This is a genomic window from Streptomyces sp. NPDC091682 (assembly GCF_044756625.1).
Taxonomy (GTDB): Bacteria; Actinomycetota; Actinomycetes; order Streptomycetales; family Streptomycetaceae; genus Streptomyces.
In genome coordinates this window covers 254802-310152 of the sequence record NZ_JBIVTH010000001.1, presented here as the reverse complement: position 1 = coordinate 310152, position 55351 = coordinate 254802, and the positions used below count along the sequence as shown (strand labels likewise).

General features: G+C 72.4%; 51 protein-coding genes and 3 pseudogenes (2 of these 54 only partly in view). 24 read left to right on the top strand and 30 right to left on the bottom strand.

Annotated elements, in window-relative coordinates:
- The 6 genes and pseudogenes from ACIQK6_RS01495 to ACIQK6_RS01470 form a co-directional block, all read right to left on the bottom strand.
- On the bottom strand, positions 1 to 277 hold the 5' portion of the coding sequence (locus ACIQK6_RS01495) for a hypothetical protein (protein ID WP_329106106.1). The gene continues 359 nt to the left of window position 1, outside the view; 277 of the gene's 636 nt are visible here — the first part of the coding sequence; it begins with the start codon at positions 275 to 277; the stop codon falls past the left edge of the window.
- A gap of 117 nt (positions 278 to 394) precedes the next feature.
- On the bottom strand, positions 395 to 2476 hold the full coding sequence (locus ACIQK6_RS01490) for an RICIN domain-containing protein (RefSeq protein ID WP_329106108.1): 2082 nt from the start codon (positions 2474 to 2476) through the stop codon (positions 395 to 397).
- A 610-nt stretch (positions 2477 to 3086) separates the two neighbouring features.
- The gene (locus tag ACIQK6_RS01485; RefSeq protein ID WP_402694082.1) at positions 3087 to 3980 is read right to left on the bottom strand and encodes a sigma-70 family RNA polymerase sigma factor; all 894 of its coding nucleotides are present in this window, start codon (positions 3978 to 3980) and stop codon (positions 3087 to 3089) included.
- A 381-nt stretch (positions 3981 to 4361) separates the two neighbouring features.
- On the bottom strand, positions 4362 to 5150 hold the full coding sequence (locus ACIQK6_RS01480; RefSeq protein WP_402694081.1) for a polysaccharide deacetylase family protein: 789 nt from the start codon (positions 5148 to 5150) through the stop codon (positions 4362 to 4364).
- Between the two features lie 119 nt (positions 5151 to 5269).
- Positions 5270 to 5812 carry an FABP family protein gene (locus ACIQK6_RS01475; protein ID WP_402694080.1) on the bottom strand — a complete coding sequence of 181 codons (543 nt, stop codon included), beginning with the start codon at positions 5810 to 5812 and terminating at the stop codon, positions 5270 to 5272.
- 54 nt (positions 5813 to 5866) lie between these two features.
- A pseudogene (locus ACIQK6_RS01470) lies at positions 5867 to 6019 on the bottom strand (transposase); the annotation flags it as partial.
- A gap of 208 nt (positions 6020 to 6227) precedes the next feature.
- Here ACIQK6_RS01470 and ACIQK6_RS01465 point away from each other — a divergent pair.
- Positions 6228 to 6683 (top strand): hypothetical protein, encoded by a 456-nt coding sequence (locus ACIQK6_RS01465; protein WP_402694079.1) that lies wholly within the window; start codon positions 6228 to 6230, stop codon positions 6681 to 6683.
- A gap of 53 nt (positions 6684 to 6736) precedes the next feature.
- Here ACIQK6_RS01465 and ACIQK6_RS01460 read toward each other — a convergent pair.
- The 3 genes and pseudogenes from ACIQK6_RS01460 to ACIQK6_RS01450 form a co-directional block, all read right to left on the bottom strand.
- Positions 6737 to 6874, bottom strand: a pseudogene (locus ACIQK6_RS01460) (IS5/IS1182 family transposase); the annotation flags it as partial.
- Positions 6875 to 7007: 133 nt separating this feature from the next.
- Entirely contained in the window at positions 7008 to 7343 is a 336-nt protein-coding gene (locus ACIQK6_RS01455) for a lysine transporter LysE (protein ID WP_329106120.1), read from the bottom strand.
- Between the two features lie 92 nt (positions 7344 to 7435).
- On the bottom strand, positions 7436 to 8329 hold the full coding sequence (locus ACIQK6_RS01450) for a LysR family transcriptional regulator (protein ID WP_329106122.1): 894 nt from the start codon (positions 8327 to 8329) through the stop codon (positions 7436 to 7438).
- Between the two features lie 244 nt (positions 8330 to 8573).
- Between ACIQK6_RS01450 and ACIQK6_RS01445 the strand changes: the two genes are divergently transcribed.
- From ACIQK6_RS01445 to ACIQK6_RS01435, 3 genes and pseudogenes are all read left to right on the top strand, one after another.
- Positions 8574 to 9215: a hemerythrin domain-containing protein gene (locus tag ACIQK6_RS01445; protein ID WP_329106124.1), complete on the top strand. Its 642-nt coding sequence runs from the start codon at positions 8574 to 8576 to the stop codon at positions 9213 to 9215.
- A 110-nt stretch (positions 9216 to 9325) separates the two neighbouring features.
- Positions 9326 to 10516: pseudogene (locus ACIQK6_RS01440) on the top strand (glycosyltransferase); the annotation flags it as partial.
- A gap of 18 nt (positions 10517 to 10534) precedes the next feature.
- Positions 10535 to 11272, top strand: a complete 738-nt coding sequence (locus ACIQK6_RS01435; RefSeq protein WP_402694275.1) for an SAM-dependent methyltransferase — start codon at positions 10535 to 10537, stop codon at positions 11270 to 11272.
- Between the two features lie 164 nt (positions 11273 to 11436).
- Here the strand turns inward: ACIQK6_RS01435 and fusA are convergent, their stop codons facing one another.
- Positions 11437 to 13512 (bottom strand): elongation factor G, encoded by a 2076-nt coding sequence (gene fusA, locus ACIQK6_RS01430; RefSeq protein ID WP_402694078.1) that lies wholly within the window; start codon positions 13510 to 13512, stop codon positions 11437 to 11439.
- Between the two features lie 517 nt (positions 13513 to 14029).
- Here fusA and ACIQK6_RS01425 point away from each other — a divergent pair.
- Positions 14030 to 14914: a nuclease gene (locus ACIQK6_RS01425; RefSeq protein WP_329106128.1), complete on the top strand. Its 885-nt coding sequence runs from the start codon at positions 14030 to 14032 to the stop codon at positions 14912 to 14914.
- A 39-nt stretch (positions 14915 to 14953) separates the two neighbouring features.
- Here the strand turns inward: ACIQK6_RS01425 and ACIQK6_RS01420 are convergent, their stop codons facing one another.
- Together ACIQK6_RS01420 and ACIQK6_RS01415 are read right to left on the bottom strand one after the other, a co-directional pair.
- Positions 14954 to 16330, bottom strand: a complete 1377-nt coding sequence (locus ACIQK6_RS01420) for a sensor histidine kinase (RefSeq protein WP_402694274.1) — start codon at positions 16328 to 16330, stop codon at positions 14954 to 14956.
- A gap of 106 nt (positions 16331 to 16436) precedes the next feature.
- A complete protein-coding gene (locus ACIQK6_RS01415; RefSeq protein WP_266600929.1) occupies positions 16437 to 17114 on the bottom strand; it encodes a response regulator transcription factor in 678 nt (225 codons plus the stop codon).
- Between the two features lie 135 nt (positions 17115 to 17249).
- On the opposite strand from ACIQK6_RS01415, the gene ACIQK6_RS01410 reads away from it, so the two are divergent.
- Entirely contained in the window at positions 17250 to 17900 is a 651-nt protein-coding gene (locus ACIQK6_RS01410) for a hypothetical protein (RefSeq protein ID WP_329106132.1), read from the top strand.
- A gap of 23 nt (positions 17901 to 17923) precedes the next feature.
- On the opposite strand, the gene ACIQK6_RS01405 is transcribed toward ACIQK6_RS01410, so the two are convergent.
- Positions 17924 to 19144, bottom strand: a complete 1221-nt coding sequence (locus tag ACIQK6_RS01405) for an FAD-dependent monooxygenase (protein WP_329106133.1) — start codon at positions 19142 to 19144, stop codon at positions 17924 to 17926.
- 43 nt (positions 19145 to 19187) lie between these two features.
- A complete protein-coding gene (locus ACIQK6_RS01400) occupies positions 19188 to 21092 on the bottom strand; it encodes a hypothetical protein (RefSeq protein WP_329106135.1) in 1905 nt (634 codons plus the stop codon).
- A gap of 631 nt (positions 21093 to 21723) precedes the next feature.
- Between ACIQK6_RS01400 and ACIQK6_RS01395 the strand changes: the two genes are divergently transcribed.
- The 3 genes from ACIQK6_RS01395 (at position 21724) to ACIQK6_RS01385 (ending at position 24891) form a co-directional block, all read left to right on the top strand.
- The gene (locus ACIQK6_RS01395) at positions 21724 to 22299 is read left to right on the top strand and encodes a sigma-70 family RNA polymerase sigma factor (RefSeq protein WP_329106137.1); all 576 of its coding nucleotides are present in this window, start codon (positions 21724 to 21726) and stop codon (positions 22297 to 22299) included.
- Between the two features lie 959 nt (positions 22300 to 23258).
- Positions 23259 to 24038 carry an IclR family transcriptional regulator C-terminal domain-containing protein gene (locus tag ACIQK6_RS01390; protein ID WP_329108230.1) on the top strand — a complete coding sequence of 260 codons (780 nt, stop codon included), beginning with the start codon at positions 23259 to 23261 and terminating at the stop codon, positions 24036 to 24038.
- A 118-nt stretch (positions 24039 to 24156) separates the two neighbouring features.
- A complete protein-coding gene (locus tag ACIQK6_RS01385; RefSeq protein ID WP_329106139.1) occupies positions 24157 to 24891 on the top strand; it encodes a hypothetical protein in 735 nt (244 codons plus the stop codon).
- An 18-nt stretch (positions 24892 to 24909) separates the two neighbouring features.
- Here the strand turns inward: ACIQK6_RS01385 and ACIQK6_RS01380 are convergent, their stop codons facing one another.
- Together ACIQK6_RS01380 and ACIQK6_RS01375 are read right to left on the bottom strand one after the other, a co-directional pair.
- On the bottom strand, positions 24910 to 25560 hold the full coding sequence (locus tag ACIQK6_RS01380; protein ID WP_329106142.1) for an HAD family hydrolase: 651 nt from the start codon (positions 25558 to 25560) through the stop codon (positions 24910 to 24912).
- A gap of 63 nt (positions 25561 to 25623) precedes the next feature.
- The gene (locus ACIQK6_RS01375; protein WP_402694077.1) at positions 25624 to 27525 is read right to left on the bottom strand and encodes an alkyl/aryl-sulfatase; all 1902 of its coding nucleotides are present in this window, start codon (positions 27523 to 27525) and stop codon (positions 25624 to 25626) included.
- A gap of 289 nt (positions 27526 to 27814) precedes the next feature.
- Between ACIQK6_RS01375 and ACIQK6_RS01370 the strand changes: the two genes are divergently transcribed.
- Positions 27815 to 28654: a dienelactone hydrolase family protein gene (locus tag ACIQK6_RS01370; RefSeq protein ID WP_329106146.1), complete on the top strand. Its 840-nt coding sequence runs from the start codon at positions 27815 to 27817 to the stop codon at positions 28652 to 28654.
- A gap of 126 nt (positions 28655 to 28780) precedes the next feature.
- On the opposite strand, the gene ACIQK6_RS01365 is transcribed toward ACIQK6_RS01370, so the two are convergent.
- On the bottom strand, positions 28781 to 30022 hold the full coding sequence (locus ACIQK6_RS01365; RefSeq protein WP_402694076.1) for an erythromycin esterase family protein: 1242 nt from the start codon (positions 30020 to 30022) through the stop codon (positions 28781 to 28783).
- 257 nt (positions 30023 to 30279) lie between these two features.
- Here ACIQK6_RS01365 and ACIQK6_RS01360 point away from each other — a divergent pair, with 257 nt between their 5' ends.
- Positions 30280 to 31014 carry a dienelactone hydrolase family protein gene (locus ACIQK6_RS01360; protein ID WP_329106150.1) on the top strand — a complete coding sequence of 245 codons (735 nt, stop codon included), beginning with the start codon at positions 30280 to 30282 and terminating at the stop codon, positions 31012 to 31014.
- Positions 31015 to 31568: 554 nt separating this feature from the next.
- Complete coding sequence (locus ACIQK6_RS01355) at positions 31569 to 32369, top strand: class I SAM-dependent methyltransferase (protein ID WP_329106152.1); 801 nt, start codon at positions 31569 to 31571, stop codon at positions 32367 to 32369.
- A 10-nt stretch (positions 32370 to 32379) separates the two neighbouring features.
- On the opposite strand, the gene ACIQK6_RS01350 is transcribed toward ACIQK6_RS01355, so the two are convergent.
- The 4 genes from ACIQK6_RS01350 to ACIQK6_RS01335 all read right to left on the bottom strand — a co-directional run bounded on the left by ACIQK6_RS01350 (position 32380) and on the right by ACIQK6_RS01335 (position 35427).
- A complete protein-coding gene (locus tag ACIQK6_RS01350; RefSeq protein ID WP_329106155.1) occupies positions 32380 to 33273 on the bottom strand; it encodes a hypothetical protein in 894 nt (297 codons plus the stop codon).
- On the bottom strand, positions 33270 to 33608 hold the full coding sequence (locus ACIQK6_RS01345; protein ID WP_189746563.1) for a PadR family transcriptional regulator: 339 nt from the start codon (positions 33606 to 33608) through the stop codon (positions 33270 to 33272). The genes ACIQK6_RS01350 and ACIQK6_RS01345 overlap by 4 nt, the downstream gene beginning before the upstream one ends.
- A gap of 100 nt (positions 33609 to 33708) precedes the next feature.
- Positions 33709 to 34503 (bottom strand): NADPH-dependent F420 reductase, encoded by a 795-nt coding sequence (locus tag ACIQK6_RS01340; protein ID WP_402694075.1) that lies wholly within the window; start codon positions 34501 to 34503, stop codon positions 33709 to 33711.
- A 213-nt stretch (positions 34504 to 34716) separates the two neighbouring features.
- Positions 34717 to 35427 (bottom strand): hypothetical protein, encoded by a 711-nt coding sequence (locus tag ACIQK6_RS01335; RefSeq protein WP_402694074.1) that lies wholly within the window; start codon positions 35425 to 35427, stop codon positions 34717 to 34719.
- Positions 35428 to 35847: 420 nt separating this feature from the next.
- Between ACIQK6_RS01335 and ACIQK6_RS01330 the strand changes: the two genes are divergently transcribed.
- The 9 genes from ACIQK6_RS01330 to ACIQK6_RS01290 all read left to right on the top strand — a co-directional run bounded on the left by ACIQK6_RS01330 (position 35848) and on the right by ACIQK6_RS01290 (position 43612).
- Complete coding sequence (locus ACIQK6_RS01330; RefSeq protein WP_329106161.1) at positions 35848 to 36732, top strand: CAP domain-containing protein; 885 nt, start codon at positions 35848 to 35850, stop codon at positions 36730 to 36732.
- Positions 36733 to 36968: 236 nt separating this feature from the next.
- On the top strand, positions 36969 to 37532 hold the full coding sequence (locus ACIQK6_RS01325) for a hypothetical protein (protein WP_329106163.1): 564 nt from the start codon (positions 36969 to 36971) through the stop codon (positions 37530 to 37532).
- Positions 37533 to 37929: 397 nt separating this feature from the next.
- Positions 37930 to 38691, top strand: coding sequence for a thioredoxin family protein (locus tag ACIQK6_RS01320; protein ID WP_402694073.1), 762 nt, complete (start codon positions 37930 to 37932; stop codon positions 38689 to 38691).
- Positions 38688 to 39335, top strand: a complete 648-nt coding sequence (locus ACIQK6_RS01315; protein WP_329106167.1) for a TlpA disulfide reductase family protein — start codon at positions 38688 to 38690, stop codon at positions 39333 to 39335. The genes ACIQK6_RS01320 and ACIQK6_RS01315 overlap by 4 nt, the downstream gene beginning before the upstream one ends.
- Complete coding sequence (locus tag ACIQK6_RS01310) at positions 39332 to 40108, top strand: cytochrome c biogenesis protein CcdA (RefSeq protein WP_329106169.1); 777 nt, start codon at positions 39332 to 39334, stop codon at positions 40106 to 40108. Before ACIQK6_RS01315 ends, ACIQK6_RS01310 begins: the two co-directional genes overlap by 4 nt.
- Before the next feature lie 92 nt (positions 40109 to 40200).
- Positions 40201 to 40782, top strand: a complete 582-nt coding sequence (locus tag ACIQK6_RS01305; protein ID WP_329106172.1) for a hypothetical protein — start codon at positions 40201 to 40203, stop codon at positions 40780 to 40782.
- A 34-nt stretch (positions 40783 to 40816) separates the two neighbouring features.
- Positions 40817 to 41548 (top strand): response regulator transcription factor, encoded by a 732-nt coding sequence (locus tag ACIQK6_RS01300; RefSeq protein ID WP_329106174.1) that lies wholly within the window; start codon positions 40817 to 40819, stop codon positions 41546 to 41548.
- Entirely contained in the window at positions 41545 to 42957 is a 1413-nt protein-coding gene (locus tag ACIQK6_RS01295; RefSeq protein WP_329106176.1) for a HAMP domain-containing sensor histidine kinase, read from the top strand. The genes ACIQK6_RS01300 and ACIQK6_RS01295 overlap by 4 nt, the downstream gene beginning before the upstream one ends.
- A gap of 67 nt (positions 42958 to 43024) precedes the next feature.
- Positions 43025 to 43612 (top strand): GNAT family N-acetyltransferase, encoded by a 588-nt coding sequence (locus ACIQK6_RS01290; RefSeq protein WP_329106178.1) that lies wholly within the window; start codon positions 43025 to 43027, stop codon positions 43610 to 43612.
- 48 nt (positions 43613 to 43660) lie between these two features.
- On the opposite strand, the gene ACIQK6_RS01285 is transcribed toward ACIQK6_RS01290, so the two are convergent.
- The 3 genes from ACIQK6_RS01285 to ACIQK6_RS01275 all read right to left on the bottom strand — a co-directional run bounded on the left by ACIQK6_RS01285 (position 43661) and on the right by ACIQK6_RS01275 (position 45772).
- Positions 43661 to 44239, bottom strand: a complete 579-nt coding sequence (locus ACIQK6_RS01285) for a hypothetical protein (RefSeq protein WP_402694072.1) — start codon at positions 44237 to 44239, stop codon at positions 43661 to 43663.
- Between the two features lie 194 nt (positions 44240 to 44433).
- Complete coding sequence (locus ACIQK6_RS01280) at positions 44434 to 45219, bottom strand: SGNH/GDSL hydrolase family protein (RefSeq protein ID WP_402694071.1); 786 nt, start codon at positions 45217 to 45219, stop codon at positions 44434 to 44436.
- Positions 45206 to 45772, bottom strand: a complete 567-nt coding sequence (locus ACIQK6_RS01275; protein ID WP_329106184.1) for a PadR family transcriptional regulator — start codon at positions 45770 to 45772, stop codon at positions 45206 to 45208. Before ACIQK6_RS01275 ends, ACIQK6_RS01280 begins: the two co-directional genes overlap by 14 nt.
- Before the next feature lie 86 nt (positions 45773 to 45858).
- On the opposite strand from ACIQK6_RS01275, the gene ACIQK6_RS01270 reads away from it, so the two are divergent.
- Entirely contained in the window at positions 45859 to 46272 is a 414-nt protein-coding gene (locus ACIQK6_RS01270; protein WP_329106185.1) for a nuclear transport factor 2 family protein, read from the top strand.
- A 132-nt stretch (positions 46273 to 46404) separates the two neighbouring features.
- Here the strand turns inward: ACIQK6_RS01270 and ACIQK6_RS01265 are convergent, their stop codons facing one another.
- The 6 genes from ACIQK6_RS01265 to ACIQK6_RS01240 all read right to left on the bottom strand — a co-directional run bounded on the left by ACIQK6_RS01265 (position 46405) and on the right by ACIQK6_RS01240 (position 53557).
- Positions 46405 to 47142, bottom strand: coding sequence for a class I SAM-dependent methyltransferase (locus ACIQK6_RS01265; protein WP_329106186.1), 738 nt, complete (start codon positions 47140 to 47142; stop codon positions 46405 to 46407).
- A gap of 383 nt (positions 47143 to 47525) precedes the next feature.
- Positions 47526 to 49067, bottom strand: coding sequence for a histidine ammonia-lyase (hutH, locus tag ACIQK6_RS01260; RefSeq protein ID WP_402694273.1), 1542 nt, complete (start codon positions 49065 to 49067; stop codon positions 47526 to 47528).
- A gap of 107 nt (positions 49068 to 49174) precedes the next feature.
- Positions 49175 to 50290 carry a GGDEF domain-containing protein gene (locus ACIQK6_RS01255; protein WP_329099402.1) on the bottom strand — a complete coding sequence of 372 codons (1116 nt, stop codon included), beginning with the start codon at positions 50288 to 50290 and terminating at the stop codon, positions 49175 to 49177.
- A 212-nt stretch (positions 50291 to 50502) separates the two neighbouring features.
- Positions 50503 to 51306 carry an enoyl-CoA hydratase-related protein gene (locus tag ACIQK6_RS01250; protein ID WP_329099403.1) on the bottom strand — a complete coding sequence of 268 codons (804 nt, stop codon included), beginning with the start codon at positions 51304 to 51306 and terminating at the stop codon, positions 50503 to 50505.
- A gap of 24 nt (positions 51307 to 51330) precedes the next feature.
- Positions 51331 to 52494 carry an adenylate/guanylate cyclase domain-containing protein gene (locus ACIQK6_RS01245; protein WP_329099404.1) on the bottom strand — a complete coding sequence of 388 codons (1164 nt, stop codon included), beginning with the start codon at positions 52492 to 52494 and terminating at the stop codon, positions 51331 to 51333.
- A 196-nt stretch (positions 52495 to 52690) separates the two neighbouring features.
- Positions 52691 to 53557: a biotin--[acetyl-CoA-carboxylase] ligase gene (locus ACIQK6_RS01240; RefSeq protein WP_327383599.1), complete on the bottom strand. Its 867-nt coding sequence runs from the start codon at positions 53555 to 53557 to the stop codon at positions 52691 to 52693.
- A gap of 131 nt (positions 53558 to 53688) precedes the next feature.
- Here ACIQK6_RS01240 and ACIQK6_RS01235 point away from each other — a divergent pair, with 131 nt between their 5' ends.
- A complete protein-coding gene (locus ACIQK6_RS01235) occupies positions 53689 to 55281 on the top strand; it encodes an acyl-CoA carboxylase subunit beta (protein ID WP_329099405.1) in 1593 nt (530 codons plus the stop codon).
- Positions 55282 to 55299: 18 nt separating this feature from the next.
- Positions 55300 to 55351, top strand: the start of a protein-coding gene (locus tag ACIQK6_RS01230; protein ID WP_329099406.1) for an acyl-CoA carboxylase epsilon subunit. The gene runs 158 nt beyond the window's last position; 52 of the gene's 210 nt are visible here — the first part of the coding sequence; its start codon is at positions 55300 to 55302; its stop codon lies beyond the right edge, outside the window.

The following is a 55351-nucleotide window of genomic DNA, read 5'->3' as shown; positions in this document are numbered from 1 at the left end:
TGGTCCAGCCCGCGGGCGCCGCGGCGGGGTCGCGCACCAGGCGCCAGGCCCCCATGGTGCGGGTGCCGTCGACGCTGGTCGCGTTCAGGGTCGCGGCGACGGCCTCCTCGACGGCGTCGCCGTCGTTCTCCCAGGTGACGTCGGCGGTGACGTGACCCTCGCGTTGCCCGGTCACCACCACCTTCACGGTGTCACCGTGGGCGTGGGCCGCGGCGGGGAGCAGGAACATGAGGCCGAGTGCCGCCAGGGCGGCCGAGAAAACGATTCGTATGCGCATCGTCGGGGTGCTCCGGTCAAGATGAGGGGTGCCGACGGACGGCCGCGCGGTGCGGCCGTCCGTCGGGGGTGGGTTCACGCCGTCAGGGCGTCAGGGTGTGCTGCGCCGTGGCGGTGATCAGCCGGACTTCTGCAGGGTCCAGGCCTGCGTCGCGCGGCCGTCCGCACGCTGGAGGTCGAGCAGCCAGTACCCGTAGTAGGGGCGGTTGCTGACGGTGAGGGCGAAGCCGCCGCTGGCATCCGTCACGGTCACCGTGCCACCCTTGGACGTCAGCTTCCAGGTTTGCGCGCCGTTGCCGCCCGCGCAGGGCTGCTGAGCGACCCACATGCCCGCGGCGGGGGTGCCGCCCGGCTGGAGGCACTTGCCGGAGGCCGCGGACTTGATGCGCACCTGGCCGTTGCCCGCGTCGTCGAAGTACCACTGCTGCTGGGCGTACCCGTTGGTGCGGCCGCCCACGAGGACGGTGCCGTCGGCGGTGCGGCCGCCCCACAGCTCCGCGGCCATGCCGCTGCTGCCGTTGCCGAGCACGTACTTGGTGCCCGGAGTGGTGGCGCCGCCACCCGCACCCGTCGTACGGAAGGACGCGGCCTTGCCGGGGCCGCTGTCACGGCCGGCGCTGTCGCGGACCGAGACGGTGACCTTGTAGGCGGTGTTGGGCTGCAGGTTGTAGATGCGGAGCACCTGGGACTGGACCCACGTCAGGTGCTTGCCGTTCAGCTGCACCGCGTACCAGGCGGCGCCGTCGACCTTGGGCCAGCTCACGACGACGGAGGTGGACTGGATCTGGCCCGCCGTTACGGTCGGTCCGCCGGAGGGCTTCTTGGTCGGCGTCGGCGAGGGCTTCTTGGTGGGCGTGGGGGAGGGGTTCGGACCGGGGTCCGTGCCGCCACCGCCGCCCTTGCTTTTCATCAGGAACTGGTTGTCCGCGATGTTCCAGTGCGTGGCCAGGTAGCTGCCGGCCTTGGGACTGGTGTGGAAGTAGTCGTCGTGGTTGCAGTCCAGGATGTTCTCGGCCGCCTGGTTGGTGCAGATGTTACGCATCTGCGGGTAGTACGGGGTGTCCGAGTAGCACATGACGTCGTACTCGTCGGTGCAGTGCGCGCCACGGCTGGTGTTCGGGGCGCTGTTGTTGACCGCGCCCAGGTTGTGGCCGAGTTCGTGCGCGGCGGTGTGACCGCCCCAGCAGCCGGAGTCGGTGCGCCCGTAGGAGGGACCGAAGTTGCTCTGGTTGGCCTGGCCGGGCCGCTCGTCGCCCGCGAAGGTGCCGATGCCGCAGTAGACCTGGGTGTCGGCGAAGATCATGTACTTGCGGTCGCGACGGTCGAGGCCCTTGCCGGCGAGCGCGTTGTTGGTCGCGCTGAACTCGGCGAGGGCCGAGGCCGAGAGCTCGATGTTGAGCACGGTGGGGGTGCAGTCGGCGGCCGTCACGTAGCGGATGTGACGTACTCCGCCGGTCTCCTTGGCACTCGCCGAGTAGATGAGGTCGGCGTCGGCCGCCCACTTGCGGAACGAGGCGACGTACTCGGAGTAGCGATCCTTGCCCGGTGCGTGGACGTAGACGACCTGCACGCGGTTGCCGGTGCTGCCGTCGCCGTCGCACTGGACGGTCTGGCCGGCGGGACCGGCGGCGACGTTCTGGCTGCCGGCCGGGGCGGCGGCTGCTGCGGGTTCGGGTGCGGAGGCCTTGGTGGCCGTCGACGCATCGGCCGCGGGCGCGTCCTGAGGACGCCCGTCGCCTTCCTTGCTCGCCGGGTCATCGGCCGCGGGGCGGGCCGGATCGGCCGCCGGAGCGGCCTCCTTGACGGCGGGCGGGATGTCCTTCGTGATGTCGACGCCCTTGGGCGGGGCGTCGGGGCCGTGGGTGCACAGCCCGGTGTCGGTGCGGTAGACACCCACGCACCGGTCGCCCTTCGGCGCGGCCTGGAGGCCGTCGTAGATCATGCCGCGCGCGGTCTCGTTGGCGGGCGCGGCCGCGATGGGATCCGGCTCCTGGTCACGGGCCGGTGCGGCGGCGGGTGCCTCTGCGGCGGCGGCCTCCACCACGGGAGCCGCCGCCTGGGCGCCGTCGCCGATTCCGGAGTAGGCGATGCCTGCGGCTATCAGCCCCGCCGCTGCCGTGGCGGCAGTGACGAGTATCAACCGCCGGGGTTTGCGGCGGTGGTCGGCGGCGGCGGCAGGCCGTCTGCGACGTCCTGTCATGGGCACCTCAAATCGTTGTCGGAAGACTGGGTTCGCGGAAGCCTGCCAGACGAATGCGGAGGAGAATTCGGACAAACGGGGGCGCGACCCGAGAAATCATTCCGTTACCTATCGGCCTGATTTGACGAACCATCAACTCGCAATGAAATAAAGCAAGTTACGCGCGTCGCGTTCCAATGGTCCAGTCCTTTCCGGATGGGTTGTTATCAAATCGAGATACAAACCGGAGGCTTGTTGACGGGAATTCAGTCAGGAATTCACCTAATTGCTACCAGCTGAATTCCCTCGGTCACGACCCGTGAGGTGCGGTAGGCGCGATGCGCGCGGCGGGGCCGCGGAAGGATGCCCGAGGCCCGGGAGTTCGCCCGGGGAGTCCGCGGGACCCGACCCCAACGTCGAGCAGGCCCTGGAGGTCCCCGGTTTCCGGGGAGCACCGGAACGACGCCGGGGCCGCCCGGGTCCGACTCGGGGGAACCACCTCCGCGGCGCACCCGCCCGCGTCGATCCGGGTCGCGGTGTCGCCCACCAGGCGTACGTCCTCGGCCAGGACCTCGCGGTGGGCGCCGATCACGACCGGTCGGCCCGGCTCCGCAGGGTGCCTGGTGGCGGGTCAGCCGTCGAGGACGCTCAGGTCGATGCGGGCCAGGCGCTCGGGGTCGGTGAGGATGTCGAGCGCGATGATCCGGCCGTCCCGGATGGTGAACGCCATGACCGACAGCGGCCGGCCCTCCGCCGTCGCGACGACCCCGGGGACCCCGTTGACCAGTACGGCGCGGGCGGCCTCGGCGAACCGCGCGAAGGTGATCGCCTGGGAGGCGACCTCGGCCGCGCCGCGCCGGAGCAGCGAGGGACGCAGCGCGCCGCCGTCGGAGCGGGCCACCACATCGGGGTCGAGGACCGCGACCAGGGCGTCGAAGTCCCCGCCGCGCGAGGCCGTGAGGAAGGCGTCGACGATGGCGCGCAGCCGGCCTCGGTCGGGGTCCGGAGCGGGCGTCGCGCCCCGGACGCGGCGGCGGGCCCGGCTCGCGAGCTGCCGGGTCGTGGCGGCGGACCGACCGAGCACGGGGGCGATCTCGTCGAAGGGCACGGCGAACAGGTCGTGCAGGACGAACGCCAGCCGCTCGGCGGGGGCGAGGGTGTCCAGTACGACCATTAGGGCGAGGCCGACCGAGTCGGCCAGGAGGATCTCCTGCTCGGGGTCGATCCCGTCCGCGCGGCTGATGATCGGGTCGGGAAGGCGGACCTGCCCGTCCTGCTCGGGCAGCGGATCCTCGCGCCGCGTGCCGCGCGAGCGCAGCATGTCCAGACACACCCGGCCGACGACGGTGGTCAGCCAGCCGCCCAGGTTCTCCACCGCGGTGACGTCGGAGCGGTTCAGCTTGAACCAGGCCTCCTGCACGGCGTCCTCCGCCTCGCTGAGCGAGCCCAGCATCCGGTAGGCCACCGCCCTCAGGTGGGAGCGGTGCTCCTCGAAGCGCTGCGCCAGAACTTCCTTCTCGCTCACCGTTACATCCCCGTGTTCCGATCCGTCAGTGCCGAGTCGGACGATAGTCGACCGGCGGCAACTGGCTTGGACCGCAAGGGAATCGAGGGGGCGGAGCTGCCTCTTCCACCGCGGCGGCCGCGCCTACCGCTCGGCCCGGGCCGTCCAGGAATCATGACGGCCATGTCCAGCAGCCGGTCCCGCGTGGAGCCCCCGGACTTCCGCACGGCGCTCTGTCCGCGGTACAGCAGGGCGTGGTGGTCGGCGAACTTGTTCTGGTCCAGGGCGGCGCGCAGGGCGTTCGCCGCGAACTTCTCGCACCGACGGGTCAGGGATGGCGGTACACGACCCCTGACCCCCGCTCCGCACCTCCCGCGAACGGTACGAGGGTGACGGCGACCGTCACCGCAGCCCCGCCTCGGCTTCGAGGAACCGGCGCAGGTCGATGACCTCGTAGTCCGCGGCCAGGGCGGCGTCGACGATCAGGGGAAGGGCCTCGGCGTCGAGGACGACGCCCGAGCCGTTGCTGCCGACGTGCATCTGGATGATCGCCCCGGGCGCGAAGGCGTCGACGGCCCGTTCGACGGCCCTGTCCACGCTCATGCCTCCCTGCGGGCCCAGGTAGCCGTTCGTGTCGGTGCTGAACTCGATCGCCGCGTAGCCCAGGTCGTTGACGTCGGCGATGGACTCCGGGGTCGTGGAGCTGTAGGGGAACCGGAAGAACGGCAGGGGCTCGGTCCCGGACGCCGCCCGGATGGCCGCGTCGGCTTCGCGGACCTCGTTCGCCCGTTCGGCGGTGCTGAGGTCGTCGAAGGAGGGGTGGCTGTGCGAGTGGTTGCCGAGGCCGTGACCCGCATCGGCGATGGAGCGCACCGCCGCGGGGTGGGTCTCGGCGAACTCTCCGGTCGGGAAGAAGGTGGCGGGCAGCTTTCGCCGGCGCAGTTCGGCCAGCACCGTGTCGATCCCGTCGACGTTCCAGGCGGCGTTGAAGGTCAGGGCCAGTGCCTTGTGGGAGGTGGGTAGCCGGCGGATCTCCTCACCCAGCAGCGCGGCCGGCGGGCGGGGACCGGCGGTGGCCCGGGCGGTGCGCCCCGGCGCGGCCGAGGCGGGCGAGGAGGGCACGAACCCGGTGAACCCGGCGAACCCCGCGCACAGCAGGCCCGTCAGGGCGGAGCGTCGTACCACATCCACCACGGTCACTCCCCACGGTCACGGCCTTCGGCTCCGGCCTGCCACCGACTATGCGACGGCGCGGTCCGCAGCACCCGCAGCCCGTGCCGGGCACCCGGGTGATCTCTCGCAGACGCCGCCTACGACGGGCGCCGCCGCAGGTGCGTCGTGAGGTGGTGCTGTAGGGGTTGTCCCACGGCAGCCATGTCGTGGACGACCGTCATCGCGTCGCTCTCGACCGTGTAGTGCCGCCGTGTGCCGGTGACCTCCTTGGCCAGCGGGGTCAGCGCCACGTCCTTGGTCTCGATCTCGATCTCCGTACCGGACACCCGCCCGACGTAGGTCTCCACCACACCCGTCGGATGGGCGAGCACGACCTCCAGCGCGGCGTCGGGAGTCACCCGCCACCACCCGGCCTCACGACTCGCGGGCCGCACCGGCGCTCCGGACCCGTCGATCAGCCACGCGCGTGCTTCGTAGCGCAGGAAGGGGCGGCCGTCGTGGCTGAAGACGATCTCCTGCTCGTAGCGGAAGTCCTGCTCGAGGGTCGGGTACTCGCCCTGCCCCCGGCCGTGCCAGCGTCCCAGCAGGGGCAGTACGGGCCGCAGCAGCGGGTGCGGCTCGGGGCCCTCGCCGAGGACGTGGCTGTCAGGGTAGGGATTTTCCTGCACCGACTCGAACATGTTCACCTTGTCTGTCTGCGAGTACCGCTGATTCCCGCAGCTTAAGAGGTCATCTCATTTGGCGAGTCTGCGGGAGCAGATTAAGGTGCGGGCGATGCTGGTGAAGGCGAGGAAGTGTTCGGCTTTGCGTTCGTAGCGGCGGTGGAGTCGGCGACAGCCGGCGAGCCAGGCCATGGTGCATTCGATGGTCCAGCGATGGCGACCCACTCCTGGCGGCTCCGAGAGCCGCACCGACAAATGGAGAGATCAGTCGTTGAGCATCGAAATCAAGCCGGGGTGGACGCTGCGCGGTGCGGCGCGGTGCAACGTGGTTGACATGCGACGCACGGTCGATCGCCGAGGTGTCTCGGGTGTGAGGGCTCTGGCTATTGCGGTCGCCGTCACGTCGCTGTCGGTGCTGTCTGTGGGGTGTGGGGTGGACACCCCGCAACTCAACTACACGCCGGTGCGGATGGATCCCGACCCGGCGCGCACGAAGACGAGAGAGGTCTCCAGCCGCCTGCTGGAGATGGCCGGGGTCAAGGGCAGGGTCACGGAGTCCGACATGAGCGCCACGGCATGCGACACGTACGCCGACGACCGTTTCGCCATGCACCACTCCTGGTCGCTGTACGGCCTGACCGGCGACCAGGTCGACACCGGCATGGAGACCCTGCGGCACGCGCTTGGCGAGAATGGCTGGAAGATCATCAGGCAGAGCAAGACCAACAGCGTGGACCAGCACCCCGAGATCTACGCCGTGAACGAGACGGAGCACTTTTCGGTGGAGGCCACCGCCCTCCAGGGCGGGGGGAAGGAGCCCATGCTCGCCTTCATCGTCCACTCCGCCTGCTACCGCGCGGCCTCCCCCTACGCCGCGAACCACGCGTGACGGTTCCTCGATGCGCAGCTGAGCGGCCCGACGGTCCGGCCTAAGAAGTCATCTCATTTGGCGAGTCTGCGGTAGCAGATGAGGGTGCGGGCGATGCTGGTGAAGGCGAGGAAGTGCTCGGCCTTGCGTTCGTAGAGGCGGTGGAGTCGGCGACAGCCGGCGAGCCAGGCCATGGTTCGTTCTATGGTCCAGGTGCAGCTTGGCCCAGACCCGTGCCTTCGTCCACTCGGCGAAACGCCGGTGGGCTGTCGCCCCCGACGGCCCGCACGACGCCTTCGGCAACTGCTGCCATGTGCAGCCCGACCTGCTCGGAGTCGAGCGCGCTCAGAAGCAGTTGCAGTCCGTGGCGTAGAACAGCAGGAACACGGCCGTCCCTGCGGTCAGGGCGAAGCCGGCCGCGGTCAGGGCGGCGAGACCCCGACGACGCCCCTTCGCGGGGGTGCGGAAGGTCTGCCAGGCGCCGTGGGCGAGGAAGAGACCGAACAGTCCGGCCCCCGCGATGGTCAGGCGGGGGCTGAAGGACCAGCTCAGGTAGGCGATCAGAACGAGAAGGGCGAGCAGGGCGCAAGCGAGCAGGCTGAGGATCGCCTCGCCGAGGGTTTCGCCAACCGCCTCGATCAGGAACTCGCCGGCGCCTTTCACTGCTCTGCGGACCCCCATGACGCTCCTCCACCCCCGACGACGGCGCCCCGCGCGGGACCCCTCCTATCGAGGACCCGCGCGGGGCCCGAATGGTTGCCGAGCACGACTCGTCAGAAGCGGAACACGCCGAGGTCCCGCACCGTGTCGGCCAGGGCGCGGATGAGGTCGTTCTCGGCTTCGGTCCGCCAGACCAGGGCGAACTGCATGGTCGCCATGTCGGGGAGGGGAAGCCATCGGATGTTCGACATGCCCCAGTGCCTGGTGACATGGCCGGGGAAGGTGTGGATGATCTCGCCCATGCCGACGTGGCTGATCAGCTCATCGGCGTTGTCCGAGGTCGCGGACGTGATGCGTTCGATCCTGCGGCCCCGTGGGGTGTGGAAGGGCAGGTAGCTGTCCTCCCAGTAGTCCGGCAGGCCGTGGGCCGTGCCGTGCGGGAAGTCGGCGAGCAGCTCCAGCGGCACCGAGTCCCGTTCCGCGAGCCGGTGGTCGGAGGCCACGGCGAGGATCCGGGAGTCGGTGCACAGGGTCGGTCCGACGGTGAAGTCCGGTTCCTCCACCGGCAGCCAGAGGACCATGACGTCCGTGGCACCGCTGCGGAGCTGACCGAACACATCGGTGAAGGTCGCCTGGCGGATCTGGAGCCCCCAGTGCGGGTACCGCGCGCGAAAGGCCTTCCAATAGGGGTGCAGATCGGCGACGTTGAAGGGCATCAGGCTGACGCGGAGCTGTGCGGTGATGCCGCGGGCCGCCAGTTGGGCGCGTTCCAGGGATGCGTGCAGACCCGCGTAGACCGGTTGCAGATCGTCGCGGAACTGGCGGCCGACCTCCGTCAGGCGCACGGTGCGGCTGGTACGGGCGAACAGCTCGGCGCCGATGCGCCGTTCCTGCTTCTTGATGGCCTGGCTGACACGCGCCTGGGAGACGTGCAGCCGCTGTGCCGTCCGGCCGAAGTGCAGCTCCTCGGCCAGCACCAGGAAGATCTCGATGTCCCGCAGCTCCACCGGCCCACGGCCCTTCGTCGATAACCTGGCGGTTATCGAACCGCGCACAACCGTTCCTTGATCATACGTGCGAACCGCAAGATCTTTGAGGCATGCAGTCACGCGTGCAAGAACCCCCGTTCGTACGGTCGGACGCGGTGGGCCGTCGCCCCGCCAGCGCCTGCGTCCCGTCGTCGGCGCGTCTCGCCTTCAGTCATGTCGACGCAGTGGCCGGTGAGCACACCGGAACGCTGTCGGACCGCCCATGAGCGACGCCATCGACCTGACCGTGATGTACGCGGTGCACGATGCCCTGCGCCGGGAACTGGCCCATCTGGACCGGCTCACCACCGTCGCGGACCAGGACCCGCGGCAGGTCCTGGCCACCACTGCTGGGTGGACGCTGTTCAAGAAGGCCCTCCGCGCCCACCACACGGCCGAGGACGACGCACTGTGGCCGTCGCTGCGGCGGAACCTGGCCGGCCGGCCGAGGGACCTGGCGCTGCTGGAGGCGATGGAGGCCGAACACGCCGCCATCGGCACGGTGATCCGGGCCATCGACCGCGCGCTGACCGACCCCGGTGCCGGCTCGCTGTGGTTGGGGCAGCTTGCCGACGCGCTGACCCGCGGCCTGACGGGCCACCTCCAGCACGAGGAGGAAGCGGTGCTCCCGCTGATCCAACGGGCGCTGACGGCCGAGCAGTGGGGCCACTTCGGCCGGGTCCAGGCCCAGTACGTCGGTCAGGACGCACCGCTGCTGCTGCCGTGGCTGCTGGACGGTGCCGACGAACGGACGGCGGAAGGGCTCCTCGCCCGGCTGCCCGCACCCGCGTACGCCGCCTGCACCGCACGGTGGATCCCGGCGTACGCCGCTCTCGACCGTTGGAGTCGGAGCCCTACCGCCTGACGGCACTGCGGAGACCCGGAAGACCCAGAAGACCGGGAAGACCCGTAAGACCCGCATCCCGCCGCACCATCGCCGGCCGAGGCCGGCACCACCGGAATGAGAGACACGACATGCGCGTGCTGTTGATGGCGTACGGATCGCGCGGCGACATCGCGCCGCTGGCGGGACTGGCCGCCCAGCTGCGGAGACTCGGCGCGGCGGTACGCGTGTGCGCACCGCCGGACGAGGAGTTCGCGAAGCTGCTGGCCGGTGTCGGCGCGGAACTGGTGCCCTTCGGGCGGGACGTGCGCGCGCTGCGGACGGGAGCGCCGCCGTCGGACGCGGCCGCGTTCGCGGCCGAGCTGGTCGCCGCGCACTTCGACACGGTCGGCAAGGCGGCCGAGGGCTGCGACGTGCTGCTGGCGAGCGGCCTGATGCCGGCCGGCGCCCGCTCGGTGGCCGAGAAACTGGGCATCCGCTACGTGTACGCGGGCTTCCACCCCTTCGAGATGCCCTCCCCGCACTACCCGCCGCCGCCCCGGCCCGGCCCGCCGGCACCGCCCGAGATGACCGACAACCAGGCCCTGTGGGACCTGGACACCCAGAAGGTCAACGCCCTCTACCGGCAGGCCCTCAACGCCCACCGCGCGGCGATCGGCCTTGCACCGGTGGACGACGTGCGCGCCCACGTCTTCACCGAACGGCCCTGGCTGGCGGTGGACCCGGTCCTGGGCCCGTGGAAGGAACTACCGGACCTCGACGTCGTGCAGACGGGAGCGTGGATCCTGCACGACGAACGCCCCCTGCCCGCAGATCTGGAGGCGTTCCTGGACGCCGGCACCGCACCGGTGTACGTCGGCTTCGGCAGCATGCCCCTGAGCGCTGCCACCGAGATCGCCCGGACGGCCGTCGAGGCGGTCCGCGCGCAGGGCCGCCGGGTGCTCGTCTCCCGCGGCTGGGCGGACTTGGGCCTGGTGGACGACTCGGACGACTGCTTCGCCGTCGGCGACGTCAACCACCAGGCCCTGTTCCGCCGGGTCGCGGTCGTCGTACACCACGGTGGTGCGGGCACCACGACCACCGCCGCCCGAGCCGGTGCACCCCAGGTGGTGGTGGCCCAGTTCGTGGACCAGCCGTACTGGGCCGAGCGCGTGGCCGAGTTGGGCATCGGCGTGGCGCACGACGGCCCGACCCCGACCTTCACGTCCCTGTCGGCCGCACTCGCGACGGCCCTGACCCCCCGGACGGAGGCACGGGCGAAGGCCGTCGCCGACACGATCCGCACCGACGGGACCGCGGTGGCCGCGAAACTGCTCCTGGACGAGGGCCACGCCGCGCCGATGAGCCGCGAACGGATCTCCGCGATCGCCCATGCCGACCACCCGATCAAGTCTCCGCTCGCCGACGACTCGGTCGCCCGGCTGCTCGAACGCGGCCTGCCGCGGGGCGACGAGCGCGTGCTCGACCTCGGATGCGGCACGGCGGAGTGGCTCCTGCGCGCCCTGGAGACGCGCCCGCAGCTGCACGCCGAGGGAGTCGACGTCTCCGAAGTCGCCCTCGCGCAAGCCCGCCGGTCAGCGAGCGAACGAGGAGTCGACGAACGCCTGGTCCTGCACCAGCAGGAGGCCGCGGGCTTCGTCTCTCCCCAGCCGTTCGACCTGGTGATCAGCGTCGGCGCCGCGCACGCATTCGGTGGTCTCCTCCCCACCCTCGCGGCGGCCCGCAAGCACCTGGCTCCCGGCGGCCGCGTTCTGATCGGCGAGTCGTTCTGGGACCGCACCCCTTCAGCGGAGGCCGTCGAGATGTTCGGTGACCTCGCCGATCTGGCGACCACGGTGGACCTCGTCGTCGCCGACGGATGGACCCCCGTCCACGGCCACGTCAGCACGCGCAGCGAGCTGGACGCCTACGAATGGGCCTGCTGGGGCTCGCTGGCCGCATGGGCCCTGGAGCACCCTGACGATCCGGCCGCCGCACAGGCGTTGGAGACGGCCACCGCCGCGCGTACGGAGTGGCTGCACGGCTACCGGGACAGCTTCGGCTTCCTCTGCCTGGTGCTGCGTCGCACGTCGACTTGATCGAGCCGCTGCCCTCGCCACGCTGCCGGCCCCGTCCGCCCGGGCGTGACCGGGACCGGGTGACCGGTCGGGCGGACCCTCGATGCGGTTCGCCCGGACGGCCGTCCCGCCCCCGATGAACGGGGGTGGGGCGGGGCGGCCATCCGGGCGGTCACCCGGCGGTCTCAGCGGACCGACAGGGTCCCCGCGACCGACGCCGGTACCGGAGCGAGACCGGCCGGCCGGGTGGTGAAGGTGCCCCGGCCCTGCGTCCGGCCGCGCAGCCGGGACGCGTAGCCGAACAGCTCGGCCAGCGGCACGGCCGCCGTGATCACCGCGGTCCCGGCCTCGGCCGTGGAACCGCAGACCCGGCCGCGGCGGGCCGCGAGATCACCCAGCACACCCCCAACGCCGTCCTCCGGAACCGTCACCGTGACCTCGACGAGCGGTTCCAGGAGCTCCATCGTGCTCAGGCGCAGGGCCTCGCGCAGCCCGAACCGGCCCGCCGCGCGGAACGCCATCTCCGAAGAGTCCTTGGAGTGGGTCGCCCCGTCGGTGAGCGTGACCCGCAGCCCCGTCACCGGGAACCCGCCGAGCGGGCCCTCGGCGAGCGCGTCCCGGCAGCCGGCCTCCACGGCGCGCGCGTACTCCTGCGGTACGCGTCCGCCGACGACCGTCGACCGGAACTCGAAGCACGGCTCTTCCAACGGCTCCACGTCGAGGACGACGTGCGCGAACTGGCCCGCGCCACCGTCCTGTTTGACGTGCCGGTGGACGAGGCCGTCGACCCCGCGCACGACGGTCTCCCGGTAGGAGACCTGAGGCCGGCCGACCACGACCTCCACCCCGTGACCGCTGCGGATCTTCTCCACGGCGACCTCCAGGTGCAGCTCGCCCATGCCCGACAGCACGGTCTGGCCGCTCTCCGCGTCCGTCCGCACCACCAGCGACGGGTCCTCCTCGGCGAGCCGCGCCAGCGCCGCCGACAGCCGGCCCGTGTCGATGCTCCGCCGGGCCTCGACCGCGACCGACACCACCGGTTCGGCCACCGAAGGCGGTTCGAGGACCAGCGGGGCGCCCGGCGCGCACAGGGTCGTGCCCGCCCGGGCGGCCTTCAGCCCGATCACCGCGACGATGTCACCGGCCACCGCCTCCTCCCGTTCCTCGTGCCGGTCGGCCTGGACCCGCAGGATCCGGCCGACCCGCTCCGTACGGCCCGTGGCCGCGTCCAGTACCGTCGCGCCCTTGCGCAGGGTGCCCGCGTAGACCCGCAGGTACGTGAGCCGCCCGGTCGCCGTGGCCGTCACCTTGAAGGCGAGGGCCGTGAACGGCTCCGCCGGGTCGGGGGCGCGCTCCTGCTCCACACCGTCCGCCACCAGCCCCCGTACCGCGGGCATGTCGGCGGGCGACGGCAGGTACGCGAGGACGGCGTCCAGCAGCGGCTCGACCCCGCGGTTGCGGTACGCCGATCCGCACAGCACCACGACACCGCCGCCGCGCAGCGTCAGCTCCCGCAGGGCGCGCACCAGGGTCCGCTCCGTGAGGGCCGAGGCCGAGCAGAACTCCTCCAGGGCGTCGGCGTGCAGCTCCGCCACCGTCTCCTCCAGGAGCCGACGGCGCCGGGCCGCCTCCTCCCGCAGCGGCTCGGGCACGGGGCCCTCCTGGTAGCCGTCCGAGCCGGTCCGCCAGTTCAGCGAGCGCATCGCCAGGAGGTCGACGACGCCGGAGAACGAGCCCTCCGCTCCGATGGGCAGCTGTACCACCAGCGGAACGACGCCCAGGCGCTCGCGGATCGACGCGACCGCCGTGTCGAGGTCGGCGCCCGCCCGGTCCAGCTTGTTGACGAACGCGATCCGCGGCACACCGTGCCGGTCGGCCTGCCGCCACACCGTTTCGCTCTGCGGTTCGACGCCGGCGACCGCGTCGAACACCGCGACCGCCCCGTCCAGCACCCGCAGGGAACGCTCGACCTCGTCGGAGAAGTCGACGTGGCCCGGGGTGTCGATCAGGTTGACGCGGTGACCGTCCCAGGCGCAGCTCACGGCCGCGGCGAAGATGGTGATGCCGCGATCGCGTTCCTGGGGGTCGTGGTCGGTGACGGTGGTGCCGTGATGGACCTCGCCCCGCTTGTGGATGACACCGGTCGCGAAGAGGATCCGTTCGGTGATGGTGGTCTTGCCGGCGTCGACGTGGGCGAGGATGCCCAGGTTGCGGACGGCGGTGGGGGAAGAGGTGGTGCGGGGCTGCCTGTTGGCGCGCATGGCCCGAGGCCTTTCGTACGTGCGGAGGAAGAGGGCGGCGCGATTCCCGGAAACCGGCCCCCCGATCCTTCCGGGCAGCCGCAGCGCACGGCGGCGTCGCCGTCCCGTCCGGAAGGAGTCCGGGCAGGAGGACGTACGGGCTCGCGGGCTGGCGGGCGTACGGAGGGCGGGAGGGGCGGAACCCTAGAAGTGGGTTACGGGCATACGGTGACGGCCGCGCAGCCGGCACCGCGCGCTGCGAGACACCGGGATCACGTCGTACCGGGTCGGGGGAGCGAAGGCGGCGGTGCGGTACGTGCACATGGCGCGGCTCCCCTTCTCTTCACTCGGCATTAGGTGTGCGGTGCCCTGTCGGCAGCGCACACGGCGAGTCTAGTGATCGCGTCCTGCCGGGGCACCGGGTTTTCCGGCGCTTGCGCGGGACACGAGCGGCGATGTCGGACGGGACATGTACTGTGAGTGACGTACTGCTACTGAAAGTGATCGTTCGGTTGCGTCCGTGGGAGTCGTCGTGTCCATGTTGCTGATCAGAGGGTCGTTCCGGGTGAACGGCGGAGCCAAGCCGGACGGGGACACCATCCCCTTCATCCCGGACGACGTGGCGGACTGGAAACTCGTGCCGGGGTGCACCGGGGTCCTGCCCAAGGCGGACGGCCGAGCCTCCGTACGGCTGGAGGGCATCGACGCGCTGGAGACCCACTACACCAACGGCAGTTACGGGCCGGAGCGGCGCCAGCCGCTCAAGTTCGCGCGCGCGGCCGCCGATGCCCTTTTGACCTGGCTCCACTTCACCAGCGTCCAGTGGCACGACGACGGGACGGTCACCACCACCCCCGACCGAGTGCCCGGCTACATCCTCACCAGCGGCACGGACATGTTCGGCCGCTGCGTCGCCCTGGTCGGCCGCGGCACCCCGCCCGCGTACAGCGGCTATCGGATCGACGTCGACAAGAAGAAGCTGGAGCGGACCGCCAACCACCACCTGCTCTCGCTCGGCCTGGTCTACCCGACCTTCTACGAGGGCCTGCCCGTGGACCTGCGGGACGCCCTCAAGGCCGTCGCCCTGGAGGCGAAGGAGCACACGCCGCCGAAGGGCCTGTGGGCGAAGGACGTGACCGTCGAGGGGGCGGAGATCGACGGCATCGAATCGATCACGAACGACGACACGGGCGTGGTGATCCTCCCCAAACTGTTCCGCAGGCTGAAGGACTACTTCGACTTCGACCCCGAGAACTGCTCGCTGGCCTGTTTCCCCGCCTTCCTGGCCGCGGGCGAGGACAAGTTCCGCATCCTGCCCGGCGACGAGGTCCTCACCGGGTTCCACCAGCTGGTCGAGATCACGGACGATCAGATCCTGCGGATGACCCACCCCAGCGAGGACCTCCTCTTCGTGAACGGGTGAGCGCGGCCCACCCCGGCCGCCCCCGTCGCCCCGGCCCCGTCAGGTCCGGGGCGTCGTCGGCAGGCGCAGTACCAGCCGCGCGCCCCCGGCCCCGCCCGCACCGCCCTCGGCCGTGAGCGTCCCGCCGTGGTGGGTGCCCAGGTCGCGGGCGATGGCGAGCCCCAGTCCGGCTCCGCCGTGGTCGCGGCTGCGCGAGTCGTCGAGACGCGTGAAACGCTCGAAGATCCGCTCCCGGTCGGCCGCGGGGATACCGGGGCCGTCGTCGACGACCTCCAGCACGGCCGTGCCCGGACTCGCCTCCTTCGTGGTGCGCAGGGTGACGTCCACGCGCACGTCCGCGTAGCGCTGCGCGTTGTCGACGAGGTTGGTGACGATGCGGCCGAGCCATAGCGCGCCGGCGGTGACCTCGACATCGGGTTCCAGTCGCAGCCGAACGGGGACCCGGTCGCCGAGCCGGCCCTCCACCACCTCGCGCACCAGGGCGGTCAGGTCCAGCGGGGCGTCGGCCACCGGCTGGGCCGCGTCGATCCGGGCGAGCAACAGCAGGTCGGCCGTGAGGCGCTGGAGCCGTTCGATGTCCTCCAGGGCCCCGGAGATCAGCTCGGGCCACAGTTCCGGGTCCCGGACGGCCAGCGCCACTTCCAGCTGGGTGCGCAGGACGGTGATGGGGCTGCGCAGTTCGTGGGAGGCGTCGGCGATGAACTGCCGCTGGCGGATCCCGGAGGCCTCCAGCCGGTCCAGGGTGGCGTTCATGGTCTCGGCCAGCCGGGCGACCTCGTCGTGGGTGGCGGGCACCGGCACCCGGCGGTGCAGGCCCCGGTCGGAGATCTCGGCGACTTCGGCCCGGATCTCCTCCACCGGCCGCAGCGCATGGCCGGTGACCCGCCAGGTCACCAGGGCTACGGTGGCCAGCAGCAGGGGCATGCCGATGACGAGGGCGGCGGTGGTCGTGTCGTCGGCCGCGTCCGCGTCCCGCAGGGAGGCGCCGGCGTAGACGGTGGCCATGCCGTCCGGGGTTTCCGTGACGACCTGGACGACCCGCTGCCGGTACTCACCGTCCAGCGGGCGGACCCGCCACGTGTGGAACCGGGTTCCCGGAGCGCCGGGGCCGGGCGGCGGGAAGGCGGGCACCCCGGCCAGGTTCGGGCTGGCGAACAGGACGCGTCCGTCGGCGCCCACCACCTGGACGAAGTCGATGCCGCGGGCCGGCGGCCGGACGCGGCCCAGCTTCCCGGCGGCAGCGAGCTGCGCCACGGTCTCGGCCTGGCGCCGGGCGTCGCTCTCCGCGTTGCGGAGCAGGTTCGCCTCCAGCAGCCCGAGCAGGGCGAACGAGGCGAGCGCCAGGGCCGCGGCCACCACCACGCTCGCGCCCACGGTGGCCCGTGCCCGTACCGTGGTCGGCCACAGCCGGCGCAACACCGGCCACCGGCGCAGCACCGCGCCGGGGACCGCGCACAGGGCGGTGCACAGGGCGGCGCGCACGCGCCCGCGCCGGCCGGGACGTTCGACCTCGACCCCGACCTCAGCCACCGTCGGCCGCCAAACGGTAGCCCGCTCCGCGCACGGTCTCCACCGCGGCGCGGCCGAACGGCGCGTCGATCTTGCGGCGGACGGCGCTGACGTGAACCTCGACCACATTGGGATCGCCGTCGAAGGCGCTGTCCCACACCTGTTCCAGGATGTCCCGCTTGGGCACCACCTCGCCCGAGCGCCGGGCCAAGTACTCCAGGACCGCGAACTCCCGCGCCGTCAGCCGTATCTCCGTGCCGCCGCGGGAACAGGAGTGCCGGGCGGGGTCGAGCAGCAGGTCGCCGAACCGCATCACCTGGGGCCGCCGACGACCCGTACGCCGGCCGAGCGCCCGGAGCCGGGCGACCAGGACGAGGTAGGAGAACGGCTTGGACAAGAAGTCGTCGGCGCCCGTGTCGAGCGCTTCCGCCTCGTCGTACTCGCCGTCCTTCGCCGTCAGCATCAAGATCCCCGACTCGTTGCCGGCCGCGCGCAGCCTCGCGCACACCCGGTACCCGTTCAGCCCGGGCAGCATGATGTCCAGCACGATGAGGTCGTAGTCGTGCTCCGTGGCCATCCACAGGCCCTGGGTCCCGTCGTGGGCCACGTCCACCGAGAACCCCTCCGACTGAAGCCCTCGCTGCAGGGCCACGGCGAGCCGCCGTTCGTCCTCCACCACCAGTACGCGCATGCCAGACAGGATCTCAGTACCTCCCCGCCGCCACCTGAAGAGGTCTTCAGGTGGCTTCAGCGGGGCTTCAGGTTCCGCTCAGCATGCTCTGGAACGAGCCGCGCACCGCGCCCGGTTGTCCTGAGGAGTGCCTGTATGTCTGATTCCGTCCCGCCGTCCGAGCCGGCTGAGCCGGCCGAGACCGCCGCCGTGAAGGCTCCGGCGACCGCCCCGGTGACCGCTCCCGAGGCGGAGGCCCGCAAGTCCGCGGCCCTGGGCCGCGTCGTCCCCCGTGGCAAGCGCGCCCGCTGGGTGGCGGCGGGCGCGGTCGCGGTGGTGGTCGTCGGCGGAGCGGTGGTGGCCGCGGCCGGGCACCACGACCACCACATGCGCGTCGAGCGGGGCCCGCACACGGCGTGGGCCGGACCGGGACCCGAGGGCGGCCTCCGGGGCGGCCCGCACGCCGCAGAACCGCGGCACGAGCGGGAGCAGGGCGAGCCCGGCCGCCCCGCGGGCCCCAAAGCACCCGGTGAGCAGGGCCGACCCGGAGGCGCCGACGGACGCGCGGGCTCCACCAGGAACGCCCCGGCGCCCGCGCCGATCCCCTCCCTGGCCATCGGCGAGGCGGCCGAGAAGGCCGCCGCGGCCGTGCCGGGCGGGAAGGTCGCCGGCCTGCGCGCGGTCGCCCAGGAGGGCGGCGGCAGCGCCTGGCTGGCCGTGGTCATCGGTTCCGACGGCGTCCGGCACGCGGTCACCGTGTCCGGCACGGACGGCACGATCACCAGCAACACCACCAAGGACCACTAACGACCGCGGGGGACCACCACGGCCTACGGTGTCATGGCCCGGCCCCCGATCCCGGGGGCCCCGCCGAGCTGGCCCCGCCACCAGGCCGCCATCTCCCCGCCGTCCATGCCCGCCCAGGCCGGGGTCCGCTCGACCTGGGCGCGGCCCAGCCGGCGGGCCAGCGCGACCAGCTCCCGTCCGGCCGCGCCGCGGGTCTCCTCGTATCCGCGCAGCAGCTCCTCGAAGGACCCGCAGAGGCGCCAGCCGTCGGCGAGGGCGGTGGCGTCCTGGAGCGCCTTGGCGGCGCCGCTCGTGTTGTGCGGGCGCACGACGCTCGCCGCGTCCCCCGCGAGCAGCAGCCGACCGGCGGCGGTGCGCGTGGTCTCCATGTCGTAGATCGGCTGGACGAAGGTGTCCGCCGGGTCGGTCAGCGCCAGCGCCCGCGCCCAGTACGGCGGGAACTCGCGAGCGAGCAACGCCGCGAGGTGTCCCGCCAGTTCGGGGGTGAGGCCGCCCGGCGGGAAACTCGTCGGATCGCCCTGGCGCAGCTGCCCGTCCTGCGGCGGAGAGGCGTACAGCACCCAGTTCACCCGCGGTCCCTCCGGCCCGGGAATCCGATAGATGACGCACGAACCGCCGGGGAAGCAGACCGTGGTCCCCGCCTCCGGCACCGACTCCGCCACGCTGCCGAGCCCCGCGAGCAGCGCCGCGTCGAAGTTTCCGCGCCAGCACACGTAACCGGCGTACTGCGGCCGGGCATCCGGGCAGAGCGCCGTGCGCACCACCGACCGGTACCCGTCGGCACCGACCACCAGGTCGTACCGCTCGACGGACCCGCCCGCGAGCCGCACCCGGGCGCCCGCGTCCCCGGTCTCCTCGACCCCCGTCACCGCCTCCCCCTGCCGGTAGACCACCGACTTCGGCACGGACTCCCGAAGTCCGTGCCAGAGCAGGCCCCAGTGATAGGAGTGGAACGGGAACGGCTGCTCCCAGATCACCCGCCCGCCCGGCCCGTGGGCGTCGTCCCGGACCACCCAGCGGCGCCGCTCCAGAGGGTGCGCGGCGATCCCCCCGGGCAGCGCGCCGCTCGCGCCGAGCTCGGCGGCCCGCTCGTCGTGGATGCACAGGCCGACGCCCCGGTCCTGCAGCCGCCCGCTCGTGCGCTCCAGCACCACCACCTCATCGGCGCCCGCCCGCGCCGCCGCCGTCGCGACGGCGCACCCCGCGATGCTCCCGCCGACCACCGCGATCGTTCCACCGCGCATAGCCGCTTCCTCCTCCTGTCGATGGACAGCACTCGAGTGACCCTCACAGGGCCGGTCGTCGCACGGAAGACCGCGTCGCCGGGGGAGCGGGCCGCACCGCACCCTGGAGGGCCAGTGCGGTGAGCACGACCAGCGAGTCCGTCCAGCCCAAGGGCGCCACGGCGGACGGCAGCCCGGCCCCGTTCACCGTTTCGGGCAGCTCGCCCAGCCCGTTGCGCTTCGACAGCACCCAGTCGAGCACCGCTCCCGCCTTCGCCGGCTCACCGGTACCGGCCCAGGCGAGGGCGAAGAAGGAGGTGCTGGCCGTCCACGCGTACGAACCCCAGCTGAAGGAGGGGTCGTTGCCGGGCGAGACCCCGCCGTTCGGCAGCAGCAGCGCCCGGTAGGTGGAGTCCAGCGCCTCGCCGAGACCGGCCGGGGCGGCGTTGAACGGGGGTGCCATGAACGCCACCGCGCTGTCCCGGCCGTGCTCGCCGTCGACCGTCCGCTGGTACCCCAGCGGGGCGAAGGAGGTGGCGATCGCGGTCGACAGCCGCCGGGCCGCCTCCGCCCAGCGCTCCGCGTCCGCGCCCATGTCCAGCTGCGCGGCCAGGTCGGCCGCGGAGTTGAGCCCGGCCAGCAGGGGAGCGGCGGTACCGATGTTGGCCGTCGTCGTGTCCAGCTCCCAGTAGTCCGGAGAGGCCGGAGGCAGCCCGTCCGGCCCGAGGCAACGGGCGGCGTAGTCGGCCGCCTTGCGCACCATCGGGTAGAGCGCGCGCAGCCGTTCCTCCCGCCCGGCGGGCGGCGCCGCCCGGTACCACTGCCACGTGGCCCAGGGCACCCAGCCATTGGCATCCAACTGCCACTTCCGCGCATCCGGCGGACCGCTGCCGTCCAGTACGGTACGGGCCTCCCAGGTCCCGTCGGCCCGCTGGGTGAGCGCGTCGTAGCCCAGGATCCGGTAGGCCTCCTCGTCGTGCCCGGTGGCGGCGAAGGCCACCGCCGCGAACGCCCCGTCGCGCGGCCAGGAGTACTCCCAGGGCGGCGCCCACGCCGCCGCGAACGCGCCGCCCGGCCTCAGCAGCGCCCGCATCGACAACAGGGCGCGCTGCGACGCGGCCCGCTGCGCGTCGGTGGTCCCCGGCACCTCGCCCGCCGCCAGCCACGCGCGGCTCTCCTCGACCTGGGCCAGGGCGCCCGGGTCGTCCGCCTCGACCACCGTCGACGCCGGGGCCCCGTCGGGGAGGTACCGCCACCGGCCCGAGGGCAGGCGCAGCACGTTGCTCCCGTCGACGTAGGAGGCACCCACGGCGAAGGCGGGCAGGACGGCCTCGGTGGCGACCCGGTTGGTCAGCAGGCCCGACGTGCGGGCGGCGAGCGCCGAGGCGGGGACGTAGCAGGGCTCGCTCTCCCCGCAGCGCTCGCTGCCGGTGGGATTGACGTGGAAGGCGAGCCGGGAACCGTAGGCGTGCCAGCCGCCCCAGTACGCCCTGTCGTAGTTCCAGCTGGTCAGCGAGCCGGGCACCGACCGCGTGGTGCCGTACCAGGCGATCGGCCCGCTCTCCGCGGTGCTCGCCTGGAGGAACAGGTGGTAGGTGGTGCCCGCGGTGACGGCGGCGCTCAGCGGGAACTCGACCCAACCGGCGCCGGCGCCACCGAGCGCCGCGAGGTCCAGGGTCGACGAGGCGATCACCGACCCCGCGTCCTCGCGGACCCGGCGGACCTGCGCGGTCACGGTGCCCGTCGCCGCCCCGCTGCCCAGCCAGACGCTCACCCGGGAGAGCCGGGTGCCGTCCACCGTGAACTCCTGGGCCGCAGCGTTGTTCGTGGCCTTCACGCTGAACAGCGCGCTCTCGTGGCCGACCTGGCCGTCGTAGGGCGCGGCGGCCGCGGCGTGCGGGAGCGCGGCGGGCACCCCGGTGAGTGCCAGGCAGAGCACGGCGGGCAGCAAGGTCCTCGCGAACGCCATCTGTACAGCCCCTTCCTACTCGACGGGCGCGCGGGCCGCAGGGGCCGGGGCACCGAAGGCTGGACCCACCATGCAGGTACGGGCCACCGGGGAGGAGGGAGTCGGGACGTGTCCCACCGGATGGGGCCGCAGCGACATCCGATCGTGTGACAGGAACAGCGGAAGGGACCCCGGTCGGGCGCGCTTCGGTGACGGAGGCGCTCGGCAGGCACGCCGGGGCGCGCGTGAGCGGACCGGGGCGCGCGAAGGAGCGGATGCGCTCGTTTCAGAAGATTTCCAGGGCCCGGCTTGCACGATCGGGCTCGCTTTCCGATGGGGTGGTGAATGGGAGCGCATGGTGCTCCACGGCTGCCGGTCGGGGGGCAGGCATGCCGGTTGCTCGTGATCCACTTGAAAGGTTCCGCGCCGACGTGAATGTTGCCGAGACGACCGCCCTCGCTCTGTTAGCCACCAGTGACCGTTATCGCGCCATCGATGTGTTCAGGGCGCCCATGCGCCTGCCGGGCGCGGGGGTACGGACGGGAACCGGCGGACCATCCGCCGGCCACCGCCGTGCCGCCCCCCGCACCCGCCACCATGAGGTCCCCGCCGTCCCGGCGTGCGGCGACGAACAGCTGCTGTGGGGGAGCGTATGAGCGAAGGCGATTTCGATCCATCGGGGGACCAGGCGGTCTCCAGCGAACTGGCCGGCGTGCTGCCGGTGGACTTCACCGCGTTCCACTCCCAACAGCACCGTGCCTATCTGCGCTATGCCCACCTGCAGTTGGGAAACCCCAAGGACGCCGAGGAAGTCGTCGACGACGTGTTCACCTTCCTGCTGAAGGTGTGGCGGCAGGCCCTGAAGGAGGCGAGCCTCCACGGCTTCGCGTGGGCGGTGCTGCGCGAGCACGTCGAACGGCGGCTGGCGGCCCTGGGCCGACAGGTCGCGATGGTGGAGACGGCGTGGTTCGCAGCGCTGCGCCGCTCCTCCAGAGAACGGCTGGAACTGCTGGAGTCGAAACTCGGGCTGTACGCGGCGATCGCGGGCCTGTCCGAGCGGCAGTACGACGTGGTGCTGCTGGCCTTCCTGATGGGCAACGACTCCGAAACGGTCGCCCGGATGATGGGGATCACCCCCGCGACGGTCCGGTCGCACATCCGCGGCGCACGCCGAACCCTGTCCCGCAAGCTCGGGGTGGAATGGATCCCCGGAGAGGAGAAGGACTAGTGAGCGACATGCCCCGCCACCGCGACATGCCGCTGTGCGAACTGGACGCGGCCCTAGCGGACGCGACGGTACTCGCGGAGGAGTACGCCGGATACGACGAGGGCGCCGCCCGCCGTCGGATCGCCCGCCGGATCGTCGCCGACCGCGCCCGCTCGGCGATCGGCACCACCGGCCCCCCCGCCACCGCGACCCCGCCGCCACGGGGACCGGCCGCATCCGCACCCGCATGCGCCTCCGCGTTCGCCACAGCAGCCGATGACCTCATCCTGGACGCCGCCTGTCACGTGCGCGCCGCCCGGGGTCTGGACGACCTCACCTGGTGCCTCGTGGAGAGCCGGCCCTTCGCCGAACTCGCCCTCGACGCCGATTCCTGGCCGCACGGCGTGGACTCGGCCCTGTTGTTCGGCTGCCTGCTCCACCTGGCCGACCGGACGGAGGACGCGCAGTTCTGGTTCCAGTACGCGGCCGGGGCGGGCTCGCAGACCGCCGCCCACTGCCTCTACCTCCTGCACCTCGCCCGGGCCGAGGTCGCGACCGCCCGCCACTGGAAGGGCCAGGCCCAGATCCTGCCCCCGGAAGAGCACCTGCCGCCCCTGCCACCGCTCCCGGAACGCCTCGAAGGGGCCCTCGGGGCCTCGGTCATCTGGACCACCCCGCCCATCACCACCCAGGACCTCACCGCCCTCACCACCGGACCCGGACGGGCCGGCCGGTCCCCGTGCAGGCTCCCCGCACGACTGCGCCATGCGGTCACCGCCCGCCCCCGCAAGGAGCACCCCGATCTGGGGGAGGTCGTCACCCCCGGCCCGCAGGTGGCGGTCGCCGTTGCGCACAACGCCCGGCTCAGCCCCCTGCACCTGACGGACCAGGCGAACTCCTGGGCCCTCCAAGCACTGAAACGACCCCAGCCGAGCCACGCCCCCCGGCAGCCCCCCGAAGGGAACCCCGCCCCCGCCGCACTGGAATCCGCCCACCGGGCACTGCGCGTCCTGGAAGTCATCAACCGCTACTCGGGCGGCGTGAACCTGACCCAGATCGCCCGTGAAACGGCACTGCCGCAACTGGTCCTCGCCCGGGCCACGGAGCAGTTGATCCGCGCGAACCTCATCACCCCGACCGGACCGGACGCGTACGTCGCCGGCAGCGCCCTCCTCCTGGCCGAATCGGCGAACGGAGACGGACGCGGGCACCTGCACGAGACCCTCGCCTGGGTGCGGGACGCCGTCGGCGCCGCCGTCTACGTCGCCCGCTACACCGACGGAGAGGTCTCCATCACCCAGTACGCCGACGGACCGGCCGCACCCGTGGTCGAGGAGTGGGTCGACTTCCGCGTCGCCGCCCACGCCTCAGCCGTGGGCAAGGCGCTGCTGACCCAACTCGACCACGGCGACCGGCAGGACCACTTGGCCCGCCACCGGCTCACCCGGTTCACGCCCCACACCCTCACCAGCCAACGGGACCTCTTCCACCAGCTCGACGACCGCCCACCGAACACACCCCTCCTCGACCTACAGGAGTACGCGATCGGCACGGTGTGCGCGGCGGTGCCGATCACCGCGGGCCCGAAGGCGGAATGCGTGGCCCTGTCCATCCCGGTCCCCGACCCCGGCCGGTTGAAGCAGGCCGCCCGGCTCCTGCAGAGCGAGGCGGCCGCGGTCTTACTCGCCCTGATCGTCGCCGGCAGCACCCCGCCCACGGCACGCCGGCCGGAGGGCACCATCCTGTCGCCGACCGCCTGAGGCCGGTCACAGCGGCGGACGGGCCCGACGCACCCCGGGTGCGGCGGGCCCGTCCGCCGTCCTCGGGCGCGCCGCCGTGTGAGATGCGGGCCCGCACCCGGCGTGGGATAACGGCACCATGAACGAGCTCCCGACGGCCACGGCCGCGGAAATCAAGATCAGCTTCGCCGGGGCCGAGGCGAAGGCGGCCTTCGACGCCCTGGAGCTCGACCGGGACGAGGGGAGCCGCCGCCTGATCCATTTCTGGGACAGCCCGCAGTGGGCGGCGGACGGCACGGTGACCTTGCCCCTGCTGGTTCGGGGCATCATCCTGCGTCGGCGCCGGGACGACGAAGGGCCCGAGTCCGAGCGCGAAACCGACCTGACCGTCAAACTGCGTCCCTGCCCCCCGCTGCCGGAGCGCTGGCGGGAGGACCGGGAGGACGAGGGCTGGAAGTTCAAGATCGAGGACGACCGGACGGGCCCGGAGTTCACGCCGACGGTGTCGGCTTCACTGGAGGCCGAGGGCGGCCCGCCCGAGCTGCTGCTCATCGAACAACAGCGGGAACTCCTGGGCGCGGCTGGGCTGGCCGGGGCCGATCTCGCCGACCTGACGGCGTTGGGACCCGTACGCGCCGTGAAGTGGAAGGACGACTGGGACGAGCTGCCCGGCAAGGTGGCGATCGAGGAATGGCGCACCGACAACGGCCTGCGCTTCCTGGAAGTATCGGTGCGGTCGGACATCGCCGATGCCATCGAGGTCCAGGCGCAGCTCGAACGGGCCCTGCGGGACCGAGACATCACCCCGCCGCCGTTCGGCGAGCGCAAGACCGAGGCCGTCATGACCGCCCTCGCCCGCGACGCGCACCTCTGATCACCGGGCCGCCGCGGGTCACCCCGAGGCGATGAGGCCGGGCAGTTCCCGCATGTCGTGGAAGACGACGGTGCCGGCGCCCTCGAGCCGTTCGGCCGGGGTCAGCCCCCCTGCGTAGCCGAAGGCCCGCATGCCGGCGGCGCGGGCCGCCTCGACACCGGGGCGGCTGTCCTCGACCACCGCGCACGCCGCCGGGTCGACGCCCATCCGCCCTGCCGCGTACAGGAACAGGTCGGGGGCGGGCTTGCCGCGGCGGACCTCGGTGGCGCTGTAGATGCGGCCCTCGAAGTGCTCGTAGAGGCCGGTGCGACCGAGGGTGTGGCGCATCTTCTCGTGCGAGCCGCTGGAGGCGACGCAGGTCGGCAGGGTGATCGTACCGAGTGCCTGCGGCAGTCCCTCGACGGCGGACAACCCGGCGTCCACCGCCTCGCGGTGGCGCTGTTCGAACAGCTCCCGCCAAAGGCCGGCCGTCTCGTCGCCGAGCCGGCCGGCGATGTCCTCGTAGATGGAGGCGTTGGAGCGCCCCATGAAGCGGTCCATGACCTCCTCCTCGGTCAGCGGCCAGCCCAGCTCCGCTCCCAACGAGACCTGGAGGGGCAGCGCGATGCGTTCGGTGTCGACGAGCACCCCGTCGCAGTCGAATATCACGAGTTCAATCGGCTTGATCATTCCCGCAGCATAGGGGCCGACCCGGGGCGCGACGCAGGTCGGCCCCGGCCCCGGCGCGTGCCGTCAGGGGGTGACGATGGCGAAGTCCGGGTCGGGGGAGTCGAGGTAGGAGAAGAGTTCGGCGACGACCGAGGGGTCACCGTCGAGGGCCACCCCCTCGCGCCCCAGGAGGTCGTCCGGCGGCACGGCGCCGAGCAGGAGCCCGCGCAGGAGCGGTTCGCCGAGGACGAGGACGGCGTGCGGGCGGCCGGCCGCGGGGTTGTCCCCGCGGACACCGGTCAGTACGCCGTTGCCCAGGCGCAGCGTCAGCGGCTCAGAGCCGGGCAGGACGAACCGTACGGCGACGTCCGCGTGCCAGGCCCGGGGTCCGTCGACCCGTACGGCGAGGGAATCCACCAGTTGGTCCAGGCTCAGGGCGGCGAGCACGTCCGGGGACGCGGCGGTGGCCGGTGTCCCGATCGGTTCGCCGCGCAGTTCCTGGGCGCCGGTGAGGTAGAAGTTGCGCCAAGTGCCGTTCTCGGCGCCGTAGCCGAGCTGCTCCAGGGCATCGGCCTGGAGCTCCCTGGCCGCTGCGTTCGACGGATCGGCGAAGACGACGTGGTCGACGACCTGGGCCACCCAGCGGAAGTCGCCCTCCTCGAAGGAGGCCCGGGCGCGGCGCAGGACCTCCGCCGCGCCGCCCATGAACTCGACGTAGCGGCGGGCGGATTCCTCGGGCGGGTGCTGCCACAGGAGCGCCGGGTTCCCTTCGAACCAGCCCATGTACCGCTGGTAGACGGCCTTGACGTTGTGGCTGACCGACCCGTAGTAGCCGTGGGTGTGCCAGGCGGCCTCCAGCGCCGGCGGCATGCGCAGCGTTTCGGCGATCTCGGTGCCCGTGTACCCCTGGTTGAGCAGGCGGACCGTCTGGTCGTGGAGGTACGCGTACAGGTCCCGCTGTTGCGCCAGGTACGACATGGCCCGTTCGCGGCCCCACGTGGGCCAGTGATGGGAAGCGAAGACGACGTCGCACCGGTCGCCGAACAGCGCGATGGACTCGGTGAGGTAGGCGGCCCAGGCGTGCGGGTCGCGCACGAGGGCGCCGCGCAGGGTCAGCAGGTTGTGGAGGGTGTGGGTGGCGTTCTCGGCCATGCACAGCGCCCCGTGGTCGGGCAGCAGCAGGTTGAACTCGGCCGGGGCCTCGGTGCCCGGGGTCAGCTGGAAGACCATGCGCACGCCGTCGACGGTCTCCTCCTGACCGGTACGGGTGATGTCGACGGTCGGCGGGATCAGCGTCACCCGGCCGGTGGAGGTGGTCTGGCCGAGGCCCGCACCGACCTGGCCGCGCGGGCCCTTGGGTAGACCGGCCCCGTACATGTATCCCGCGCGGCGGGCCATTGCGGTGCCGGCGTAGACGTTCTCGCTGGCCGCGTGTTCGATGCAGCCCTCGGGTGCCAGGACCGGGACCCGGCCCGCGTCGACCTCGGCCTGGGTGGTGACGCCCTTGACGCCGCCGAAGTGGTCGGCGTGGCTGTGGGTGTAGAGGACGCCCGTGACCGGACGGTCGCCGCGATGGGCCCGGTACAGGGCGAGGGCCGCGGCCGCCGTCTCCTCGCAGATCAGCGGGTCGATCACGACGACGCCGCGTTCGCCCTCGATGAGGGTCATGTTCGACAGGTCCAGGCCGCGCACCTGGTACACGCCCTCCACTACCTGGAAGAGGCCCTGGAGGGCGACGAGGCGGCTCTGGCGCCACAGGCTGGGATGAACGGTGTCCGGACAGTCCCCGTTGAGGAAGGCGTAGGCGTCACCGTCCCAGACGACGCTCCCGTCCTCGGCCCTGATCACGCAGGGCTCCAGGGCGGCGACGAAGCCGCGGGTGGCGTCGTCGAAGTCGGCGCGGTCGGCGAAGGCGGCGTTGCCGCGCGGTGCGCGGTGAGCGGCGCCGATCGATTCGCAAGCGCCGTGTCCGGGGCCGTTCTCCATCGGGTGAGCCTCCTCGGGCGGTTCCTGGCCGGCCCCGACCGGACCGGGCGAGGGGCCCACGGCGGGCGCCGCCGCTCCACCCCAGCCTCGCCCCGCCGCACCCCGCACGCCCGGCGCGTTCCGCCGTCCGGGTGGTGGGGGAGGGGCCGGGCGGGTCCGGGCCACCATGGCGTTCGCCCCCCGCCCTGGACGGGCGTACCGAAACGTGTCCCGATCGCTTGACCACAGGGCTCTACTTCTCGGTAACTTGATGTCGTCCAGGAGCGGGTCGTCAAAAGGAGCGGGGCGCGTGGCAGACCACGACCTGAGCGGGTTCGAGAAGAGCACGTTCACCCATGACGGCGCCACCCGCCGGATCCTGCGCCGGGGCACGGGCCCCGCAGTGATCGTCATGGCGGAGATCCCGGGCATCACCCCCAAGGTCATCGAGTTCGCCGAGCACGTCGCGGCGTCCGGCTGCACGGCCGTACTCCCGGTGCTCTTCGGGGAACCCGGCCGTGACGCGGATCCCGGTGCGGTCGGCCGGTCGAGTGCCGGCCGCTACATGGCCTCCTCGCTGTGGCGGGTGTGCGTGAGCCGGGAGTTCACGCTGCTGGCCACGGGACGCAGTTCACGCGTCGTAGGGTGGCTGCGCGCCCTGGCGGCCGCCGAACACGAGCGCTGCGGCGGTCCCGGGGTCGGCGCCGTCGGGATGTGCCTGACCGGCGGATTCGCCCTGGCGATGGCCACGGACGAGCGCCTCGTCGCCCCGGTGCTCTCCCAACCGTCGCTCCCGCTGGCCTGCACCGCGAGCCGCGCGGGCGCCATCGACATCAGCCCCGAGGACCTCGCGGTCGTCCGCGGACGCTGCGAGCGCGAGGGGCTCCAGGTGCTCGGGCTGCGCTTCCGGGGCGACCGGCTCGTCCCCGGCGACCGGTTCGCCCACCTCAGGCGGGAACTCGGCGACGCCTTCGTCGCCGTCGAACTGGACGCGAGCGCGGCGAACCCGCAGAGCGCCCTCGCACCCCACTCCGTCCTGACCGAACACCTCATCGACGAACCGGGACAACCCACCCGGCAGGCGCTCGACACCGTCCTCGACCTGTTCCGCACCCGACTGCTCGGGGAACGGCCCGCTCCCGCCGCGTGACCGCTTCGTATTCGTACGACGGGGACCCGGCCCTTCACACCTCTTCCGTACGGGTTCCGAGAACGAATCCGGGTGCGGCGGGGGTTCGGCGGATCGGTGATTGCTCTCGCTCGCGCAAAGGACCGTTCATGAGAGGGGGAGAGGCCGGGAGGCGGACGAGATCGCGACGTATGCCAGTCCGTCGTACTCCTCCGCCAAGGAGGAAGGGCTCAGATTGAAGCGGTAGGTCCCGCGCGGCACCATGGCGCCGAAGCTTCGCATGCCGTGTTGGCCTCTGAGCCACGTCTGTACGGCCCTCGGTGCGTCGACTGCGCTCCGCAGGTCCACGAGGTGGTTGCCGGGGTTGGCAGCAGCCAGCCGGGCCTCAATGGTGCCGGGGCGGGCAGGGCCGATCCGGTTGGTGACGACAGCGCTGGCTCGGGGACGCGACCACGGACCGGGCCACATCCGCCGGGCGCGAAAAGTGCCCCTGCCGAACAACAGGCCGAGTGCGTAGTAGGCGTCGCCGTACCGTGAGCGAAGGTGTTGGCCTAGCGTCGGCACCGCGCCGCCGTGACGGCTCTTGGTGATGTGCCCGTTGTGTGCCCAGAGGGCGACCTTGGCAGAGGGATCTTCGAGGATCGTCCCCACGGCGTCCGCCATGTAGCGGTCGCGCGCGGCAAAGACGGTCTGCTCCGGATCCGTGTGTTGCCTGGCGCGCGTCACCAGGTCGGCGGCCCGCACCAGGACCTGGACGTGTCGAAGCGCGTCGGCTGCCTCCGGGCCGTGTCCGCGGAGGTACGCCAGAACCTCCTCGGCATCGAGCACCAGGCGCCGCTGAGGATCGGGTCGTGACCCTGGAGGGGCCGTGGCAAGCACGCGGAGCGGCGAGAGAAGTTCGGTTGCGCGGTCCGGCGCCGTCCTGCGGAGGAAGGAGTCGATCACCGCCAGAGAGCCGCGGCACTGCTGTGGATCGATGCCGATGAAACGAACCTTCTGGTCCTCTCGTCGCCCTCGGTTGTATTCACGCATCCACTCGATCACGGCGAGCACCTCGTGAGTCCGCCATGTCCAGAACCCAAGTCCGTCAAGCACCTGCTCGGCATCACCGATGCCGTGGCGGACGTAGGCGTCGACAGCCGGGCCGGCCGACGAACTGGCCTCCATGGCCAGGGCTGAAAATCCCAGCTCTGTGACCAGAAACTCCAGCAGGCGATGTTTGAGCTGGAAGAACTCGCGCGTCCCGTGGGTGGCCTCCCCCAGGCCCACGATCCGCACGCCGTCGAGGGCGCCCTTCAGCGGTTGGAGATCAGCAGTTGACACGCCTGCAGTGAGGAAGTTCAACGGCAGAGCGGTCCGGGCTAACCAGCATGTCACCTCGTCGCACACGGCTTTCCCCTCTGTTGCCCTCACGTTCGCTGAAGCCAACCACGTCGACGTCCGCTCAGGAAGCTCGGCTACACTGTGCGGCTATGAATACCGGGACGGCCTTGCGCCACACACGGATTGGTGACCCGGGGCTCTTCTGAGCGCCGTACGGGCCGGTTCGGGCCCGCTGTTCCATCGAGGCTCTTGCGCTGCCGCGCGGGCTCCGCCTCCGTCGTGGTTGATCACAGGTTCTGCACATCAACCACGACAGGAGATTCATGCCCATCAAGAAGCTGCGGATTCCCACCACGGACGGGCAGGCCGACGCCTTTGCCGCCTTCCCCGACGACGGTGAGCGCCACCCAGGGCTGCTGATGTACACGGACGGCTTCGGCATCCGGCCCGTGCTGCGGGAGATGGCCCGCGAACTGGCCGGGCACGGCTACTACGTGCTGGTCCCCAACCTCTTCTACCGGCACGGCCCGGCACCGCTGGTCGAGCTTCCCGAGCACATCGGAGAAGAGGTCCGGCCCACGGTCCTCGCCCAGCTGATGCCCCTGATCGAAGCGCACACCGCCGAACGCGTCCTGAGCGACGCCGACGCCTACCTCAGGTTCCTCACCACCCAGCCCGAGGTCGGCGTCGGACCGGTCGCGGTGACCGGCTATTGCATAGGCGGCCTCTACGCGATGCGCACCGCCGCGGCCCACCCCGATCACGTGGCGGCCGTCGCCGCGTTCCACGGCCCCGTGGGCGTCGACGGGGCCAACCTCATTTCCAAGCTCACCGCCCAGGTCCACCTCGGCCACGCCGAAGGCGACGTGACCCCCGAGGCCCTCGGCGAGCTCAACCAGGCCCTGGATGCGGCAGGTGTCAGCTACACCTCCGAGATCTACCCCGGGACCGTCCACGGCTTCACCATGTCCGACACCGACGCTTTCAGCGCCTCCGGGCTGAAGCGTCACTGGGAGCGTCTGCTCCCCCTCCTGGGCCGCACCTTGGCCAACAGCTGAGGCTCCAGCCCGGAAACCAGGCCTGAAACGGCCGCGACCGGCAGACGGCTTGGCGCCCCGCAACGGTGTCTCCACGGCCGTGGAGACATCGGCGCGGCCCGCCTCTGTCGCGAACGAGACTTCCTTAAGAGCCGGGTCGCTCGAGAACCCCGAGTCTCCGCGGTCGCAAACGACCCGGCATCCCCGCCTGTCAGCGGCCGATCGTGCGGCAGCAGCAGTGCGACAGGACACCAGCGGCGATCCCGAGCCGACCTTCCGATGCACGTCTGCCATCTCTTCGTGCTGCCAGAAGCATGACTGGCGAGGCGTCAGACCCCCGGGCGCGTTGCGTGGACCGGTGGGGCATCGAATGGCAACCTGGTCGATATAAAGGTAAATGTCCAGTTTAGTTAACCGTTCAGGCGTGCGCCCTGTCGCGCCTTCCGCTTCTCTGGATAGTCAAGTGATTTGTATATGCCGGTCACCGACGTATGGTGGGTTCTGATGATCCTCCCCGGCGGCAGCCGCTCCTGCCCACCGTCGGGGATTCACGTTGCGATGGAGACGGAGTGCTCATGGCCACCAGGAAGAACCTCGCCGCGAACCGGGAATCCCTCGTCCACAAGGTCCGCTACGCCGCGAGCCGTCCACACCGCATCGCCCCGTACTTGAAGCGGGCCGCCCGTGACCGGTGGCTGGCCTTCAAGCACCCCGACCACGTCAGCTACTACCGGGCCGTGATGGCCTCGGACACCCGGCGCAACCCCGAGGCCGCGGTCGGCAGTCAGACCCACGAACGCTGGCTCGCGCTCGGGCAGATGCAGTTCGACTACCTCCTCGGGCACGGCTTGAAGCCCGGAGCGCGCATGCTGGACATCGGCTGCGGCAACCTCCGCGCCGGCTGGCGGTTCATCGACTACCTCGACGCCGGCCACTACTACGGCATCGACATCTCGCCCGACATCCTCATCGCCGCGAAGCGGACCCTGACCGAGCGGGGGCTCCAGGCCAAGGTCCCGCACCTGACCCTCACCAAGAACCTGACGCTGGACTTCCTGCCCGACGGCTACTTCGACGTCGTCCACGCCCACAGCGTCTTCTCGCACTCACCGCTCGACGTCATCGACGAGTGCTTCGCCCACGTGGGCCGGGTCCTGGCACCCGGGGGGCACTTCGACTTCACCTTCGACCGCACGACCGGCACCGAACACCAGGTGCTGCGCGAGGACTTCTACTACCGCACCGAGACCCTCATCGACCTCGCCGCCGGGCACGGGCTGTCCGCGCGCTTCATGGAGGACTGGGAAGAACTCGGCCACGGCCAGTCCAAGATCCGCGTCAGCGTCGCCGGATCGGGCGTCGACGCCGAAGTCTGACCCCGTCGGCTCAGGCCCGGCCGGCCCTGTCCGGGCGCCTACGGCGCCACAGGCGCACGGCCAGGCCCGTGGCCGCGAGCAGGACCAGGCACGGCACCGCGGTGTCCTCGCCCACCACGCCCGCGAAGTAGCCGAGGACGGGGAACGGGGCGGCGGCCAGGGCGAACTGACCGGCCGTACGGATCCCCGACAGGGCGGGGCGACCCGCCAGGGCGAGGGCGGCGGTCACGGTCACGGCGAAGCGCCACATCGGCATCATGCCGATCCCGCCCGCGTCCAGCAGGGCGAGCAGCACCACGCACAGCGGGGCCCAGAGCAGCAGCGCCACCAGCCCCGTCGTGGTCCTGATCCGGCGGGGCGGGTGCAGGTCCGGCGGGCAGAGCAGCGGGAGCGCGGCGATCACCAGGGGCGGGGCCAGGAAGGCCAGATGCGCCAACGGCGTGTCCAGAACGCCCGGCAGGACGGCGATGGCGAAGCACACCGTGCTTCCCGCGACTCCGGCGAACACGGTCCGCGCGCCGGAGGCGAAGCGCCCGCCCAACGCCAGCACGGCGCCGATGAGGGTCAGTACGGAGAAGCCGCTCATCACGTATCCGAGCGGGGCCTCGAAGTCCGGGAGACCGGTGACGTACGCGAGGTTGAGCGTCGAGGCGAGCAGGAACGCGGCGTGCGCGCCCGTCGCGGCCAGCGCGAAGGGCGCCGCCGCCGCGAACAGGCGCCCGCCGCGCTGCGCCGAACCCACCCCCAGGCGGAGCCGCAGCGCGTGCGCCACGATGTCCCCGGCTTCCCGCAGCCGGGTGAGCGGCCCCGCGTCCTCGGTCGCCTGCCGGTAGGCCTCGGCTATCTCGTCACCGAAGGCGCGGCGGAAACCCGCGGGATACAGGCGCAGCAGACGGAGGTTCACGCCGTGGCCGTCTCGCCGGAGACGCCCAGGCGGCGCGCCGCCTCGCGCGCGGTGGCGGCGATCCGCTGCGCCTCGGCGGCCAGGCTCTGCCGGCCCTCTGCGGTGAGGGTGTAGGTGCGGCGCAGCCGGCTGTCGACGATCTGCTCCTCGTGGACCTCGATCAGCCCCTGACCCAGCAGCCGCTCCAGGGCCCCGTACAGGGTGCCGGTCCGCATCTTGACGCGGCCGCCCGAAATCAGCTCCACCTCGCGCGCGATCGCGTACCCGTGGCGGGGCTCGTCCGCCAGCGCGGTCAGGAGGAGGAGGGTCGGTTCCTGCATCGCACGATCACTCATGTCCGCATGGTAGGTCATCCACCGGCATATGACGCCTGATGGGGCGCGCCCCGCCGTGGCTCGGCGGAGAGCGCCCGCAGGGCGGGGGCCGTGGTGACGGTCAGCCGCGGAAGGCCTCCGGGCGGGTGGGCGAGGCCTCGGCGAGGGCCTTGGTGACCGCGTCGACGCCTTCGCGCAGTCCGTACACGGGCGTGTCGGGCTGCTGGCGCCAGGAGTCGTCGAGGCCGCCCGCGTCGACGCTGTCGAAGCCGAGTTCCTCGATCAAGGCGCGTACGGTCCTCTTCGCCGCGGCGTCGTCGCCCGCGACGGGCAGCGCCATCCGGTCCGCGGCTCCCGCCGGGCGGTGCCGGTCGAGGATGTCCTGGGCGTAGGTGCCGTTGAAGGCCTTGATGACGGGGTGTCCGAGCTGCCGTTCGGTCCAGCGGCTCTCGGTGAGACCCTCGTCCTCGACGCCGGGGATCCGGCCGTCGCGCTGCCGCGGGTAGTAGTTGCCGGTGTCGATGACCGCGAAGCCCTCGGCGGCCTCGTCGAAGAGGCCCGCCGGCAGGTCCGGCACCTTCTTGAAGGGGATCGTGACCACGACGATCTCGGCACCGCGCGCCGCCTGCGCCACGGTGACGGGGGTGGCACCGGTCTCCTCGGCCAGTACGGTCAGGGTTTCGGGGCCGCGTGAGTTCGCCACGGAGACCTCGTGGCCGAGGGCCGTGAGCCGACGGGTGAGGTTGCCGCCGATGTTGCCCGCGCCGATGATGCCGATCTTCATGAGCTCTCCAGTGCGTCCGGGATCAGTGTCGCGTCCACACCAACCCCCGCCCCGACTGCGGCATTCCGCCCCGCGGCGAGCATCGCCCAGTCGAGGGACGCGATCGCGCCGCCGTACGAGGTCGATCGGCACGCGGGAGGGCCGCTGATCGGCCCGAGGCCGCCCGAGGCCGCCCGAGGTCGCCCGAGGCGCGACCTTTCGGCCGTTCCCCGGATTCCGCGAACGGACCGGCGGTAGGGGAGCCGGCGCGGGCCGCCGCCCCGACCCCGTCCGCCTACGTGGTGTACGACGGGGACGGGGCCACCGTGGACCGCCCGAGCGCGGGCCGCAGCCGGTTCCTGCGGCTCAGGAGATCGCGTACCACTGGCTGGCCCAGCCGGTGTTGATGGTGCTCGTGGACTGCTCGGCGAGGTTCACGGTGGGCGGGAGCGAGGTCTGACCGGTCAGCAGGGTGCTGTACCGGAGGTTCGGCGGCGTCAGACCCGCGTTGACCGAGATGCCGGCGCCCGTGGACTTCAGGGTGAGGCCGTTGGTCGCCCACGTGCCGTTGAGCAGCAGCGCGATGAAATAGGTACCGGGGGCGGCGGTGAACGGCTTGTCGAGGGCGAACGGCTTGGCGATCGCATCGGTCATCAGCTGGGGGGAGATGTCCGGGGTGGCCGCGACGAGGGCGCCCTTGGCGTCGTACACGCCGAGGTAGCAGTTGGCGAGCTGGGCGTTCGGGTCGATGCCGGCCAGCCCCAACCAGACGTTCGACCAGGTGATCTGCTCGCGCAGGACGATCCGTACCAGGGTGACCCGACCCCCGACCCCGGCCGGCGACTGGGCGGTGACGTGCCCCGCGTCATTGGGGTCCCCGGTCCACGCCAGCAGGTTCTGGTCCTGCGGCCGCGGTCCCTCGAAGCCGGACCCGCCGCCGCTCTGCGCGGGCACGGTGGCCACGGAGCTCGACGCCGCGGGCCGGCCGTCGCCCGGCGCCGTACAGCCGGCGAGGACGAGCAGCGCTGCGAGCGCGGTCACGAGACCGGTCGTGGCGGTGGTGGTGCGGGTGCGCATGGTCCCCCCATGAGGTGCGGATCTATCGACGGACATGATCACACGCCACCGGCGCGCGCCCGCCCGCGGCGGAGCCCCGAGGGTGCGGCCGGGCCGGGGGGTCGGCGAGGAGCCGCATGACCTGCGCCGGTCCCGTGGCGTCGTGGGCGGTGGGCGCCGCCCACGACGGGTCGTACGGTCTGTGACGTGCGCCGAACTCTACGCACGGGCGCGCGGCGCGGGTTCGCCGGGGGATCGCCAATGGTTCGCCGGGTCCGTATCGACCGAACAGCGGGGGAGTGCCCGGGTTCGTCCCCTGAGCCGACCCTGCGGGCTTCCTTAAGAGAACTTGAAGAACCCCTCCAGCGTGCGGATTTGGCTGATCACGACCCTAGGCTCGGTCGTACCCCACCCCCTTTCCCTCTGTGAGGTGCTACAGGCATGAGCAGCCGAACTCCCGCAACGCCGTCCCGCGTCGAGGCGCGGCGGAAGAAGGCGGTGCGCACGCGCATCGTCCTGTCCCTCACCGCGGCCGCCGCGGTGGTGGCGGTCGGCGTCGCCGTTGCCGATTCCGGCGGCGGTACGCAGGTGGACCAGCGGGCCGACGGCGCCACCGGATCGAAGACCGGGACGCCGACCCCCGCGGACACCGCGGGGACGGCGAGCCCGACCGCTCCGCTCCCCGAGGTCACCGCCGACGCCGCGGCCGCCACGGGCTCGCTGCAGCCCGAGACGCCGGCCGCCGAAGGGACGGAGTCCGCAGCTCCGGCGAAGCCCGCGGCGAAGGAGGACGGCCCGGCCAAGTCCGCCCCGGCCAGCAAGCCCCCGCGCACGTCAGGCGGGAGCAGCGGCGGATCCGGTACGTCCGGTGGGTCGGGCGGTTCCGGGGGCTCGTCCGGCGGATCTTCCGGCGGATCGTCCGGCGGATCCGGCAGCTCCTCCAGCGACGCCGAATCCGCGGTCCTCGCCCTGGTCAACAAGGAGCGGGCCACGGCCGGCTGCGGCCCCCTGACCATGAACGGCAAGCTGAGCGCCGCGGCGCGCGCGTACAGCGACACCATGGCCCGCAGCGGCGTCATGTCCCACACCGGACCCGACGGGTCCACCATGACCAGTCGAGTGGAGGCCGCCGGTTACGCGTGGTCCCGCCTCGGCGAGAACATAGCCCGCGGCCAGTCGGACGCCGACGCGGTCATGAAGGCCTGGATGAACAGCTCCGGCCACCGGGCCAACATCCTCAACTGCGCCTTCAAGGAGATCGGCATAGGCGTCCACAAGGGCGACGGCGGCCCGTGGTGGACGCAGGACTTCGGGACGTCGAAGTAGGATCCTCCCCCCGGTTCCTCCCTCCTTGTTCCTCCCCCCGGCCCCTGGCGCTGGTCACCCCCCACCGGCTGCCGGGCCGCACACGTCCTCCGACCCGTACGCGGGTCGGAGGACGTCCGTGTTCGTGCCGGAGGACGTCCGCGTTCGTGCCCCTGGTGCCACGGGCGTCGGCGCTCCGACGTGCTGAGCGGGGGAGTCGGTGACGCGCGGCCCGGTCCGTCGGCCACTATGGGGCCGTGCCTCGATTTCCGCGCTACCTGTTCATATGGCTGTCGTGCACGGCCACCAGCGTGACGGCCGTGCTCGGCACCGTCCAGTTCGTGGTCGGCTCCACCCGCCATACGCCGCCGGTGGCCCGCTCCGCCCCCATGGTCTTCGACTCCCCGCCGGCGTGGCTGGCGCAGGAACCGTCGTCGGGCCCGCCGTCCCCGACCGCCTCCGCCTCCCCGAGCCCCTCGCCCACCGTGACGGAGGCTCCGACCCCCTCGGCCCCGCCCTCCCCGTCCGCGAAGCCCTCGGCTGCCGCCCGGACCCCCGCGCCCAAGCCCCGCGTCGACTGCGAGACCGGCGGACCCGGCCTGCACACCGTCCCCTCGCAGGGCGGCAAGGTCACGGTGCGGTACGGGAGCCGCGGCGTGTGTCTGATCTCCGCGGTCCCGAGCCGCGGCTTCAAGGCCACCACGTCACAGACCGAAGACGACACCCTGACGGTCACGTTCAGCGGTTCGGACCACCGGTCGGTCATCACCGCGACGATCGACCCGATGGCCAAGGCCAGCGTCCGCGAGACGTCGTTCTGAGGGCAGGTCGGCCAGTCGGCCAGTCGGCCAGTCGGCCAGTCGGCCAGTTGGTCGTGCTTCCGGCTGATCGGGCGCCCGGCCGGCCCACTGTCGCGTGACCGCTTCGGCCGCTCCGCACCGCTCGGTCCCGCTTGACCCCTTTCGTAGGATTCGCCTCCCCGTATGCGCTCATCGGCGGGGGCCCGGTGAAGCGGAAGGTGATCTGTTCCTTAGGGGAACCTCAAGATCGCGCCCAGGCGGTCCGCAGGGCCCGCCGCGGTCCTATGCTCACGTCAGCCGAACGGCCTCCGGCGTCCGGGCACACCGCCCCGGCGAACCGCAGGACCGCCGGCTTCACCGAGTCGGGAGGCTTCTCGCCCTTCCCGTAGTTCTCAGCGCGCCTTGGGGTGTCTTCGCCATGACTTCTCGCATACTCCGACCCGTCCGTGCCGGCCACACCGCGCACCCCCGCTCCGCAGCGCCCCTGGGTGCCCGGCTGCCGCTCGTCGCCGCTGCCGTGGTCGCGGCGGGTCTGTGCGCCGCCTGCGGGCCGTCCTCCGAGAGCGTCGGCTCCGCCCCGCCCACCACGGCCGGTGCGTCCACCCAGGCCCTCGCCGCGGCCGCGCCGTCGGCCTCCGCGTCCACCGAGGCGTCCCCGAGCGCTTCGGCCCCGCCGTCGGCGTCCGCAACCGCGCAGGCCTCCTCCTCGCCGACCCCCTCCCGGACCCAGAGCGGTTCGGCCGCCCCCAAGCCGGCCCGTACGTCCGCCGCCCCCGCGCCGGCCCGGGTCCCCGGGCCCGGCTACGACAGCTCGGCCGACGCGCAGAAGCAGATCGACGCCGCACTGGCCGCGGCCAAGGCCGACGGGAGGACGGTGCTGCTCGACTTCGGGGCCAACTGGTGCGGCAACTGCAAGGCCGCCGACAAGGTGTTCGCCCAGCCGCAGACGGCGGCGATCCTCGGAGCCTCGTACCACCTGGTCAAGATCGACATCGGTGGCAACAGCTCCGCCAACTCCGCGCTCCTGCGCAAGTACAGCCCCTCGGGCGGCACCTACACGATGCCCGTGCTCGTCGTCGTCAACGCGTCCGGCAAGGTGCGCACCGACACCCACGCCACGGGCAACCCCTCCCTCACGGCGGAGGGGATCAACGCCTTCCTGCGCAAGTGGGCTTTGTGAGACCAGCGGGCCCGCGCCGGGTCCGGGTGCGCACCGCGGTCCTGGCCGGATCCGCCCTAACGGCCGCCGTGGCCGGCTGTGTCTACGCCGCCGTTGGCACGGTCGCCGCCGACGGCAGCCGCGCGGAGGCGGCGGCCGGACCGGCGACCGCGATCAGGGCCGCAGTCGGAACCGCGGCCGACGCCAAGGTCATCGACCCCGCCGATCGACCCGCAGCGCCCGCGCTGACGGGCGACGACCTCGACGGGAAGCGGGTCACCCTCGACGGCCTCCGGGGACACGTCGTCGTGCTCAACGTTTGGGGGTCCTGGTGCGGTCCCTGCCGGGCGGAGGCCGACGACCTGGCGCGGATCGACCGGCAGACCCGGGACCAAGGCGTCCGGTTCCTCGGGATCAACACCCGCGACCCGGAGCGTGCTGCGGCCCGGTCCTTCGTCAGCGCGCACGGCATCGGCTTCCCCAGCCTCCACGACCCCACCGGCGAGCTCCTGCTCCGATTTCCCCCCGCCCTGCTCAACCCGCAGGCGATCCCCTCGACCCTCGTGCTCGACCGCCGCGGACGCATCGCCGTCAGCATCGGCGGACCGGTCACTGGGGACGAACTCGGCCCGCTGCTCTCGCGCGTGATGGAGGAGGCGTCATGACGACGCTCCCGGCGCTCGCCGCCGCCGACGCCCCCTCGCTCCTGCACGGGACCCTGGCCGTCGCCGCCCCGGTGGCCTTCCTCGCGGGACTCGTCTCCTTCCTCTCGCCGTGCGTGCTGCCGCTCGTACCGGGCTACCTCAGCTACGTGACCAGCCTGTCGGTCTCCGACCTGGCCGAAGCCCGCGGCGGGCGCCGCAGCCGGATGGCCGTCGGCGCGCTGCTCTTCGTCCTCGGCTTCACGGCGGTCCTCGTCTCCGGGGGCGCACTGTTCGGGTACTTCGGCCGCACCCTGCTGGCCCACCAGGAGGTGGTCACCCAGGTGCTCGGTGTCTTCACCGTGCTGATGGGGCTGTCCTTCATGGGATTCCTACCGGGTTTCACCCAGCGGGAGTTCCGCAGCCACCGGCGGCCCGCCCTCGGACTGGCCGGAGCCCCCCTGCTGGGCGCGGTGTTCGCGGTCGGCTGGACCCCCTGCATCGGCCCGACGCTGGCCGCCGTACAGGCACTGGCCTGGAGCGAGGCCAGCGCGGCTCGCGGGGCGCTGCTGATGGCGGCGTACTGTCTCGGCCTGGGGCTGCCGTTCGTCCTGGCCGCGCTGGCCTTCCGCCGGGCCCTGGACGCCTTCGGCCTCGTCAAACGCCACTACCCGTGGGTCCTGCGGATCGGCGGCGGGATGCTCGTGCTCGTCGGCGTCCTGCTGGCCACCGGGGTGTGGAACGACCTGGTGTACCGGCTGCAGTTGTGGAGCGCGGACTTCACCACCGCCGTGTGAGCGACTCCCCGTACGGGCCCGCCCCGAAGACCCGAGAACCGATCCGTTTTTCCCGACTCCGTCTTCCCGACACAAGAGGCACAGAGACCCAGATGAACGTCTTCCCCCGTACGAGGCGCACCCGGACGGCCCGGACCGTGGTCGTCGCCCTCCTCACCCTGGCCGCGCTCACGGCCTGCGGCGACCAGTCCGCCCAGGACGACGCGGCCGCCGGCGCAGCTCCGCCGCCCACCACCAGCTTCACCGAGAACGGGGTCACCGTCACCCTCTCCGTGTCCGACTGGCACGCGTCGAAGGGCACGCTGACCGCCGTTTTCACCCCCGAGAAGAAGGGCTTCCACCTGTACAGCACCGAACTGCCGCCCACCGGCGTGGAAGGCGTGGGCCGGCCGACCGCCATGGACGTCACCGGAGTCCTCAAGGCCGAAGGGAAGCTGACGGCCGCCGCCGACGTACGGTCCATCAGCGTGCCCGGCGTCGATGCCCCGATGCCCGTCTACCCGGACGGCCCCGTCACCACCACCCTGCCCGTCCGCGCCGACGGCAACGGGGACGCGACCGTGCTCCTCGGATACGCGAGCTGCAGCGCGCAGGACGGCTGCACCATCCCGGTCGCCGACCACCCCGTACACCTGCGCCTCACCGACGGGGCTCCGACGTTCGCCGCCCACTAGGAGCGCGCCCGGACCGAACCCCTAAGGTGTGCCCATGCCCAGCGTCCTGGTCGTGGAAGACGACCCCAGCATCCGCCAGTCACTCATCGAGGTCCTGGCGGAGCACGGGTATGCCGTGCGCAGCGTGGGCGACGGGTTCGGCGCCCTGCGCGAGGTCACCCAGACGCCCGTCGACGCGGTGGTCCTCGACCTCGGCCTGCCCGATCTGGACGGGGGAGACGCACTGCGGATGATCCGGGGCATATCCTCCGTCCCCGTCCTGGTGGCCACCGCCCGCGACGACGAGACCGAAATCATCAAGCTCCTCAACGCCGGCGCCGACGACTACCTGGTCAAGCCCTTCTCCGGAGGACAGCTCATAGCCCGCCTCTCCGCCGTACTGCGGCGCACCAGCCACGCGCCCCCCGCGGGCGCCGCCCACACCGGGCCGGGGGCCCGGCCGGCGCCGGCCGCCGACCCGCTGGGCGCCACCACCGTGGGCGAGCTGGCGGTGGACCCCGGCGCGCGTACCGCGTACCTGGCCGGCCGGGAGCTCCACCTCACCCGGCGGGAGTTCGACCTGCTGGCCTTCCTCGCCCACCACACGGGCCAGGTCGTCTCCAAACGCAGGCTGCTGACCGAGGTCTGGCGCGAGCCGTACGTCGACGACCAGACCGTCGACGTGCACCTGTCGTCGTTGCGCCGCAAGCTCGGCGAACGCGCCGCGGCGCCGCGCTACCTGCTGACGGTCCGCGGCGTCGGCATCAAACTGGTGGCCCCGCGGTGAGACGCTCATTGGCGGGAGTCGCGCTCGCCGTGACGTCCATGGTCGCGCTCTCCTTCCTCATACCCCTCGGCGCACTGGTGATGTCACTGGTCAAGGAGCAGAGCGTCACCGCGGCCGAGCAGCGCGCCGCAGCCCTCGCACCCGTCCTCACGCTCACCACGGACCCATCCGCGCTGCGCGAATCCGCCGCCGGACTCGACGCGGCCGAGCACCTGGTCATCCATCTCCCCGACGCGCAGAGCCTCGGCGACTCCCAGGCTCCCGTGAAACTGCTCGAACGGGCCCAGCAGGGACGCGAGTCCATCTCCCAGAAGACTCCGGGCGGATGGATCTGCCTGCAGCCCGTGGTGCTCCCCGGCGACCGGGTCGCCGTCATCGAGAACTTCGTCCCCGACGAGGAACTGACCCGCGGGGTCAAGGCCTCCTGGGCGGTCATGTTCCTGCTCGCCGTCGGCCTGGTCGGCGGCTCGGTACTGGTCGCCGACCGGCTCGGAGCCAAGGTCGTCCGGTCCTCCAAGAAGCTCGCCCAGGCCTCGCACACCCTCGGTCAAGGCAATCTGGACACCCGGGTGGAGCCCATGGGGCCCAAGGAACTGCGCGACGCCGGCGTCGCCTTCAACGCCATGGCCCACCGCATGACCGAACTGCTCGCCATCGAGCGCGAACTGGTCGCCGACCTGTCCCACCGGCTGCGCACCCCGCTGACCGCCCTGCACCTGGCTTCGGAGCGGATGGCCGGCACACCGGAGTCGGCCAGGGTCGAGGCGGCGGTCCACGCGCTGGAGTCGGAACTCCAGGCCATCATCGCCACGGCGCGGACACCCCTCGCCGTGGGCCCGATGGGCCACGGCATGCGCAGCGCGGAGACGAATCCGGGCCGGCAGACGACCGGGGCGGGGCCGTCGTCCGAGTGTCCCCGGTCCGAGGTCGCCGATGTGGTGCGGCGCCGGACCGCCTTCTGGTCGGTCCTGGCGGAGCAGCAGGACCGCCCCTGCTCCCTGGACCTCACCCAGGAGCCCACGGCCGTCAGCCTCAGCGACGACGACATCGCCGCGGTGGTGGACGCGCTCATCGGCAACGTCTTCAGCCATACCCCGGCCGGCACCGCGTTCGGGGTCCGCGTCGCCCGTACCGCCCAGGCCGTGGAACTGGTGGTGGAGGACTCCGGGCCCGGCATCCCGGAACCGGACCGGGCCCTCTCGCGCGGGAGCAGCACGGGCTCCTCGGGGCTGGGCCTCGACATCGCCCGCAGGGCGGCGACCGTCACCGGCGGCACGATGCGCATCGCACACGGCCCGCAGGGAGGCGCGCACATCACCGTGGTCTTCGCCCTGGCACCGCCCGCGCCGCCCGAGCGCGGACCGCGCGGCTCGCGCAGGCGTGCGCGGTGGTGGCCGCGCACGCGGTGACCGTGCACGGGCCCGCCGGGCCGATGGTGGGGAGGGCGAGCCGCGGGAGCTGTGGCAGGATGCCGCGATGATCTCCAACTCGCCGATACCGCACGTCGTTCCCGCAGGTCGTATGGCCCGGTCGGAACAGCCCGTGCTCGCGCTGACCGGTGGGTGGGAGCTGCGCCCCTGGCACCCGGACGACGCGGACGCGTTGTACGCCGCCGGCCAGGACCCGGCCGTTCGCCTCTGGAACCGGCTGCTGGTGAACTCCCCGGAAGAGGCGCGTCAGCGGATCGAGCGCATGCACCGGCGGTGGCGGGCCGAGCTCGGCGCGATCTGGGCCGTCGCCCGGCCGGACGGTCCGGCCGTGGGCCTGATCGGCTGGAACGACGTCGACCTCCAGGGCGGCAGCGCCGAGATCGTCTACCGGCTGCTGCCCGCGGCACGTGGCGGGGGCGTCGCCGTCGAGGCGACACGGCGGGTCAGCCGGTGGGCACTGGACGACCTCGGCCTGCACCGTCTGCGGTTGTGCCACTCGGTGGCGAACCCGGCGTCGTGCCGCGTGGCGGACAAGGCCGGATACGCCTTCGAAGGCACCATGCGCGGCGCACTGCTGCACGCCGACGGATGGCACGACCAGCACCTGCACGCCCTGGTCCGGGGCGATGTCTGATCCCGCGACGGTCAGCGACCGCAAGGGGCGCCGCAAGGGGTGCGGCCGTCAGCTGCAATCCGACAGGAACCGGCCTTCGAGGTGGTCGGAACTGAGGAAGAGGAAGCCGCTTCCGTAGCCGAAGTTGAGGAAGAACGGGTCTGAGGCGTCCTCACCCCGGTCCTGGAACTGACACAGGAACCGCCAGGAGGCGTCGATGCCGAAGGCGCGGTGGTTGGGGTAGACGGCTTCGCCGCCCTGGAAGTCTTCGGGTCGTTCCCCCTCGGGGGATTCGACCTTGGGGCCCTCGCCCCGCAGCCACCGCGCGAAGGCGGCGGACTGGGTCGCGGCCTCGTCGAGTTCCGGCGCCAGCGGAGTCAGGTCCGTCAGCCATTCGACGGGAACCTCCGTGTCGTCCGGACCCCACCGCCACAGGGTCCTCCCCCGTGTACCGGGAGGCCCGACCGACACGAAGGACGGAATCCGCCCGCCGGGCTGGACCAGGACGACGGCTTCACCGTCCTCCGGTGCGGCCCCGCCCATGTCCATGTCCTCCTCGTGCAGGAACAAGTACGCGAGGCGCACCTCGTCTCCCGGCACCCGGAACTGTCCGACGAACACGAGCGGCTCGCTCGTACGCGGATGCACAGGCCAGACCGGTCCTTCCAGCCAGACCGGCTGCCCGCCGAACTTCGACACCGGTCCGTGACCGGCTCGCGCGCAGCCCGGAAGGACATCTGCAGCCGCGGCAGGAAGGCGGCGTCGTAGGGGCCCGCGGCCCGGCCCGTCGGTTCGGAGATCATGCCTCCGACGCTACGCCACCCCACCGACAACACCCGGCCCTAGTCGACGGCGGAGGCCAGCGGCAGCAGTGCGGGGCGTTTCGCGGTGCGGCCGTCGCCGGAGGAGCGGCCGCGGAGGCGGCGGCCCAGCCAGGGGCCGAAGAACGCGGCCGCCCAGCGCAGTTCGGCCGCCATGGTCGAGCCCCCCGGGGCGGTCGGCCGCGGTGGCAGCGGGTGCGTCCAGGTGTCGTCGCTGCCGGGCAGGCCGACGGCGTGGGCGAGGGCCGCGGCGATCCGCTCGTGGCCGACGGGGCTGGCGTGCAGCCGGTCGTCGGTCCACATCCGCGGGTCGGTCACGGCGGCCGGCCGGGCCGTCTCGGCGACGGCGACCCCGTGGCGGGCGGCCGCCGCGCGGATGCGGTCGTTGAGGTCGGCTATGCGCGGTGCGGCGGGGCGGGCGAGGGGCACGAGCACGCTGAGGTCGGGGAAGGTCACCGTCGCCACGCGGGCCCCGGCGGCCGTGAGCGCGGCGAACATCTCCTCCAGGTGCCCGGCGACTTCCGCGGCGTTGAACCGGGGCCGGAGGACGTCGTTGACCCCGGCGACGACGGTGGCCAGGTCGGGGCGCAGGGCCAGGGCGGGGCCCAGTTGTTCGGCGCGCACCTGCCCGGCGCGACGTCCCCGGACGGCCAGGTTGGCGTACTGGAGGCCGGGATTGACGGCGGCGAGGTGTTCGGCGAGCCGGTCGGCGAAGCCGCGCAGGCCCACGGAGTCGTCCCCGTCGCCGAGGCCTTCGGTCTGACTGTCGCCCAGGGCGACGTAGCGCAGGTATTCACCGTTCGGCACGGGCCAGCCTCTCCTTCAGGATCGCCGCGCTCCGGCGGCACCAGTCGCGGTGTCCCTGCTCGAAGGCGAGGCCGCGCAGACCGGTCAGGTACCCGCCGATCCGCTCGCCGTGGAGCAGGAACTCGTCCTCGTCCATGTCGCCGCGCATCTTGCGCAGCACCTTGCCGATCAGCTCGATCTTGGCGTCGGCGGCGGCCGCGCGCGCCTCGAGCTGCGCGATCACCGGTCCGGTGCCGATCCGGTCGGCGGTCTGGACCTTGACGAGGAGGTCGTCACGGATGACGGAGGACTTCAGCGGAGCCGCGGCGAACTCCTCCAGTTCGGTGCGGCCGGCCCCGGTGACCCGGAAGAGGCGTTTGTTGGGCCGGGTCTCCTGGACCACTTCGCGGCCCTCGACCAGCCCTTCCTTCTCCAGCTTGGCCAGCTCGGCGTAGAGCTGCTGGGGCAGGGCGTGCCAGAAGTTCGCGACGCCGATGTCGAAGGACTTCGCCAGTTCGTAGCCGCTGAACTCGCCGTCCAGTAGAGCCGCCAGTACGGCATGGCGCAGAGTCATCGCGGTCGCCCCTTCCCCTTCCTCGCCAACCCCTGCATCATACTCATGAAAGTGACTAGTCAGACTCATGAGTATGAGGAGGGGCCATGGAGACGGCCGAACGCTTCCGTGCTGCCGTGGAGAAGCGCGATCTCACCGCGCTGGAGGACCTGTTCACCGAGGGCGTCCGGCTCTACAGCCCGGTGAAGTTCACGCCCTTCGAGGGCCGGCCCATGGTCCTGGGGCTCTTCGGGGTCCTGCTGCGGGTCTTCGAGGACTTCCGCTACGTCGGCGACTTCGAGGGCGCTGCCGAGACCAGCGCCGACGGCGAGGAGGCCCCGGCGGAGGTCCTGCTCTTCCGCGCCGCGGTGGACGGCCGGGAGATCCACGGGATCGACCTGCTCCACTTCGACGAGGCGGGCCGCATCAAGGAGTTCACCGTGATGGTCCGCCCGCAGTCCGCCGTGCAGGCCCTGGGGCAGGCGGTCCTCGCCGGCCTGGTCGCCGACGGTCTCGTCTAGGCGCCGCCTTCGGTGCCGGTCCGATGGACGTCGTGCCGGAGTGCGGACGGCCGTGGACGCCCGCACTCCTTCGCCGTCACGCCCTCACGCCGTCACGGCAGGACGCCCGGACGAGGACGGTCCCGCGACGGCTTAGGCGGAGGTCGGGCGCAGGACCAGGGAGACGAAGCCGAAGCTGTCCCGGTAGCCGTGCAGCCATTCCGCACGCCGGATGGCGGCCGTCCGCAGCACCTCGGCGGCGTCCGGATCGACGGGGTGGTCGAGGGCCCACGAGGCCAGCGAGCCCAAGCACGACCACTCGTACGCGTCCAGCTCCTCGCGCGTGCTGACGTGCGCGTGTACCGGAGCCCACCCGTCGTCGACGATGAGGTCCAGGGTAGTCGCGAGGTCGTGCAGCTCACCGAAGATCTCGACGGCCTCGCGGGAGGGCGTGCGGTCCCAGAAGCTCTCACCGAGCAGCACGCGGCCGCCGGGAGCCAGGTGCTGCCGGGCCGCCGCGAGGGTCGGCAGCAGGCCGCCGAAAGCGTGGGTGGCCCCGACGCTGAGCACCAGGTCGAAGGGCTGGTCGGAGACGAAGTCCGCGGCCTTCTGCTGGTGCACGACGAGACGTTCCTGGACGCCGAGCAGGCCCGCCGACCGGCGGGCCTGCGCCACCGACTCCTCCGAGGTGTCCACGCCCTCGGCGTGCAGACGGGGGTGCGTGGCCAGGGCGCGCAGGAGCCATTCCGCGGTACCGCACCCCAGGTCGAGCACCCGCTCGCCGTCGCGCGGTGCGCCGTGTTCGAGCAGTCGGCGTACCGATTCGTCGCCGAGCGGGGCCTTTATGGGGTGGTCGGCGTGGGCGATCTTGGAGATCTGTTCATGATTCACCGGGGCAGCTTGCCAACGCCGCAGCCCACGCGCACCCCATTTCCGTCCGGGTGCCGGACACGCCCCTCGGTCCTGTCGTCAAAGTGGCGTCGGTAGGGCCCGCGGCGTTCGGTGTCATGGGGTCTCCCCGGGCCCGCCGGGGCCGAGGGGCAGCATCGCAAGGCGGAGGGGCGCCCGCGTACGGGACGTACTCGGGCGCCCCCCCCACCCGGCGCGGGGGGGGGCCGGGCGGGGCGGGGCCCGGGGCCCCGCCCCCCCGGGGCGGGGGGGGGGGCGGCCGCGGGCGCCGGGGGGGGGGGCCGGGGGCCGGGGGGCGGGGGGGGGCGGCGGGCCCGGGCCGCGGGGGGGGGGCCCCCCCCCCCCGGGGGGGCCGCGGCCCGCCGTCAGGCGAGCGGGCCCGTCACCGGCTCCACCGCGGCCAGGAGGCCTCCCGTACGGATGAACTCGTCGGCGGCGGCCAGGTCAGGGGCGAGGAAACGATCCGGCCCGGGGCCCTGCACGCCCGCCGCACGCGCGCCCGCGATCGCGGCCTGGCTGGCCGGGGCCGGGGTCAGCCCGTGACGCAGCTCGATGGCGCGGGTGGCCGCGTAGAGCTCGATGGCGATGATCCGCGTCAGGTTGTCGACGGCGGTACGGAGCTTGCGCGCGGCCGACCAGCCCATCGAGACGTGGTCCTCCTGCATGGCGGAGGAGGGGATCGAGTCGGCCGAGGCGGGCACCGCGAGCCGCTTCATCTCGCTGACCAGGGCGGCCTGCGTGTACTGGGCGATCATCAGACCGGAGTCCACGCCGGCGTCGTCCGCCAGGAACGGCGGCAGGCCGTGCGAGCGGTTCTTGTCGAGCAGCCGGTCGGTGCGGCGCTCGGCGATGGAACCGAGGTCGGCGGCCGCGATGGCGAGGAAGTCCAGCACGTAGGCGACCGGGGCGCCGTGGAAGTTGCCGTTCGACTCCACGCGCCCGTCGGGCAGCACCACCGGGTTGTCGACGGCGGCGGCCAGCTCGCGGGAGGCCACCAGGGCGGCGTGCGCCATGGTGTCGCGGCCGGCGCCGGCGACCTGCGGGGCGCAGCGCACCGAGTAGGCGTCCTGGACGCGCGGGGCGGTCTCCTCCTGGTAGTGGCGGACGAGCCCGGAGCCCTGCAGGACGGCGGCCATGTTCGCGGCGGAGGCAGCCTGCCCGGGGTGCGGACGGATGGCGTGCAGCTCGGGCTGGAGCACCTTCTCCGTACCGAGCAGCGCCTCCAGGGTGAGGGCGGCGGTGATGTCGGCGGAGGTGTAGAGCTTGCCGAGGTCGGCGAGGGCCATGACCAGCATGCCGAGCATGCCGTCGGTGCCGTTGAGGAGGGCGAGGCCCTCCTTCTCGCGGAGCACGACGGGCTCGATGCCGGCTTCGGCGAGGAGTTCACCGGCGGGGCGGACGGTGCCGTCCGGGCCCTCGGCGTCGCCCTCGCCCATGAGGGCGAGCGCGCAGTGGGACAGCGGTGCGAGGTCGCCGGAGCAGCCCAGGGATCCGTACTCGTGGACGACCGGGGTGATCCCGGCGTTGAGCACGTCGGCCATGGTCTGCGCGACGGAGGGGCGTACGCCGGTGTGACCGGAGGCGACGGTCTTGAGGCGGAGGAACATCAGCGCGCGGACGACCTCCCGCTCGACGCGCGGGCCCATGCCGGCGGCGTGCGAGCGGACGATGTTGCGCTGGAGCTGGGCACGCAGCTCGGGGCTGATGTGCCGGGAGGCGAGCGCACCGAACCCGGTGGACACGCCGTAGACGGGCTCGGGCTTGGCGGCGAGCGCGTCGACGATCTCGCGGGCCCGGGCGAGCGCGTCCAGCGCCTCCGCGGAGAGCTCGACGCGTGCGTTGCCGCGGGCTACGGCGATGACGTCTTCGGCGGTGGTCCCGGACGTCCCCACCACGACAGTGTGCATATCCATATTCAGCACCCTACGGATTGAATCGCTTCATGTCACTAGGCGAAGTTGTCACGATCGCGACGCGGGCGGGCCCCTTACCCATTGGTACCGCGAGCCGCCGGTCACTGGCGGCCACGGAAGCGGCGCCGCTCTCCGGGAGCCTCCGCTGCGGCGGCGTCCGCGAGCCGGACCACCGCGGTGTCCCGGCCCGCCACGACCGGCTTCGGCGAGCGCGCGGCCTTCGCCTTGTACTGGGCGGCGTCCGCGAGCCGAAAGAGCCGCCGGGAGGACTTCACCAGCCCGATCGGATCCCCGGTGGAGGCCACGCCGCAGGCCACCCCTTCGCCCAGCTCCAGCTCCGCCGCCCGGGTGCACACCTCTTCGGTGACGCGCACGATCTCGTCGGCCGTCGGGCCGACCCCGACCAGGCAGAACTCGTCGCCGCCGAGACGGGCCACCAGCGATCCGGGCAACATCGCGCCGCACAGGCTCAGGACCGACCCGAACCGCTCCAGGAGCCGGTCCCCCATGGCGTGGCCGAGGGTGTCGTTGACCGCCTTCAGCCCGTTCAGGTCGCAGACGACGAGGCTGACGACCGCCCCGGTCCGCCGGTGTTCCTCCAGGGCCTCGTCGAGCCGCATGTCGACCGCCCGCCGGTTCGCGAGCCCGGTCAGCGGGTCGGTGAAGGCGAGTCGCCGGGCCTCCTCCAGCCGCTCGTTCTGCGCGAGGCCGGCCGCGACCACGGCGGCGAGCACGGTGGCGAAATCGGCGTCGTCCTCGTCGAAGTCGGGCAACCCTTCGTCCCGGGCGACGTACAGCTCGCCCCAGGCGCGACCACTGAGCACGATGGGCGCGACCACGCAGGTCCCGCGGCCGCGTCGGCGCAGGGCCTCCCCGCGCCGCCCCGGCCGGTCGCCCACGGCGCTCTCGACCCAGGCGTGCGGGCCGCCGCCGCCCACCCAGACCTCGTGCAGGAACTCGGTGATCTCGGGGAAGTCGTGTACGGGGTAGGACTCGTCCTCGGGGAACTCCTCCTCGCCCGCCCGCCGCTCGCCCTCGTTCACGAGCACCCGCAGGCGCCCCCGCTCCCGTTCCCACGCGGAGATCGCGGCGAACGAGCCGTCCAGCGCCACGCGCGCCCCCCGCGCGGCCGCCCGCACGCTGTCCCGCGGCGCGCAGGCCGCGGCCATCGCCTGGGCGAGTCCCACAACGGCTCGTAGCCGCCCGTCAACTCCCATCACCCCAGGCTAGGGACTTTTGTCAGATTTGGAGACAATTGGCGCGGCTTTCGGTACCACCAAGATCACCAAGGGTGATGGGCGGCGCCGGCGGGACGCGGGCGACCTCCGGACGCCGCCCGACCGCCGCCCGGACACCAGGCCGACACCAGCCCGACTCCGCCCCGACTCCGTCCGGCTCCGTCCGACTCCGTCCGGCTCCGCCCCGCCGGCTACTCCCCCGGCCAGTTCGGCTTGCGCTTCTCGTTGAACGCCGCGACGCCCTCCACCCGGTCGCCCGAGAAGGCCACCGTCCGCCAGGCCGCGTCCTCGATCTCCAGACCGGCCTCCAGGTCCATCCCGTGCCCCAGCCGCAGCGCCCGCTTGGCCGCCCGCAGGCCCACCGGGGAGTTCGCCGCCATCCGGGACGCCAGCTCCAGCGCCTGCGCCGTGTCCTGGCCGGCGGGGACCACCGAGTCCACCAGCCCCAGGGACAGCGCCTCGGCCGCCTCGACCCGGCGCGCCGTGAAGATCAGTTCCGCGGCCCGTGCCGCACCCACCCGGCGCGGCAGCAGCTGCGTGCCCCCGCCACCGGGGATCACGCCCACCGAGACCTCGGGCAGGCCCACCACCGCGGTCTCGTCGGCGACGATCACGTCGCAGGCCAGGGCCAGCTCGAAGCCGCCACCCAGGGCGAACCCGTGCACCGCCGCGACCGTGGGCATCGGCAGCGCCAGCACGCCCCCGTACGCCCCCCGCGTGGTCGGCCGCTGCCGGACCAGCTCGGTGTCCGAGAAGGAGTTCCGCTCCTTGAGGTCCGCGCCGACGCAGAAGGCGCGCTCGGACGTCGAGGAGAGCACGACCACGCGCACGGACCGGTCGGCGGCCAGCTCGGCACAGGCCGCCCCGAGGGCGCGGGCCATCGCGGTCGACACCGCGTTCATCGCCTTGGGGCGGTCCAGGGCCAGCTCCGCGACCCCGCCCTCGTGGCGGCGCACCGCCACGAACTCCGACTCGAATGCGGACTCGGACGCCATAGGAACCCTCCCGGTTAACGAACGTTACCGGGGGATCTTAGGCTTCCTGCGCGTCAGCGACCAGGGCTCCACGACGCCGAGGCCGCGCACCGGCCGCTGCCACATCGGCTGGAGCGCGAACCGGTAGGACGCACCCTCGTCGGGCGCCGTCTCGGCCTCCTTCTCCGACACCGGGGCGGCCCCGGTCCGGGAGAGCTCCTCGGCCATCGCCCCGTCCACCAGCACCGCGTCCTTGGGAGCTATGGACGTCAGCCGGCTGGCCAGGTTCACCGTGGTCCCGAAGACATCGCCCATCCGGGTGGTCACCGTGCCGAAGGCGATCCCGACCCGCAGCTCGGGCATCTGCGGGTCGAGCTCCATCGTCTCGATCAGCCGCAGCGCGATCTCCGCCGCCGTCGCCGCGTCGTCGGCGCAGTACAGCACCTCGTCACCGAGGGTCTTGATCAGCCGGCCGCCGTACGCGGCCACCAGGTCCGCCGCGGTCGTCTCGAAGGACTCGACCAGCTCGCCGAGCTCCTCCTCCTCCAGCCGCCGGGTCAGGCGCGTGAAGCCCACCAGGTCGGCGAAGCCCACCGCGAGCCGCCGGTCGACCATCTCGTCGTCGTCGGCCACCTGCACCACGCGCCCGGTCGCGGCCGCCAGCTGGCGCCGCCACACGTAGACGAGGAACTCCTCCAGCTCGGGCAGCAGAAGCTCGACCAGGGGGTACGTGACCTCCGTACGGGTCATGCCCGGCTCCGGCGGCTCCGTCAGCCCCTCCAGGAACGAGTCGATCTGCCACTCCGCCAGCCGGGCGGTGGTCTGCCCTGTGGACCGCGCCACCTGCACGGCCATCGGCTCGGACAGCAGCCCGGCCTCCACCAGGCCGGCGAGCCGGCGCAGGGCCAGCACGTCGGCCTCGGTCAGCGCCCGGGCCTGCCCGATGTCGGCGAAGCCCATGGCCCGCCAGAAGCGCGAAGCCAGCTCCATGGACACGCCCGCGCTCCGGGCGGCCTGGAACGGGGTGTACCGGCGCTCGGCACCGAGGATCAGCTGCTCCAGCCGGATGGCGAGCGGATCCGCCGTCGGCTGGACCGTGTGGTCGACCTCGTGGTGCGGGGTGTGCTGGTCACGGCCGATCGGGGTGCCCGGGCCGGACGCGGAGCCGCCACCGGCGGACGCGCTGGACGTAGGGTCGTCGACGGTCAAGGGCCGCCTCCTGTCCATTCCGTGCGCACTGCCCTGCGAACCGGTTGATCACCACGAGCACCGGGATCGCCTAAACCATACGGCAGGTGTGCCGTAGCTCACTCCCCCTCCCCGCTTCCGGCCCGCCCGCGACCTGGGTGCGGGGTCCGGGGCGGCGGCCCCGGCACGGCGCCGCACCCGGCACCCGCTCCCCCTGTCAGTGCACGGAACGCAGGTGGATGACGTCGCCCGCGCCCACCGTCTCGTGCCGGTCCTCGGCCGTGCGGATCACCAGGCGGCCATCGGTGTCCACCGCTTCGGCCGTTCCGGTGAGGGTGCGCCCACCGGGCAGTTCCGCGCGGACGTGCCGGCCCAGGGTCGCGCAGCCCGCCGCGTAGGTCTCCTGGAGGCCGCTGGCCGCGGGGTCGCCACCGGCCGCGCGCCACCTCCCGTACCACTCCTCCAGGGACCTCAGGACGGTCCGCAGCAGCGGGTCCCGGTCGGTCACGGAGGCCTTGGCCAGCGCCAGCGACCCCGCTGCCGGTACCGGCAGCTCGTCCTCGGTCAGGGTGACGTTGAGCCCGATCCCGAGGACCACGCCGTCCTCGACCCGCTCGGCGAGGATCCCGCCGGTCTTGCGCTCCTCGCCGTCCACGGTGACCAGCAGGTCGTTGGGCCACTTCAGGGCGGTGTCCACGCCGGCCGCCCGGGACAGCCCGGTCGCGGTGGCCACCCCGGCCAGCAGGGTCAGCCACCCCCACCGCTCCTGCGGCACCGCGTCGCCCGGCTTGAGCAGGACCGAGAAGAACAGCCCCGACCGCGCGGGCGCGACCCAGCTCCGGTCCAGCCGCCCGCGCCCGGCGCTCTGCTCCTCGGCGACGAGCACGGCCCCCTCGGGCAACTGCGCCGCCCGGGTGGCAAGGTCGGTATTGGTGGACCCGGTACTGGCGACGACCTCCACGGAGGTCCACAGCCCGTCCCCGGTGACGAGGGCCCTTTGGAGGGCGGCGGCGTTGAGGGGCGGCCGGTCCAGGCTCGACCAGCGACCGGCGGAAGCACCTGCTGAGGCATCTGATGGCGTCATGCAAGCCACAGTAGGTGTGTCAAACGCCGCACTGCCGAGCGCCATGCCCGCCGATACGCTACGCACCAGTAGCCAGCAGTAGTCAATCAATTGACCAGGCAGTTGACACCATGCAGGGAGCCGCGACCCCGATGTCACATCCGTCAGAGCCGATCGACATGCACACCACCGCGGGCAAGATCGCGGATCTGCAGCGCCGCATCGACGAAGCCACCCACGCCGGGTCCGCGCGTGCCGTGGAGAAGCAGCACGCCAAGGGCAAGCTGACGGCGCGTGAGCGGGTTGCCCTTCTGTTGGACGAGGGGTCCTTCGTCGAGCTCGACGAGTTCGCCCGGCACCGCTCCACCAACTTCGGGCTGGAGAAGACCCGGCCCTACGGCGACGGCGTCGTCACCGGCTACGGCACGGTGGACGGCCGCCCGGTGGCCGTGTTCTCGCAGGACTTCACCGTCTTCGGCGGGGCCCTCGGCGAGACTTACGGCCAGAAGATCATGAAGGTCATGGACTTCGCGCTGAAGACCGGATGCCCCCTCGTCGGCATCAACGACTCCGGCGGCGCCCGCATCCAGGAGGGCGTCAGCGCGCTGGGCATGTACGGCGAGATCTTCCGCCGCAACGTCCACGCCTCCGGCGTGATCCCGCAGATCAGCCTGATCGTCGGGCCCTGCGCGGGCGGCGCCGTGTACTCCCCCGCGATCACCGACTTCACGGTCATGGTCGACCAGACCTCGCACATGTTCATCACCGGCCCGGACGTCATCAAGACGGTCACCGGTGAGGACGTCGGCTTCGAGGAGCTGGGCGGGGCGCGCACGCACAACAGCACGTCCGGCGTCGCGCACCACATGGCGGGCGACGAGAAGGACGCCATCGAGTACGTGAAGTCACTGCTCGCGTACCTGCCGTCGAACAACCTCTCCGAGCCGCCCTCCTTCCCGGACGAGGCGGACACCGAGGTCTCCGACGCCGACCGCGAGCTCGACGTACTGATCCCGGACAGCGCCAACCAGCCGTACGACATGCACACCGTGATCGAGCACGTGCTCGACGACGCGGAGTTCCTGGAGACGCAGGCGCTCTTCGCGCCGAACATCCTGACCGGCTTCGGCCGGGTCGAGGGCCACCCGGTGGGCATCGTCGCCAACCAGCCGATGCAGTTCGCCGGCTGCCTGGACATCGACGCCTCCGAGAAGGCGGCGCGGTTCGTACGGACCTGCGACGCCTTCAACATCCCGGTGCTGACCTTCGTGGACGTCCCGGGCTTCCTTCCGGGCACCGACCAGGAGTACAACGGAATCATCCGGCGCGGCGCCAAGCTGATCTACGCGTACGCCGAGGCCACCGTTCCGCTGATCACCGTGATCACCCGGAAGGCCTTCGGCGGTGCGTACGACGTCATGGGCTCCAAGCACCTCGGCGCGGACCTGAACCTGGCCTGGCCGACCGCGCAGATCGCCGTCATGGGCGCGCAGGGCGCGGTGAACATCCTGCACCGCCGCACCCTCGCGGAGGCCGCTCCCGAGGAGGTGGAGGAGACCCGGGCCCGGCTCATCGCCGAGTACGAGGACGCGCTGCTCAACCCGTACACGGCGGCCGAGCGCGGGTACATCGACGCGGTGACCATGCCGTCCGAGACCCGGGCGCACGTGGTGAAGGGGCTGCGGCAGCTGCGTACCAAGCGGGAGTCCCTGCCCCCGAAGAAGCACGGCAACATCCCGCTCTAGCCCCTCCAGGAGGACTCTGTGGTGATCAAGGTCGTCAAGGGCAACCCGACCCCGGAGGAGCTGGCCGCCG

Excerpts from the sequence above, each read along its gene's own strand:
- ACIQK6_RS01490 (WP_329106108.1), bottom strand. The coding sequence starts at position 2,476 with ATGACAGGACGTCGCAGACGGCCTGCCGCCGCCGCCGACCACCGCCGC.
- ACIQK6_RS01475 (WP_402694080.1), bottom strand. The coding sequence starts at position 5,812 with ATGTTCGAGTCGGTGCAGGAAAATCCCTACCCTGACAGCCACGTCCTC.
- ACIQK6_RS01455 (WP_329106120.1), bottom strand. The coding sequence starts at position 7,343 with ATGGGGGTCCGCAGAGCAGTGAAAGGCGCCGGCGAGTTCCTGATCGAG.
- ACIQK6_RS01445 (WP_329106124.1), top strand. The coding sequence starts at position 8,574 with ATGAGCGACGCCATCGACCTGACCGTGATGTACGCGGTGCACGATGCC.
- ACIQK6_RS01435 (WP_402694275.1), top strand. The coding sequence starts at position 10,535 with ATGAGCCGCGAACGGATCTCCGCGATCGCCCATGCCGACCACCCGATC.
- fusA (WP_402694078.1), bottom strand. The coding sequence starts at position 13,512 with ATGCGCGCCAACAGGCAGCCCCGCACCACCTCTTCCCCCACCGCCGTC.
- ACIQK6_RS01425 (WP_329106128.1), top strand. The coding sequence starts at position 14,030 with ATGTTGCTGATCAGAGGGTCGTTCCGGGTGAACGGCGGAGCCAAGCCG.
- ACIQK6_RS01415 (WP_266600929.1), bottom strand. The coding sequence starts at position 17,114 with ATGCGCGTACTGGTGGTGGAGGACGAACGGCGGCTCGCCGTGGCCCTG.
- ACIQK6_RS01410 (WP_329106132.1), top strand. The coding sequence starts at position 17,250 with ATGTCTGATTCCGTCCCGCCGTCCGAGCCGGCTGAGCCGGCCGAGACC.
- ACIQK6_RS01405 (WP_329106133.1), bottom strand. The coding sequence starts at position 19,144 with ATGCGCGGTGGAACGATCGCGGTGGTCGGCGGGAGCATCGCGGGGTGC.
- ACIQK6_RS01400 (WP_329106135.1), bottom strand. The coding sequence starts at position 21,092 with ATGGCGTTCGCGAGGACCTTGCTGCCCGCCGTGCTCTGCCTGGCACTC.
- ACIQK6_RS01395 (WP_329106137.1), top strand. The coding sequence starts at position 21,724 with ATGAGCGAAGGCGATTTCGATCCATCGGGGGACCAGGCGGTCTCCAGC.
- ACIQK6_RS01385 (WP_329106139.1), top strand. The coding sequence starts at position 24,157 with ATGAACGAGCTCCCGACGGCCACGGCCGCGGAAATCAAGATCAGCTTC.
- ACIQK6_RS01380 (WP_329106142.1), bottom strand. The coding sequence starts at position 25,560 with ATGATCAAGCCGATTGAACTCGTGATATTCGACTGCGACGGGGTGCTC.
- ACIQK6_RS01375 (WP_402694077.1), bottom strand. The coding sequence starts at position 27,525 with ATGGAGAACGGCCCCGGACACGGCGCTTGCGAATCGATCGGCGCCGCT.
- ACIQK6_RS01360 (WP_329106150.1), top strand. The coding sequence starts at position 30,280 with ATGCCCATCAAGAAGCTGCGGATTCCCACCACGGACGGGCAGGCCGAC.
- ACIQK6_RS01355 (WP_329106152.1), top strand. The coding sequence starts at position 31,569 with ATGGCCACCAGGAAGAACCTCGCCGCGAACCGGGAATCCCTCGTCCAC.
- ACIQK6_RS01345 (WP_189746563.1), bottom strand. The coding sequence starts at position 33,608 with ATGAGTGATCGTGCGATGCAGGAACCGACCCTCCTCCTCCTGACCGCG.
- ACIQK6_RS01335 (WP_402694074.1), bottom strand. The coding sequence starts at position 35,427 with ATGCGCACCCGCACCACCACCGCCACGACCGGTCTCGTGACCGCGCTC.
- ACIQK6_RS01330 (WP_329106161.1), top strand. The coding sequence starts at position 35,848 with ATGAGCAGCCGAACTCCCGCAACGCCGTCCCGCGTCGAGGCGCGGCGG.
- ACIQK6_RS01320 (WP_402694073.1), top strand. The coding sequence starts at position 37,930 with ATGACTTCTCGCATACTCCGACCCGTCCGTGCCGGCCACACCGCGCAC.
- ACIQK6_RS01310 (WP_329106169.1), top strand. The coding sequence starts at position 39,332 with ATGACGACGCTCCCGGCGCTCGCCGCCGCCGACGCCCCCTCGCTCCTG.
- ACIQK6_RS01305 (WP_329106172.1), top strand. The coding sequence starts at position 40,201 with ATGAACGTCTTCCCCCGTACGAGGCGCACCCGGACGGCCCGGACCGTG.
- ACIQK6_RS01300 (WP_329106174.1), top strand. The coding sequence starts at position 40,817 with ATGCCCAGCGTCCTGGTCGTGGAAGACGACCCCAGCATCCGCCAGTCA.
- ACIQK6_RS01290 (WP_329106178.1), top strand. The coding sequence starts at position 43,025 with ATGATCTCCAACTCGCCGATACCGCACGTCGTTCCCGCAGGTCGTATG.
- ACIQK6_RS01275 (WP_329106184.1), bottom strand. The coding sequence starts at position 45,772 with ATGACTCTGCGCCATGCCGTACTGGCGGCTCTACTGGACGGCGAGTTC.
- ACIQK6_RS01270 (WP_329106185.1), top strand. The coding sequence starts at position 45,859 with ATGGAGACGGCCGAACGCTTCCGTGCTGCCGTGGAGAAGCGCGATCTC.
- hutH (WP_402694273.1), bottom strand. The coding sequence starts at position 49,067 with ATGCACACTGTCGTGGTGGGGACGTCCGGGACCACCGCCGAAGACGTC.
- ACIQK6_RS01255 (WP_329099402.1), bottom strand. The coding sequence starts at position 50,290 with ATGGGAGTTGACGGGCGGCTACGAGCCGTTGTGGGACTCGCCCAGGCG.
- ACIQK6_RS01250 (WP_329099403.1), bottom strand. The coding sequence starts at position 51,306 with ATGGCGTCCGAGTCCGCATTCGAGTCGGAGTTCGTGGCGGTGCGCCGC.
- ACIQK6_RS01240 (WP_327383599.1), bottom strand. The coding sequence starts at position 53,557 with ATGACGCCATCAGATGCCTCAGCAGGTGCTTCCGCCGGTCGCTGGTCG.
- ACIQK6_RS01235 (WP_329099405.1), top strand. The coding sequence starts at position 53,689 with ATGTCACATCCGTCAGAGCCGATCGACATGCACACCACCGCGGGCAAG.